Source organism: Paraburkholderia bannensis NBRC 103871, assembly GCF_000685015.1.
Lineage (GTDB): Bacteria > Pseudomonadota > Gammaproteobacteria > Burkholderiales > Burkholderiaceae > Paraburkholderia > Paraburkholderia bannensis.
Genome location: NZ_BAYA01000037.1, coordinates 1 through 57,075, shown reverse-complemented (window position 1 = coordinate 57,075; position 57,075 = coordinate 1). Strand labels below are relative to the sequence as shown.

Genomic DNA, 57,075 nt, shown 5'->3' with positions numbered 1-57,075 from the left:
GGGTCCAAAGCACCGGCCCTTGACAGGTATCAATGGTCGGCACCCCCCAGCTCCGTTAATCACTTCTGGACCAGCGCACTCAGCACGTTTCGCGCTCTCCCTGCCTTATGCGAAACGCTGACGATGCCTTCAACTGAACTTGCGGTTGCAACTGGGTGACAGTTCGGAAAAAGGGACTCCGTCGTCGAGGCCTGAAATAGGCTATGAAGCAAGACTTAAAGCAGCCTTAAACGACGAGTAAACCGTGCAGGGGTAGGAGCGGTGCATTGGACGGTAGCCAGCCTGAAGTCCCGAAGCGCGCCCTCGAGATGAACTCAACGGGCGTACGTTGTGGCATTGCGTGGCAATCACGATGACGTACAGCAGCTACTCTGCCGCGCAGATAAATCGCTCGTGTACCGGATCACTGACCCGCGCAGATCGGGACAGGGCGCCGCCACAGCTTGTTCAAACTCCGCGCCAGCCACGGCAGCCTGGTCGCGTCATACGACCTGCCGTTCTTCGCCGGATGGAGATTGGGTTCACAACTTACAGGAAACGCCGTTCATCGCGATGTAAAATCCGAACCGTCAAGGCTCCAGCACTCCTTTTCGATGCTGAGACGACGAATTCAACAAGGCAGCGGCGAAGAACGAAGCGGTCCGCGGGCCGCCTTAATTCAGGCGCCTTAACCATCGCGATCGCCCGAAGTCCGTATGATTCAATACTACCAGGTATCGATTCGTCTAAAGCAATGCAATCAGGCAATCGAACGCTCGACGACCCAACGCGTTTTATCCAGACCGCTACCGTGCGGTGCACGCAGCCTGGCAAGTAAAGGAGTGATGCCACGCTCACGCAAGCGGCGGCGGTGCGCGTCAGAACTCTAGCCACGGTCGCCTTGCACGATTTTTGGCTTGTGCAACGGGCGCCCGCGCTTGCCGCGCACGCAGGGAATCGCGTCTATCAGGGCATCGAGTTGGGTAACATCGTGAACATTCGCACCAGTCAGGATGACCGCGAGCGGGATGTCTTGCCCGTCGACGATGATGTGGTGCTTGCTGCCGAGCTTGCGCCGGCCCGTGGGGTTGGGGCCTGATTTTTTCCCGCTGCCATCGCGCGAATCGAAGAACTGTCGACGATGGCACGCGCCATATCGAGTTGTCAGCGACGACGCAGCTCCGCCAACAGCATCTCGTGGTTATATTGCCGGACCCCCACTTTCTGCCAGGCAACCAGCCGTCGGCAGCAAACGGTGCCCAAAAGACTGCGCGGCGCTCGCGCAGGCAGCAACGGTTCGATGAGTGACCACAATCAGCGGCGGTTCGCCATCTACTGCATGCAGCAGAGTGGGCTTGCCACGATTGCTTCTTTTGAGCCGCGGCCGCTCGGCAGCGCCACGCCGTCGCTCGCTATGCGCTTCGGGCACTGGCTTGGCAACTGAACGGCTGCTTCCAAGGCAGCGTCGGGCGTCAATCGCCGGCAAGAAGCTCTTCAAGCGCAGTGATTCCCACCGGTGGATCGGCTCGCCATGGAATCACGTAGACCCCGTGTTTCGACAGCGTTGACACCCGCTCCAGCTGCTGTCGTTCGCTACCCAAACGCGCCCGCAACACAGGATCCTCGGTGTCCGTGGCCAGCAATGACCGGTTGACCACCCATGCAAATGGTTCGATACCGGCCCTGCGGAGATCTTCCTGTAATGCCGCTGCCTGTGACACCGGCGTTGTTTCTGGCAATGTGACCAGGATGATCCTGGTGTAACTGGCATCCTGCAATCGCATCAATGGGGTCACGATGCGACCGGCCGCCTTGTCCTCAAACGAGCGCATCATCTGACGATGGTAGGCGCCCGCGGCGTCCATCAGCAACAAGGAGTGGCCGGTCGGAGCGGTATCGAGTACCACGAATGAACTGCCAGCCTGAGATACGACATGCGAGAAGGCATGGAACACGGCGACCTCTTCAGTACAGGGAGACCGTAGGTCCTCGATGAGTAGCGCCTTCTCGTCCTCTGTCATTTGGGGCGCGCGCGCAGCCACGATCTTGTCCACATACTTCCGGGTTTCCACTTTCGGATCGATGCGCCCCAGCGTGAGCCCCGGCACATCTCCCCGGAAGGTCATCGCCAGATGCGCTGCTGGATCAGTAGTGCTCAGATGCACCGACTTTCCGCTGCGAACGAGCCCCAGCGCAATAGCCGACGCGATAGTTGTCTTGCCGACGCCGCCTTTGCCCATGACCATGATCAGCCCACGCTTGGCGTGGGCCAGTTCCTTGACCAATTCCGACATGGTGTGATGCGCAAAGTGCGTGGGCACCCCTCGAGGCGTATCGCTTACGTAGGTCGATTCCGGGTCCAGGAGGGCGCGGAGCGCAGGCAAGCCCACCGAGTCCACCGCGCGCAGAGGCACATAATCCGCAGGAAGCTGCCGCAGCGGTTCGGGCATGGCTGCGAGAGCCTTCTTTCCCAAGGCATCGAATGCGTCGCCAATGCGGTCATTGGAGTGGCTCGCCTGAAAGACGGCGTTCACGACCAGACGCTGATTTACCAGCCCCAGCTCTCGCAGCTCGAGCGACGTACGCGCGGCTTCTTCCAATGCGCCGGTTTCAGGGCGAGCGACCAGCACGACGGTTGTCATACTCGCGTCGTTAAGCGCTGCCAGCGCCTGATTGAAGAGTTTCTCCTGCATTTTCAAGCCGGAATGCGGTCCCAGACAGGATGCACCCCGGTCATTGCCTTCGAGGAACCCGCTCCACGCTTTGGGCAGGCTCAACAACCGCAGCGTGTGACCAGTGGGGGCTGTGTCGAATACCACATGATCAAAGTGGGAACCACCATGAGAAAGTAAGCTGGAAAACTCGTCAAAAGTGGCGATCTCGGTGGTGCAGGCACCGGACAGCTGTTCTCGCACCGTCGCAATTTCCTCGGCACTTGCCTCGGGGCTCATCTGTTCGACGACGCGCGCGCGATAGTTCTCAGCTGCGACGTCCGGGTCGATATTCAGGACGAACATGCCGACCACACCCGGAACGGAGACCGGGCTATTGGTCAATTCAATACCGAGCATTTCATCCAGGTTGGACGCTGCATCGGTGCTGACCAATAAGACCCTTTTGCCGGCGTCGGCCAGCGCGATGGACGCGGCGGTGGAAACCGAAGTCTTTCCAACGCCACCCTTTCCGGTGAAGAACAAGTACCTGGTCGGTGCATCCAGCAATGCGAGCCGTGATGGCATGTGCTTCCCCATTCCGATTGACCTCGAATCATCTTGCATAACCACTACGCGTATCACAAGGTCTCGAGCGCCAGCGCTATGCCCTGTCCCCCGCCGATGCACAGCGTCACGATGCCGCGTCGGCCTCCGCCACGCTGCATCTGGTGCAGCAACCGGGTGGTCAGTACCGCACCGCTCGCGCCGATCGGATGACCGTGCGCAATCGCCCCGCCTTCCACATTCACAACGTCCTCCGCGAATCCCAACTCTCTTAGACACGCCAGTGCGATCGACGCGAACGCCTCGTTGATCTCCACGCGGTCTACCTCTGCCACGGACCAACCCGCGCGCGTGAGGGCCTGGCGCACGGCGGGAATCGGTCCGAGGCCGAACAAGCCCGGTTCCACGGCCCCTACGCCATAACTGACCAGCCGCGCCATCGGCGTCAGGCCATTGCGCTCGGCCCAGCCACGTTCGGCGACAAGCGTCGCAGCGGCCCCGCTGTTCAGGCCGGGCGCATTGCCGGCGGTGATGGTGCCGTCCTTGCGAAACGCCGGTTTAAGCCTGGCAAGCGATTCAGCGCTGGTGTCCGGCCGATTGTGTTCGTCGCGGCCAAAGATCGTCGGACCCTTGCGACCGGGCACCTCCAGCGGCGCGATCTCGGCATCGAACAGCCCGGCGGCCTGGGCTTGCGCGAAGCGTTGCTGCGAGCGCAGCGCCCAGCGATCCTGGTCTTCCCGGGAGACGCCGCACTGACTCACAAGATCTTCGGTATGCCAGCCCGAATGCTGACCGCTGAAGGCGTCGTTGAGCCCGTCCAGCAGCATGCTGTCAAACAGCGTCACATCGCCCATCCGGGCGCCCCAGCGCCCCTGCGGCAGCAGGTAGGGGCTACGGTCCATGTTTTCCATGCCGCCTGCGATCGCGCAATCGATCATGCCGGCCCAGATTTCGGTTGCCGCGCTGGCGATCGCCTGCGCGCCCGACCCGCAGACGCGGTTAACCGTGAGCGCGGGAACAGCGACCGGCAAGCCGCCGCTGATACCGGCCTGTCGCGCCGGATTCATCTTCACGCCTGCCTGAATGACGTTTCCCATGACGAGCGACTGCACCTTGTCGGCCGGCAATCCGGCGCGCCTGAGGCTTTCGCGGATAACGGCAGCGCCCAGTGTCGGCGCCGGCATGTCCTTGAGCGTGCCTCCATAGGTGCCTATCGCGGTGCGGACCGGGTTGCACAAGACGACTTCGACATTGCTCATGACTTTGCTCCTGACAGGAATGACGCGTGAATCACGTGGCACGGCGGATCGTGCCGGAGAATGCGGTTCGGGGGTGCGAGGGTATTAAACACCGCCCCGTATTTCTTCACGTTCAATGTAGCGATTTTGTTGCCAATGGTTCTCGTCAGCGTCGACAACCATCTTGTCGTCGACTGATTCGAGACATAGGGGGCTATCGTGACGGACTTCATGAGATGCGCCTCGACACTGCGTACGTGCCCATTGTCTGCCGGCGCCTCATTGCATCGAAACGGTGCGTGGCTGGGCCTCGTCGCGATGACGCGTCTGGCTCTTGCACCAGACGGCCTTTCATGATGCCCGGGCGAGTTCGATTCATCTTGACCTGTGTCAATGCGCGTTCCCTCGCCGGCGGGCAGGCTGACGTGATGATGGGAACGAGCCGCAGCATGGGCGACAGGGTAGGGAGGCTGACTTGAAAGATATCGATCGGGAAATCGACGGACTTTGGAAACGGATCAATCTCATGCAGGCTCAGGCGGACGCGATGATGACCGTACTCCAGGCAACCATGCCGACTGTAGAAAATTCGCCGACGTTCGCGGCATCAGTCCGTGAGATTTTCGATGCGCGGATGGCCAATCGGCTCTGTCGTGGCGTCGATGAAGCATTCGTCAACGAATATGTTTCCAGCCTCAAGGCGATCGTGCCCAGGCACCTTTCCGGCACGCTGACGCTGTGACCTCATCAGTAGAGCCTCTTTGCCTCAGGCCGGACGTGAGCATGGCGCCTTTCTCGCCGGGTTGCGGTTGTCCTGGCGCCACGGGCCGCGCTGATTCCGCGGCTTGCCGAGGCGCCTGCCGGGGACGCCGGCCTGAACCCAGGTGATCACGTCGCGGACAGACATGTAGTGTTTCGAAAGCGTAACGCCATGAAAGTGCTTCCGGTTCTGTGGCAACGACTCGTCTCCAGCGGCAAGACCAGCCCGCGTTGCGCGGGCACTGGCGACGAAGTGAACCGGGCAATCCGGCAACTCCGCGAGATCCTGATGCCGCTCGGCATCGAGCCGGTCCTGGAAACGCGTGAAATCGACGAGGCGACCTTCCAGACGACCCCAGCGGATCCAATCGCATCTGGATTGCCGGCAAGCCGATGGAAGCATGGCTGAACGGCACGGTCTGCAGTAGCCGTTGCTGCTCCGTCTGCGGTGACTCCGAATGCCGTACCGTCGAGGTCGAGGGCGCGAGCTACGAGGTGATTCCGGAGGCGCTGCTGGTGAAGGCCGAACTGATTGCGGCGTTAACCGTGAATGCCCAGGGCGGCCTGTCGCAGTCGAGCTAGAAGAACGGATGGAAACCCATGCCTGCGCACGTCGATGTCGTGGTGATTGGAGGCGGTCAGGCCGGACAGGCCAAAGGACAGTCAGATCGTAAGGAATGCAAATATACCCGTTCCGCCCATCAACGCATTGATGACTTCCTTGAAATGCTTTTCGTAGGTATTGAAGTTGTACACGCAGTACAGGCGCGCCGTGCCCAAAGCGCGATGGCGACGTGGATCTCCCGTTCGTCGATGATGATTTCGAGCGTGCCGAATGGCAGGCTCCTGGCGGGAGTGCTTGCTGGCATAACGCTCACCATGGGAATTCTTCCTGAAGAAATTCCGGTGATACTGACCGTGTTTATGGCGCTGGGCGCTCGTCGCATCGCTAACGAAGGCGTGCTGACGCGCCGCATGAGCGCGATCGAGACCCTTGGCCAGACTTCCGTACTGTGCGTCGACAAGACGGGCACATTGACCCAGAACCGTATGTCGGTGCGCGCCCTTTGCGCGCGAGGAAAACTGCAGATCATCGATCAGGCCACCCAGCACATTGACGAGACATATCACGAGCTCGTCGAATATCTCGTACTCGCAAGCAGGGATTCATGTCCCGCGTAAATCGCTTATGCCCATGCGAATTGACTACGACGTAGGTTCGCGCGTTTTTGAGCGACGTTACACGGGGCGATTCTCCCACGTCCGGCAGGCGAGTTTTCGCCGTCGCGAGCAACACACGAAGCCGCACAAAGCAAAGGCCAAGCTTAAAGCCAGCTGGAATTGCATTGTTGTTCCGATTCCTGTGCCGGGCGTTTTCAACCCGCACGCCGAGGCCAGGGAAGAGCCAATTTTCCGCCGGGATTTTTTGAGAAGTTGCATGTTTCCTGCCTTGACACAGCTTGATGGCACCGCCGCAGAGCGGGTTGATTTGAGTCAACTGCTGCAGACAGATTGACGGCAGCATACAAATCGACATCCCGTATCGATCGTGAGGCCCGACATGACTCCGCAATCCACCATGGACGCACCGTCCCCCTTCACGAGGATCATGGTCGCTGTGGACTCCACGCCGGCCTCTGCCGCAGCGCTGCGGTACATGCGGCAGTTCGTGCATGAGGGTGCTACCGTGCGCGTGGTATCCGTAGCGGAGAATCCACGCACGCTTGTGCCCCTCGGCGGGTGAGCTGGAGCGCAGCTGCAGGCGGCGCGCGATGAATTGAGACTTGATGCAGAGGCGGCCATCAAAGCCGCTCAAGCCAAACTGGACGGATGCGGCGCGCAAGTTGAGGGGCAGCTCGTCGACCTTTGTAAGGTCGGTGGCGACCTTGTCCACGCGCTCGCCGAAGCGGTATCGCAATGGTCACCCGATCTCGTTGTGATTGGAGCGCGTCATCAACGGGCCCTGCTGCGCTGGGTGGAAGGCGAGGTATCTGCGCCGCTCAGCCGGCTGCTTCACGCACCGATCCTGATCATCCCGGTCGAATATGAAGGTGTCCAGGATGGGCTGCCTTCGAGGATCCTGTTCGCGACCGACGGGAGCGACGCATCGCTGAACGCCTTGCGTGCAGGTTCCAGACTCGTGGCGCCACGCTCGGATTGGCGCGTCATTTACGTCGTTGATCGACTGCTTGCACCGGGGACCGGGCCGTTCGAAGAGCAGCTTGAAGACTCGCTGATGAAGAGCGGCCAGGTTGCCCTCAAGGTGGCGGGCGACGAACTTGCCGCGTGCAATCAGCAAAATGAACGGATAGTGGAGACGGCGCTTATCAAGACCAGGAGCACGTACGACGACGTGGCGCATGCAATTGACCGGGACGCGCGGCACTGGAAGGCGCAACTCGTTCTCCTTGGGACCCACGGGCGACGCGGCCTGACACGGTGGCTGCTTGGAAGTGTCGCTGAAAGGACGCTGAGATTGACATCGGTTCCGCTCTTGCTGGTACCGCCGATCGACAGTTAACGGCTCGGGAACACGCATGCCAATGCATCGCCATAGCTGGGTGGTTATCCCGCTTTGCTCGCGAAATATCAGGATTCCATATTGACGAGAAGCAGCGGTGTTCGAGTGATGTGTAAAACCCGGTGGGCAACACTGCCGAATGCGAACCGTTTAAGGCCGTGCATACTGTGCGTGCCCATGACCAGCAGATCCGCACCCCATTTAACCGCTTCGCTAACAATGGCATTCGCAACGTCGTCGCTCGTTTCCGACGGACCAATCGTGCCTGTTGTCGTACGTCTGGAGAAACCTTCCAGAATCTGTCTCGCGGCCTCCAATACCATCGCGCTCTCTTCGCCAATTGACTCCCGCCGTTCGCCAGGCCATGCAACGCTTCGACCAACTGCGTGCACGGCTCGCAAACAGGAAGCGGTTGTTGCGAAGCGCATGCCGTATCGAAGGCACTTCTGCGCGTCAGCAACGGATCCCACGGCGAAAAGAATCCGGTCCGGACGACGCGGCGCCTCAGCGCTGCATTGCGGCACAATGAGCATCGGACGCGCGCAAAATCTGACCAACGCCTCCGACACATTTCCCTCCAGCCAGCGGACGAGCAAGTGATGCTGGTGCGCCCCAACGACGATGAGGTCCGCATGCCACGATGCGGCGGCGTCGAGAATCGCGTAGACGACATCGGTACCCTGTACGGAAAGGTCAATAATCGCGGTTTCAGGTCGAATGCCTGCCCGCATGCAAATCTCACTGGCCGAGGAAAGCGCCTGCGTGGCGTCCCGCGCCAAGTCATCATGTATCGAATCCAGTACGGTCGTCGTGGCGTCTCCCGGGGGCAAGATCGATTGCGCGAGCAGCACGACACTTACGATGCGGATAGCACTGTCGGTCGGCGCCAGTTCGCACGCGAACCTCACCGCGCATAGCGACGCTTCAGAATGGTCTACAGCGATGAGCATCTTGAGCGGACTGTTCGCGCTGCGGCCCGATTTCGAGTTGTCCATGACGATACCTTCCCGTTCAGCGCTTCATCTCAGTAGCAATGTCACTTTCCGATCATCCGTGCCGAGCGCAAACTTTGATGACTCCACACTCGTCGGGATCTTCCAGATGAAAGATCACCTCGGTGCTGCCACTCGCTGGGACCTGAACCGTACGCATCTCGCTCTGCGAGGTAAGCGGCTCGTTCCGGCCGTTATAGACTGCGGCTGAGGGCGACATCAAAGTGATGTCCATCATTTCCGATCTGATGGGCATCACTTTGACACAGTCTGCAGAGAAGAAGCCGGGTACACGAACGGGGCGCCCGAATTACCCCCGCGAGCTTCGTGAGCGACTGGCAGCGGCCGCTTGTGAGCCGGGCGTATCAGTCGCAAAGCTGGCGCGGGAGAATGGCATTAACGCGAACATGCTGTTCACCTGGCGGCGGCGATATCTGGCCGATCAGCAAGCTCGATCTGCCGGGCTTATTCCGGTCGTACTGCTAAGCGACATGCCGACGGAGGTTATCGCATCAGCCCCCGCAGAAGTGCAAGTGCAGAGCGCGAAGCCTGAACCACCTGTCGGCACGATCGAGATCCGGATAGGTCGTGCGGTGGTTAAAGTAGACGGTCAGGTCGATGCCGATATGCTGCGGATCGTGCTGGGCAGTCTGCGCTTATGATCTCCCTACCGGCAGGCACGCGCATCTGGCTCGCTGCGGGCGTCACTGATATGCGATGCGGGTTCCAGGGGTTGGCAGCGAAGGTGCAAACCGCGCTTGAGGAGAATCCGCTGGGCGGCAACGTCTACATCTTCCGGGGGCGTCGGGGCGATCTGGTGAAGATTCTCTGGGCTACGGAGGACGGAATCTGGCTGCTCGCGAAGCGGCTTGAACGAGGCCGTTTTATATGGCCCAAGGCTGACGGTGGCAAGGTCCATCTGAGCTCCGCACAACTGTCGATGCTGCTTGAGGGCATCGACTGGCGGCAGCCCCGCCGTACTGCTGCATTATCGATGTTGTAAACCGCGCGGCAGACTCGTAAACTACGGCGCATGTCGAACGGCGCCGATCTCCCTGACGATATCGAACTGCTGAAGGCCTTGCTGGTCGAGGCCCGTAGTCTGCTTGCCGAACGCGATGTCGAGATTGAGCAGCTCAAGGCGCAGATCGACAAGCTCAGGCGCATGCAGTTCGGTCGCAAGTCCGAGCAGCTGCAGCGGCAAATCGAGACGCTCGAGACTCAACTTGAGGATCTGGCCGCCGGGCGCGGCGTTGTGGATGTGCAGCGTGCGCAGGCCCTCGGTGCAAATGCGTCCACCTCAAACACAACGACGGACGAAGCGGCTTCCAGGCAAGCGCTTCCCGCGCATCTGCCGCGCCAGGATCATGTGCTCGAGCCTGAATCAAGCTGCCCGGATTGCGGTCAACCATTGCGGGCGCTCGGCGAGGACTCCTCCGAACAACTCGCCCGGGTTGCAGCGGCGTTCAAGGTCATTCGCACGATCCGGCGCAAACTGGTTTGCCCGTGCTGCAGCACGATCACGCAGCCGCCGATGCCTGGGCTGCCGATCGAGCGGAGCATCGCCCATCCGAGCTTGCTGGCAGATATCCTCGTCTCGAAGTATGCAGACCACCAGCCGTTGTACCGGCAATCGGCGATCGCGGCGCGCGACGGCGTGACGCTTGACCGGGCCAGTATGGGGCGCTGGGTTGGCCAGTGTGAGGCGCTGTGCGCCCCGCTAACAGAGGCGCTGCGCCGCTATACCGTGGCCGCTACCAAGCTGCACGCGGATGACACGCCGATCCCGGTGCTCTCACCGGGCAACAGGAAGACCCGCACCGGCCGGCTGTGGGTCTACGTGCGAGACGATCATCGCTCGGGCTCGACGCAACCGGCTTCGGTCTGGTTCGCGTACTCGCCGAACCGGCAAGGCATCCACCCTCAAACCCATCTCGGCAGCTTCAAAGGAATTCTGCAAGCGGACGCCTACGCGGGCTTCGATGAATTGTTCCGCGACGGCTCGATACGCGAGGCGGCATGCCATGCCCACGCGAGGAGAAAGTTCTACGACATCCACGTGCGCACGCCATCTGACACGACACAAAAGGCACTCGAATATATTGGCGGGCTCTACGACATCGAGGCCTCCATTCGCGGTAGGCCCGCAGCCGTTCGGCTGCGAATACGGCAGGAGAAAGCCAGACCTCTGCTTCAAATCTACGAAGCGTGGCTCAGGGCAAAGCTCGAAACGCTGTCGTCGAAGTCCGATACGGCCAAGGCGATCAACTACACGCTGAACCAGTGGAGCGCACTGACGTTGTACTGCGAAGACGGGACGCTAGAGATTGACAACAACATCGCGGAGAACGCGCTGCGTTGTGTAAGCCTGGGCCGGAAAAATTTTTTATTCACCGGCTCAGACAGCGGCGGCGAACGGGCAGCCGCGATGTACGCATTGATTGGCACTTGCAGACTGAATGACATCGATCCGCGTGCCTACCTCGACTACGTGCTAACCCATATCGCCGATCACAAAATCAATCGCATCGACGAGCTCCTGCCGTGGTGTGTGGCCGACAAGCTGCACACGCCAGGCAGTCCGCCAGAACCCTCTATCTGACTGGCAGCTCCAGTTCACCATCATGCTTTACGCGCACGTGAATGGACGAACGGCCCAGCTGAGCCGCTTACTCTGCGAGCGCAAATGAACCTCGATCCTGTATGACCCGGGGGGCACGCGTACGAAGAGAAACGGACCGTCTGTCGACACGCGCATGAGGCGCTGACCCGTCACGGGCCAGATACTGACGTCGACCTCGGCAAGGTAAGAACCGGTTTTCGAGGCGAACGTCATTCGCAGGTTGTACCTGCTCGCTGCAGACCTGAACGCCTCGACCTCCGTTTTTCCAACCCCACCCGTGATGTACGAAATGCCATTACGTACGACGGGCGAGAGCGGCGTCTGCGCATGACCGACGTGGACCATACAGGCTAACAAGGCGAGAAGTGCGCCTTTGTGAAATCTGGACATCGGGACACCTGCTTGATGGCGTTACGGATACGACGCGCCGTGACAAGGCCCGCCATGACACCACTGTAGGCAAGGTGGGTCGCGAAAGCTTGATGTGTGTCAACCGGTACCTCATCGACGTGCATGCATGCAGATTTGCCATTGATGGCGCCCGGCACGAGTCGTTTCGCACTTCTTGAATTGACACAAGTCAATCACGTCTTCTCGCCGTCCTATACGCTGAATTTTCAGTCATCCGGAATGCGGATCGGTCTGGTGTGGAGGTACATGATGAATTCCAGGATTTTCTCTCTGCGTGCGTTGCGACATTGCGTCGTCGCAGTGCTGTTTGCTTCGCCAATTGCAGTTTCTCTCGCACAGCAAGGCGGTAATCTGCCTGCCAGAGGCAACGGACCATACGGTGGCGGCCACGGTATGATGGGAGGTTGCGACGGCGATTGCATGGGCGCAGGAATGATGGGCTCAGGCATGGGGGCCCCAGGTATGATGGGCGGTTATGGCTACGGTTGTGGCGTCGACCATGTCGGCTGGGATCCTGGCCTGAAACTGTCGCACGACCAGCAATCGCGCATGAATGCGATCGTCGATCAATCGCACAAGGCCCGCTGGCTGCTGATGGGCAAGATGCTCGATGAACAGTCGACGCTCCGCGATCTTTATGCGGCGCCCAAGCGCGACCAGGCAGCCATCGACGCCAGTTACGCCACCATGCGCGACCTGCGCAAGCAGATGTATGGGATCTCTGCCGACGAACACAAGCGTATCGATGCACTGTTGACCCGCGAGCAGCGCGAACGGTTGCGCGACTACTGACGCGAATTGGAGCCCGCAGAGTGTGGCCTTGCCCGAAACCGGGGCGACGGTTTCGTTAAGTTCGCCACCAGGCAAATGCGCACGCTCATGGAGTACCGAAGTGAAAACACTGGCGTTCCTGTTCGTCATCGTGTTGCTGATCAATCTCATGCCTGCGTTTGCACCGCCGACCTGGATGGCGATGTCGTGGGTTGGTTTCAACATCCAGGAGAGCAACGTGCTGCTCATCGCTGCCGTTGCGGCCAGCGCTGCCACGGCAGGCCGACTCATACTTGCCGCATTTTCCCGGTCGGTGGTGAGAGGGCGCTGGTTGCGCGACGCCGATCGAGAGAACATTGATGTGGTCAGCGCGTGGCTCGGCAAGCACAGGAAGAAGACAGCCGGCGCCTTTCTCGTGTATGCGCTCAGTCCGTTTCTGTCCAGCTATCTGTTCATTGCCTACGGGCTGTCGGGGCTGCCGCTCGGCTTCGTCGGTGCAGCGTTCTTTGCGGGGCGCATGGTCAGCTACACGATCTGGGCTCGCCTGGGACAGCTCGCGTCATCTTTCGTCGATCCCGAAGCCGTCCTGGAAGGGCAGTATCTCGGCGTCGGCTTCGTGCTTTCGCAATTGGCGTTGCTCGGGCTCGTGTACGTGCTCATGAAGCTCGACTGGAAACTGCTTCTTGAACAGCGAAAACTGAAATGGCGGCGGCCCCTTGGACAATCCGACCGCAATGATGCTGGCCCAGTCGGTTCCTGACCTGATGACATTGAGCGGATAGCAAGAAGGCAGGCGCCGCGGACAGGTCGTCCCGCACCCGGCAAGGACGCAGGCATCCAAGCTCCGCTTCTGCCGTTCGAGGAGTCATTCTATTTACATATAGTATATTTAAAAATATATTATGCACGTGTGAATTGAGTGATTTCCCAATGGACCCGAGCTACCCCATCATCGACCTGACCACCATGCAGGGTGCCGCGGCAAACGCGTGTGCGCTGCTCAAGGTGCTCGCCAATCCGGACCGCCTGCTGCTGATGTGCCGCCTCTCCCAGGGGGAACTGTCCGTGGGCGAACTCGAGGAGGAACTCGGCATCCGGCAGCCGACCCTGTCCCAGCAGTTGGGCCTGCTCCGCGAAAACGGCCTCGTGGCAACCCGCCGCGAGGGCAAGAACATTTTTTATTCGGTGGCGAGTCCGCAAGCGCTCGCCGTTATGGCCGTGCTTTATCAGCAGTTCTGCGCGAATCCTCCGGGGGACGAATCATGTTGATTGACTTCACACACTTCACACCCGGTCTCTCCTTGACCGGTGGACTCATCATCGGTCTGGCGGCGGCTGTGCTCGTGCTGTTCAATGGCCGCATCGCTGGCATCAGCGGCATTTTCGGTGGCCTGTTGAGCCTGCCACGCAACGACAGCGGTTGGCGCCTGGCCTTTGTCGCAGGCCTCATCATCGCCCCAGTCGTCGCAGGCCTCCTCGGCAAGCCGGCAATTGCGGATATCGAGGCGAACTGGGGCGTCATCCTGGTCGCAGGCTTCCTGGTGGGGCTCGGCACCCGCTATGCCAGCGGCTGCACCAGTGGCCACGGCGTGTGTGGCCTTTCGCGCGGGTCGCTGCGTTCGCTCGTCGCCACGCTGACCTTCATGGCGGCTGGGTTTTTGACCGTTTTCGTTCAACGGCACCTGATGGGAGGTTGACATGGCAATTCTCACCGCACTGCTTTCCGGACTGATTTTCGGCGTTGGACTGATGGTCTCCGGCATGAGCAACCCGGCCAAGGTGCTGGGCTTTCTCGATATCGCCGGTAGTTGGGACCCGTCCCTCGCATTTGTGATGGTGGGCGCCATCGTCGTGGCGTCGCTCGCGTTCTTCGTCGTGAGACGCCGCTCGCGCTCGTTACTAGGCTTGCCTGTGCAGCTTCCGGCAAGCACGACAATTACGCCAAGACTCGTCCTCGGCAGCGCGGCATTCGGAGTCGGCTGGGGCCTGGCGGGCTTTTGCCCGGGGCCCGCGCTGGTCGCATTGGGTGCGGGCTATCCGAAAGCCATCGGATTCGTGGCAGCCATGGTGGCGGGTATGCTCGTCTTCGAACTCGTCGAGCGGACGAAATCGAGCATGCAACGGGCGTAAGCAAGGTGCACAACAACGGCTCGCGGCTGTTCACGGCGGGACCGTGTGCACGCGGGGACGGTCTGGTTGCCGTGAACCACTGCTTGAGCGCATACGGCGCTTGATCAGATGAATGGGTCGGACCCGGTGCCCGAATCGCGTGGTCCAATGGCCAGATCGATTGCCGCACACCTGATTTGATTTATTTTGGACCCCAAATTTTCTGTTAGATCTCTGATAGCCGGAGGAACAGCGATGAGTGGATTACCTGTATTTAAAGACGTCGTACGCGCGGTCTCCAACCAGATGCGAGCCCTGCGTCAAACGCAGCCAGACCTGATGACGGCATTCAGCCAACTGGCGGCTGCGGGCACAAAGGACAGCGCTCTGGACAAAAAGACACGGGAGCTGGTTGCGCTGGGTATCGCCGTGTATTCCCGGTGTGACGACTGTATTGGCTTCCATGTCCAGACGCTGGTGAAGCTTGGCATGACGAGACAGGAACTCGAAGACGTCTTGGCTACCGCAGTCTACATGGGTGGTGGCCCGTCGATGATGTACGCCACCCATGCGCTAGCAGCGTTCGAGGAGTTTTCCGCCTGACAGGCGCAATCGCGTGTTCAACCATGCCGGGCAATTGTTTCCAGACGCGCCGGCATGTCGTGTCGGGAGCCATCGTGCCACCCTCGTCCCCGCATGAAGCGCATGGTGCTCGCTGCGCCCGCCGGTTCATGCGAGGACGGCCTTGGCGAGCATGCCGAGGGCCACGCATACGAGGATGACCGCGAACCCGGACTGGACGTGATGAGCGGCCAGGCGATGCGAAACGAGGCGCCCACCTAGCATCCCTGCGGCGGTAGCGGTGCTGAACCACAAGACGACGTCGAACGGAAATGCGGTACCGTGCATCGCCGTCGCCAGCACACCGCCGCCGCCAACCAGTGCAATCACCATTAGCGACGTTGCTACGATGCCGTGCATGGATACGTCAGTCAGCTTGCGCATTAGCGGCACGATAATGAATCCGCCGCCCACGCCGAGCAGCCCCGTCATCAGGCCGGTAAGCGACCCGATTGCCGCCAGTGCCAGTGCTGTAGGCCAGGACCAGTCAAACCGGCCCGTCGACGGGTTGATATGGGCGACGCAAAGCGGCGATGCTTGTTGTGCCGGTGCCTTGCGACTGAGCGTCTGCCGAAGTAGCCGGAAGGCAACGAAAAGCATGACACAGGCGAACAAGCCAAGCAGCAGCCTCTGGGGCAGGGCACGTGCGAGGCGCGCCCCCACTGCCGTGGCAGGGACTCCAAGTGCGGCCATCAGGAACGCGGCGCGATAACGGACCAGGCGTTTGCGGAACGCCTCGAGTGCGCCCACTGCCGCGCTGCCCGCGACGGCGACAAGCGCGACGGGCGTCGCCTGCTGCATGGGCCATCCCATGCCGAATACGAGCGCGGGTACGGCGAGAATGCCGCCACCGGCACCTGTGAGTCCGAGAATGGCGCCGACCAGGGCGCCGAGAAAAAGCGAGACCAGCATCGATCACCTCGAGGGACGGCAAGCGGACGATTATCAGTCGGCCACCTGGGGTTGCACGAACCACTCCCGTCCCTTGAGCATGCCTCGCCAGTAAAGCGGCGGCAGGATGCGCTCCTTGAGCAGCCAGGCGAGACCGGATGGCTTCTTCCCGTCGATGATCCATGCGGGGAAGGTCGGCGCGACCTTGCCGCCATAGAGAAACTCGGCGAGCACGATCTTCCCGCGCTCGACCGTGAGCGGGCAGGAACCGTAACCGTCATAGGTCGCCGCTCCGCGCGTGACGCCCAGCGCGGCAAGCACGTTGTGCGCGACGACCGGCGCCTGCTTGCGAGCGGCTGCCGCGGTCTTGGCGTTGGGCGTATTGGTCACGTCGCCTAGCCCGAAGATGTTCTCGTAGACCTTGTGCCGCAAGGTGCCCTGATCGACGTCGACCCAGCCGCCGGCATCGGCAAGCGGGCTGACACGGATGAAATCGGGCGCCTTCTGGGGCGGCACGACGTGGAGCAGGTCGAAACCGGTCTCGAATGTTTCGCTGCCGCCGCCAGGGAGTGCCCGCGTGAAGGTCGCTTGTTGTGCCTCACCGTCCACGGCCGTCAGGTTGAAGCCGAAGTTCAGATCGATGCCGTACGACTCGACGTACTTCATGAGTGCTGGCACATAGTCGGCTACACCGAAGAGCGCTGCGCCGGCGTTGTAAAACTCGACGTTGATCTGGTTGAGCGTGCCGGTGCGGCGCCAGTGATCGCACGAAAGATACATGGCCTTTTGCGGCGCACCCGCGCATTTGATCGGCATGGGCGGTTGAGTGAATAGCGCGCGACCGCCCTTGAGCTGCTGCACCCGTTGCCACGTGTAGGGCGCAAGGTCGTAACGATAGTTGGAGGTCACGCCGTTGCGCCCAAGCGTCTGCGGCAGTCCTTCAATGGCATTCCAGTCCAGCTTCAGGCCTGGGCAGACCACGAGTTGCCGGTATGTCACGACGCGGCAGCCTTCGAGGATCACGGCATTCGCTGTGGGCTCGAACGCGGCCACGGCCGCCTTGATCCAGCATACGTTGTGCGGGAGCACGCCACCCATGGGACGAGCGGTCGTTTCCGGACGGAATACGCCCGCACCCACCATCGTCCAGCCGGGCTGGTAGTAGTGCACGTCGGCGGGGTCGATGATGGCGATGTCAAGGTCGGGCGCCCGGGCAAGCAGGCTCGACGCGGTGGCGACGCCCGCCGCTCCCGCGCCGATGATCACGACATCGTGCTGGTCCTCGGTGGCGATGCGCGGCGAGCCGATGCGGCGCGCGAGCCCGCTCAAGTCGACCCCGGCGCGCTTGCCTGCGGCAAGAATCTCGACGAGCGACATGGTTGATGCGCTGGCCAGCGCCCACAGGGTCGCCGAGCGCATGCCGGTGCGGCAGTACGCGAGCAGCGGCCGCGCAAGGGTGGCCAGATAATCGCGAAATCGTTCGGCATCCTGATCGCTTACTTTGCCAGATTCCACAGGAAGGTAGTGTGCTTCCATGCCAAGCTGCCGTGCTGCCTGCTCGATTTCGGTGAATGTGGGCTGGTCCGCGCCTTCGCCGTCGGAACGGTTGCAGATGATCGCACGAAAGCCCATCTCGCGCAGCGCAGCCAGATCGGCAACGCGGATCTGGGGGGAAACGGCAAAGGTGTCCGTGAGCTTCTTAAGTTCCATGCTTGCCTCTTGTGTTTTCGTCGATGTTCGCCGCGTCGCTCAAAGCGCGTTGATCGGGATCTTGATGTATGAAACGCCGTTGCTCTCCGGCTCTGGCATGTGGCCGGCGCGCATGTTGACCTGCACCGACGGCAGGATGAGAACGGGCATGTCGAGCGTGGCGTCGCGGGCCTTGCGCATGGCGATGAACGACGCCTCGTCGATGCCGTCGTGCACGTGGACGTTGGCTTCGCGCTCTTCGGCCACGGTGCTTTCGAATTTCACGGCGCGGCCGCCTGGCTGATAGTCGTGGCACATGTACAGGCGCGTCTCGGCTGGCAGGCTGAGGACACGGCGGATCGACCGGTAGAGCGCCGACGCGTCGCCACCGGGAAAGTCGCAGCGGGCGGTTCCGTAGTCGGGCATGAATAGCGTGTCGCCGACGAAAGCGGCCTGCCGGGTGCCGTCGCCGACCACGTAGGTCACGCACGCAGGCGTATGGCCCGGCGTGTGCATCACGCGGACCTCGAGGTCGCCCACGGGAAACGCGTCGCCATCGGCAAACAGGCGATCGAACTGCGAGCCGTCGGTACGGAAGTCCGGCCCCGTGTTGAACAGCTTGCCGAATACGCCCTGTACGCGCGTGACCTGGTCGCCGATGGCGACCTTGCCTCCAAGCCTCGCCTTCAGATAAGGCGCCGCGGAAAGGTGATCGGCGTGGACATGGGTTTCAAGCAGCCAGTCCACACGGGCGCCCAGCGATTCGACGCGGCTGGCGAGCCGGTCTGCCGTGACAGTGCCCGTGCGCCCCGATTTCGGGTCGTAGTCAAGCACGGTGTCGATCAGCGCGCAGCGGCGCGTACCGACGTCGAGCAACATGTAGCTCACGGTCCACGTGGCGGGATCGAAGAACCCTTCGACGGTAAATCTGCAGGCAGGCATTGGGGTTATTCCTCGCAAATGACGGACTTACGGTCCTGGCAAGGAATGGCAGAACAATAATCGTGCCAACTCGTTTGCGCGCGGCGCAGTTGAATCTAAATCCATGATTCAGATTGGGTTTTCTGTGCCGTGCGATAAGCGGAGCCTGCGCGTCGGGGCGCGTGCATGCCATCCGCATGACACCTAAGACTGCCAGATGGCAGTCGGTGGCATAATTGGCAGTCTGAAATTCTCGGCTGCAAGCGCAAGGACCGACGATCATGACTTCGCATGACCTGACATCAACTAGTTTGCCGTATATGGCGCCGGATGTCGGCGCGCTAGTGTCGTACCTGGAGTACGATCCGCTGCCCGCGATCGTGCTCGATCCGCAATATCAGATTCTGGCGGCGAATCGGGCGTATCAGCGGCAATTTGGCGTAGAGGGGCAGGCGCACGTCGGCCGCAAGTGCTATCAGGTTTCCCACCATTACGACGTGCCCTGCGATCAGGCAGGAGAGCACTGCCCAATGAAGCGCGCAGCCGAGAGCCGCGGCGCGGACCGCGTGCTGCATATTCATCACACCCCGCGGGGCCCCGAACACGTCGACGTCGAGTTGCGGCCGATTTTTGACGCCCACTCGGAAATCATCGCGTACGTCGAGCGCCTCGCAACGGTTCGGGGCGCATCAGCGAGACCCAGCGCGGAAGGCCTTGTCGGACGAGCGCCGACTTTCAATGCAGCGATCTCCGCCCTGCAGCGCGTTGCACCATCGATATTGCCCGTGCTGCTGCTGGGCGAATCCGGAACGGGCAAGGAACTGTTCGCCCATGCGCTTCACGAAGCGAGCGATCGGGCGCAACGGCCATTCGTTGTCGTCGACTGCTCCGGCATTACCGAAACGCTTTTCGAAAGCGAGTTGTTCGGGTTCGAGAAGGGGGCGTTCACGGGTGCGACCAGCCGAAAGCCGGGGCTGGTTGAAACCGCGCAAGGCGGCACGCTGTTTCTCGACGAGATTGGCGATGTTCCTCTGTCGATCCAGGTCAAGCTGTTGCGGCTCATCGAAACCGGCACCTTCAGGCGTGTCGGCAGCACCGAGACCCAGCGCGCCGATTTCCGGCTCGTTGCCGCCACGCACAAGCCGCTCGAGCAGATGATTTCGGCGGGGCTGTTTCGCTCCGACCTTTACTTCCGGATCAGTGCGTTTCCGATTCGACTGCCCGCAGTGCGCGAGCGTGTGGAGGATATCCCGCTCCTGGCGGACTCCATTCTTGCGCGCATTGCCACTGCGGGACACGGCTTGCCACGCAAACCCCTGATTTCGCCTGACGCGCTTGCACTGCTGCGTGCGTATTCCTGGCCGGGCAACATCCGCGAACTACGCAACGTGCTCGAGCGTGCAAGCCTCCTGGCCGACGACGGTGTAATACGGCCCGACCAATTGCCGGAGTCACTCGCGCGAGAAGTCATGTCACCGGTCGAAACATTGCCCGCGACGGGTTTCGCTCTGCCTCGCAAGGTGTCGGACGCAGAACTCGCGCGCGCCGCTGCGGAATCGGGCGGCAAGCGCAGTGAACTCGCTACGCGGCTCGGGATGAGCGAGCGCACGCTGTACCGTCGGCTCAAGGCGCTCGCGAACGCTGGTAAAACCTGACGCCTGGGTTGTCCATCGGGTAGCAACGGTGTTTGCCACGTTACGCACGGCGCCTGTTGCGTGATGCACGACATCATATGCTGCCGTGTGCTTGACATCGCTTCGCTCAGAATGGAGCGGGAGCGCGTAGCACGTCCCGCCGCGCTGAAGGAAATCGCCAGCAGGTCTTGGCTGGATAGCGGGGCCGCCGCGTCGGCAGGATATGTCGAGAAGGTGGCGCGTCGGGTGCGCGCCAACGTCTTCGCGCCGTTCGATATTAAGGGCAATCCGTCTGCGGTAATCGTAGTCACGTGCCCCCAGCGGGGCGCTGCTCAGTGTCACGCTCAAGCGTCCGAGCGGAACCCGCAATGCGATCGTGCTGTGGTGGTCGCCGTTGGGAATTCGGATCCGATGCCGGTGGATGTCAACGGCAGCGCCCCGACGAGCTTCGTCATGACGTTTCGACCGAATGGATGAGGGCATGCATGCAGATGGTCTGGCACGCGGCGCCAGCGGCATCCGATGAATTCAGACGTTCGAGGAGAGTGCCTGCGGCACTCTCAAAGATCGATGCGTCTCACATTTGACATAATACTAATTATCGTATTTTAAAAGGGGTCGGACACTACAAAAATGCGCAAAAAGCATAGTTGCTCCAAACACGGTTCAATTCACTCATGTCACAAAAGGCAACTTGCTATGCCGCGCCTGCGCGAGCATCGACACGGTGATCTTGCGAACCTCCAACTTGCTCTGCGTAACATGCGCACGCAGCAAAATCCCGGCCTCGGCGACCTTGCCGCGCTCGATCAGCATCAGCATCGTCGCGTGTTCGTCGTAAGTCGCGTCGGTGCGATGTGGCTTCAGAAAATCGAGCCTCCGAACGATCCGGATGCGCTCGGTCACTTCGTTATGGACGCGCAGCATCTCCGCATTGCCGGTCGCTTCGATCAAGCCACGATGAAAGCTCTCGTCGAGCCGAAACATGCGTGCCGGATCGCTCTCGCGCGCTTCGGGCGCGACACACCAAACCGCCTTGAGCGCGTCGATGGCGGGATGCGGCGGCCGTGCGCTGGCTGCGCGTTCAATCGCGGCGAGTTCCAGCACAATGCGCAGATCGTAAAGTTGATCCAGCCGGTCGAAGTCGATATCGCACACTTTCCAGCCGCGCCGGAATCCCACTTCCAGATAGCCTTCGCGCAGCAGCCGGAACAGCGCATCGCGCATCGGCGTGCGTGACACGCCGTAATGCTGCGCGATATCCGTTTCCGAAAACCGGTCGCCCGGAAACAGCCGGAAATCGAAAATGTCGTGCTTGAGCCGCAGATAGACCTGTTCCGCCAGTTGATTCGTGCCATAGACCACTTTCGCGGCGCCTGCGCTTAAGTCGTCTTCGGCCGCGTCCGCGGGTTCTTGCTGCTTCGCTCCGGTTTGTCGTTTTGATTCGATGACCACGCTCTTGCCTGTTCCTTGTCGATCACGCGCGTCGTTCGTAAGCCGCCAGTGTATCCGGCGCGTCGATCAGACTCACGTGCGCAGCGACGATGATCCACCGGCCGAACGCCGCATCGGCCGCACCAAGCCGCGCCCAGGTCTGCATCTGCCGCCCAATGAGCGGCGTGGCGTCGCTGGTGAATTCGGTGCTCACCGTCGCGTAATCGTGGCCGAAGGCGGTCACCACCGTGCGATGTCGCGTGCGCGACTTGGGCACCGGCGCGCACGCTTCGCGCCACGCGCGAATGGCCTCGCCGCCGTGCTGGATTTCGGCGATGCCGTAGCGCACCGTCTCAGGCGCGTCCCAGAACAGCACGTTCATGGCGGCGATGTCGTTGTCGATCAGCGCGCGCTCATAGGCTTCGAACGCGGCCGTCACTTCGGCGACGATAGCCGGATCGTTGATCACAATGTTCTCATTCGTTGGCGTCATGATGTTTCGCTCTCCAGCAATTGCGAGAGGCTCGCGGTCCACCCGACGATGCCGCCCTGCGAGCGGATCATCGCCAGCGTGGCCTCCTTGAACGCGGGAAAGTAGCTAGCGGTGGCGTCTTCGATCAACAGACAGTCGTAGCCGCGGTCATTCGCTTCGCGCATCGACGTCTGCACGCACACCTCCGTCGTCACGCCCGCGAACACCAGGTGCGTGATGCCGCGCTGCGCGAGTGCTTCGCCAAGCCGAGTCGCGTAGAACGCGCCCTTGCCCGGCTTGTCGATGACGAGTTCGCCGCCAACGGGCACGAGCGCGTCGATAATCGCATTGCCCGGTTCGCCGCGCACGAGGATGCGCCCCATCGGGCCTTCATCGCCGATACGCGCGCTCGGCCGCCCGCGCAGCCGCTTGGCGGGCGGACAGTCGGAGAGATCCGCCGCATGCGATTCGCGCGTATGCACGACAAACCAGCCGTGCTCGCGCGCGTGACGCAACAGTCGCGCGACGTCCGGCACGATGGCGTTCAGCAGAGAGACATCGTTTCCGAGCGCCGCGCCAAAGCCGCCCGGCTCGATGAAGTCGCGCTGCATGTCGATCACCACGAGCGCGGTTGTCCGCGCCTCGAAGGCAAACGGTGAAGGCAATGCGCAAGCAAGTATCGGCATGGTCGATCAGCCCTTGTAAGTGCGTGCGGGTGGCGCGAAGCCGCAAGACGTTCCGTCGGTCACGCGCACCGTGCTTTCCCACGGCAGACGATATTCGCCACGCACCATGTCCTGCATGAAGGTGTACGGGCAATCCTGCGCGCCGCCTTTGACGGCCACATAGCCGCGATGGCCGAGCTGATAGATATTGTTCTCGACGCCCCAATGCGCGCGCGCCTCGCGCACCAGATCGGGTCGCATTTCGCAGGTGATGATTTCGTCGGGACGATGGCTGCCGTCCACCATCACGGTGCCGTCGAAATCGCAGAACATACCCTCGCCCATCGAATCGAACGTGCCGTCGCTGCCGCACAGGCAAACGCTCGCGGTCTGCGCGAGATTCTGAAACGCATTCGACTGATTCGTGATGCGCCACGCGTGACGAATCGGCGCCGTGTAGCCGGCGGTGCGCACGATCACTTCCGCGCCCTTGTATGCGGCTTCGCGCGCCATCTCCGGGAACATGCCGTCGTGACAGATGATGAGCCCGAGCTTCACGCCGCGCGGTCCCACGCACACGGGCACGCCGAGATTGCCCGGCTCCCACGGTTCGACCGGCACCCACGGATGGAGCTTGCGGTAATAAAGCTGAATCTCGCCGCGATCGTCGATGATCAGCCCGCTGTTATAGGGGTTCCCGTGCGGATTGCGCTCCATGATCGAGAAGCAGCCCCAGATGCGATGCGCCACGCACGCCGCCTGGAAGGCCGCCACTTCGGGACCGTCGAGCGTGCACATGATCGCGTCGTCGGTGCGCATCGACAGACCGTGCAGCGCGTATTCGGGAAACACCACGAGATCCATCGAGGCGTTGTTGCGCCGCGCCTTGCCGACCAGCTCAACGATGCGCTGCGTTTGCGCCGCGAGTTGCGCGGGCGTTTCGACGTCGGGATTGCGCAGTTGGACGAGGCCGATCACCACACCCGCGGGCGATCGGTTCAATCCGCCGAGTCCACTCGAACTCATTGATCAGGCTCCATGAAAGGCGGCGGCCGGAACCGTCGTTTCGGTTTGACGATCGTCGCGGTGGCCCGCCATGTGGCGGCCGAGCACCACGCGGTCTGCGTTCTCCACGGCAGTTTCGAACACCAGCCGACCTTGCGAGATGACCGCGATGCGGTCGGCCAGCTCCAACAGTTCGTCGAGATCCTCGCTCACCAGCAGCACGGCCGCGCCCGCGTCGCGTGCGGCCAGAATGCGCGCGTGAATATCGGCCACCGACGCGAAGTCGAGCCCAAACACCGGATTCGCAACGATCAGAACGTCGACCGGCTGGCCCAGTTCGCGCGCGAGCACCGCGCGCTGCACATTACCACCCGACAACGTGCCGATCGCGCGTTCCGGCACCGGCGGCCGCACGTTGAATTCGGCAATGCGCTGCTTCGCGCGCTCGCGCATGGCGCGCCGGTTCAAACGCCAGCCACCCGAGCGCAGCGGCGCGCGGTCGAAATCGCGCAGCGCGAGGTTTTCGGCAACACTCAGGTTCGCTACGCAGGCGTTGCGCAACGGCTCTTCCGGCAACGCGTAGACCGAAAGGCGCGTCATCGCTTTGCGCGTCGCGCGGTACGGCTCGCCTTTCACGCTCATCGCGCCAGACTGCGCGCGGCGCTGGCCAACCAGCGCCTCGACCAGTTCCTTCTGGCCGTTGCCCGAGACGCCCGCGAGCCCGAGAATTTCCCCGCCGCGCACGGCCAGCGACGCCTCGCGCACCGCCGCGTGGCCACGGTCGTCGAGCACCGTCAGGCTCGACAGTTCGAGCGCCACCGCCGCATTGGCGGCGAGCGGCTTGCGGGCGGGCCGCGCGGTGTCGATGCCCGCAGTGGCGCGCGCGTCGGCATCGGACGCGGCTTCGGCGCCGCCCATCATCCACGACGCGAGCCGGTCGCGGTCGGTATCGCGCACCGCGCAACTGCCGACCAGGCGCCCTTTGCGCAGCACTGTGACGTCGTCCGCATACGCCATCACTTCGCGGAACTTGTGCGTGATCATCAGCACCGTCAGTTCGTTGCGCGTCGCGAGATCGCGCATCAGGCCAAGCACTTCGTCGGCTTCCTGCGGCGTGAGCACGGATGTCGGTTCGTCGAGAATCAACAGGCGCTGACGCAGATACAGCTGTTTGAGAATTTCGAGCTTCTGCTTCTCCCCCGCCGCGAGACCCGACACCGGCGCGTCGAGCGCGAGCCGGAACGGCATCTCGCGCATAAATGCATCGAGTGATTTTCGTTCGCTATGCCAATCGATTTTCCACGACATTCGGCCACGCGCGAGCACCAGGTTCTCTTCGACCGACAAACCCGCCGCAAGTGTGAAATGCTGATAGACCATGCCGATGCCAAGCGCCTGCGCATCGCGGGGCGAAGCGATCCGCACCTCGCGCCCATCGGCGACAATCTGGCCGCTGTCGAGCACGCCATAACCGACGAGCCCTTTCACGAGCGTGCTCTTACCCGCGCCGTTTTCGCCGAGCAAGGCGTGCACCGTGCCCGCGCGCACCTTGAGCGTGACGCCGTCGAGCGCGCGGAACGTGCCGAAGCGCTTGCTCGCGCCCAGCACTTCGATGCCGAGCGCGCCACTTCTGGGCGGTAGGGGTTTTATGCTGGCGAGCGTCGACATGATCAGCGTCCCAGCGTGGCGAGCAATACGTGCGAATCGGACACGGTGCCGAACACGCCGCCCTGCATCAGCACCATGTTCAGGGCCGCGTCGTGATTGGATTTATCCGTCGCGCCGCAGCAGTCGGCGAGGATCGTGCATTCGAAGCCGCGATCGTTCGCCTCGCGCATTGTCGTGTGCACGCAGACGTCCGTGGTGATGCCGGTCAGCACCAGATTGGCGATCCCGCGCGTGCGCAGCACGAGTTCGAGATCCGTCGCGCAGAACGAGCCCTTGCCCGGCTTGTCGATCACGATCTCGCCCGGCAGCGGCGCGAGTTCGTCGATGATTTCCCAGCCCCGCTGGCCGCGCACGAGAATCTTGCCGCACGGTCCATCGTCGCCGATACCGATGCCGTCCGTCCCCGCCTGGCGGCTGCGCCAGCGCTTGTTCGCTGGCAGATCCGAGAGATCGGGCCGGTGTCCCTCGCGCGTGTGAATGATGGTGAAGCCCTGTGCGCGCATCGCCGCGAGCACGCGTTGGATCGGCTCGATCGGCGCGCGCGTGAGCGAGAGGTCGTAGCCCATCTTGTCGACATAGCCGCCGATGCCGCAGAAGTCGGTCTGCATGTCGATGATGACAAGCGCGGTGTTGTCGGCGCGCAATGCGCCGTCGTAGGGCCACGGATAAGGACGGGCTTCGATGAAACGGGTCATGTCGGTCTCCGGTGAGACGGGATCAATCGATAGCGAAACATGGCGTCAGCGCGTGAGGCTCAGCTCGCCCGGTGCGCCAGCGAGCGTGCGATCCGGGCGGCAATTGACGATCATGATCGCGAGCGTCAGCACGTAGGGCGCGGCATTGAACAGGTAATAGCCGCTCGTCACGCCGATCGCCTGCAACGCGGGACCGAGCGCGCCCGCCGCGCCGAACAGCAGCGCCGCCCACAGACAGCGCAGCGGCTGCCAGCGCGCGAAGATCACGAGCGCAACCGCCATCAGCCCCTGCCCGCTGGAGAGGCCTTCGTTCCAGCTGCCCGGATAGACGAGCGACAGATACGCGCCGCCCACGCCCGCGAAGAAGCCGCCAACCGCCGTGGCCACGATGCGAACGCGCGTGACCGGATAGCCCATTGCCCGCGCGCTCTCGGCGTTTTCGCCGACGAGCCGCAGCGTCATGCCCGAGCGTGTCGAGCGCAAACCCCATTGCAGGGCGAACGCCAGTGCAACGCCGATCAGAAACAGCGGGTTCACGTGCAGCGCGTTGTGCACTTGAGGCGACGCACTCCACGCACCGAAATCGAACGAACGCAGCATCGGCGCCTGCGGCTCGATAAAGGGCTTGCCGAGATAGAACGCGAGACCGGTGCCGAACAGCATCAGCGCGATGCCGAACGCGATGTCCGAGACGCGCGGCAGCGAACACACGAGGCCATGCAGGCCGCCGAGCAGCAGCCCGGCGCAACCGGCGATCAGCACGCCCGCCCACGGCGAGCCGCTCAGATACGCGCCCGCATAGCCGCTCATCGCGCCCGACACCAGGATGCCCTCGAGCCCGAGGTTCACGCGTCCGCCCTTCTCGGTCAGGCATTCGCCGAGACTCACGAACAGATACGGCGTGCTCACTCGCACGGCGCCCGCGATCAGCGAGAACAGCAGCACGGCAACGGGCGAATGCAGATCAGACATGACTTTGCTCCAGCGAAGAGGCGACGTCGGATGGCGCGGCGGCCTGCCACTTCGCGCGCCACACGGCGAGCCACCCGCCGAGAGCCTCCCACGCAAGCAGGTTGGCGAACAGCAGGCCCTGAAGCACGAGCGTGGTGGCGTCGGGCAGATCGAGACGGCGCTGGAGCAGACTGCCGCTTGCCTCGATGCCGCCGATCATCAGCGCACACGCGACGATCGCGAGCGGATTCTGGCGCGCGGCGAACGCCACGAGAATGCCCGCGTAACCGTAGCCCGCGAGCAGCGACGCGTTCGCGCTACCCTGCACTGCCGCGACTTCGAACATCCCCGCAAGTCCCGCCGCCGCGCCGCCGAGCACGCACGCCGTCAGCGCGAGCGAATTCACCGGCAGGCCGACGAGGCGCGCGGCGCGCGCGTTGCCGCCGGTCACGCGCATCGCGAAGCCCTTCGTGCTGTGGCGCACGAACACCCACGCGGCCACGCACGCGAGCGCGCCCCAGAACAGGCCCCAATGCACTTCGAGCCCGGGCAGCGAGCCAATGGAAAACGCATCGGGCAATGCGGGCGTCGACGGTTTGTTCAGGCTCGACGGATCGCGCAGCGGACCTTCGACGAGAAACTTGAACACGGCAATCGCGATATACGACATCAGCAGCGAACTGATCGTCTCGTTGACGCCGCGCCACTGCCGCAAGGCTCCGACCGCGCCAATCCACGCGCCGCCGACGATCATACCGGCCAGCGCCATGACCGGCGTGGCGGCGAACCACGGCGTGCCGGTCGGCAACAGGGGCGGCACGACCGCCGCTGCGAGTCCGCCGAGCGCGAGCGCGCCCTCCCCGCCGATCACGATCAGGCCCACCTGCGCGGGCAGCGCCACGCACAGCGCCGTGAGCATGAGCGGCGCGGCGCGCAGCAAGGTGCTCTGCCACGCGAACGACGAGCCGAACGCACCTTGCGCGATCAGCGTGATCGCGTCGCCCGCCGGTTGCCCCTCGATCAGCAGGAAGACCGAGAACAGCAGCAACGTGCTGACGATGGCCGCGAGCGTCGGCAGCGCGGGCAGCACGCCGATCAGCACGCGGGCGACGCCGGGCGGCGTCACCGGGGAAGCGGGAGCTCGCATGATCTCTCCTTGCGAGGTTGAGGGGCTTTGGACTTCACGGCGTGGTCGTTCAGATCTGACCGACCACGCCCGCGACGAGGTAATTCATGCTCTCGAGCGTGATGTCGGTCTGCGCGTAGTTCGTGCCTCCCGCGATGGCCGTGCCGCCCTTGTTGTCCTTCAGCGGTCCCTTGAAGATCGCAAATTGACCTGCCAACATCTGCGCCTTGACCGCGTCGGCGTTCTTCTTCGCATCGGGCGCGACCTTCGCGCCATACGGCGACATCTTCACGAAGCCTTCCTTGAGACCACCGCGCAGGATGTTGGGCTGCGGCTTGCCCGCCTGCGCATTGGCGACGAGCGTCTGGTATGGCGTCGCCCAATCCCACTCGGCGCCCGTGAGATAGCCCTTGGGCGCCAGCGCGGCCTGGCTCGCGTGATAGCCGCAGCTCATCGCGCCGCGCTTCTCCGCGGTTTCGATCACGACCTTGGGACCGTCGACGTGGCACGTCAGCACGTCACAACCCTGATCGACGAGACTGTTGGTCGCCTCGGCTTCCTTCACGGGCATCGACCAGTCACCCGTAAAAATCACATGCGTCGTGATCGACGGATCGACCGACTGCGCGCCGAGCGTGAACGCGTTGATGTTGCGCAGCACCTGCGGAATCGGCTTGGCGGCGACAAAGCCGAGCTTCTTCGTCTTACTCATGTGGCCCGCGACGACGCCGTTCAGGTATTGGCATTCGTCGATGTAGCCGAAGTAGCTCGCGATATTGGGCGGATTGCCCTGCTTCCACAGGCCGCCGCAATGCGCGAAGCGGACCTTCGGATATTTGGCCGCCATTTTCAGCACGTGCGGATCGAAGTAACCGAATGAGGTCGCGAAGATCAACGTCGCGCCGTCCTGCTCGATCATGGCCTCCATCGACTTCTGCACCGCGACCGTCTCCGGCACGTTCTCTTCCTCGACCACCTTCACGTTCGGCAGTTTCTTGATGACCGCCGTCGCTTGCGCCTGTGCCTGGTTGTAGCCGTAATCGCCCTTCGAGCCGACGTAGATCACGCCGACCGTCAATTTCTCGGCAGCGAATACGCTTTCGAAAGGCAGCAGGCTGCCGAGCGTAAGTGCGCCAGCCTGTTTGATGAAGTCGCGGCGTTGCGTCATGATCTGGATTCCTGAAGGTTGTCGGTCACTGCGTTCTGTGGTCGTTTTGGCTAAATCAAGCGGCGGGAGCGGACGAAGCGTGCGGTTGCGGCGCGCGGTGCGCCAGATACGAGCGCCAGCCGCCGTAAGCGGTAATGTCGGATGCGCCCGCTCCGGCAGCCAGTGCGGAGGGTTCGCAAACGAAACCCTTGACGGTGCGGCCATCGGCGATATCGAGCGAGCCGATCGCGAGCGGCGCAGGCACGGCCGCGACGAACGCGCCGAAGTTGCGCAACGGCACGTCCCACAGTTCGATGGCGATCGCCTCGCCTTGCGCGACGTCGCCCTGACGCACGAGGCCCGGCTTCGGCGGCGTGGTGCCTGCAAGCGCGTAGAGGCGGTAATGCGGCGCCGTCGTGGTCGCTTCGATCCATCGCGCGCCCGCCTCCAGCAATTGCCAGTTCAGCGGTTCGCCGCGCAGATGCGCGCCGACTACGGCGAGCGTGACGGTCAGCTCCTGAATCGGCAGCGGACGCGCAGCGATCACATCGGCATCGCGCGCTGCGGTGGTTGCAGCCGCTTCGCAAAACAGCGCCTGAATGCGCGCACCGAGCACCGCGATTTGCTGGTCCGCGCCAGATGGTCCGATCAGTGTGACGCCAGCCGGCAAGCCGTCTGCACGCGGCACACCCGGCACGGCGAGCGCGCACCAGTCGAGCAGATTGACGAAATTCGTATAGACGCCCAGACGGCTGTTCACCTCTACAGGATTAGCCTGCACCTCGGCGATGGTGGGATGTGTCGGCGTGGTCGGAACGATCAGAATATCGAATCGATCGAATAGCGCATCGGCTTCGCGCTTCAGACTCGCGAGCGCATATTGGCCGTTGAAGGCCGTGGCGGCGTCGAAGCGCTGCGCCTGGCCGATCACCTCCGCCACGGTCGGGTCGATCTCCGCACAATGAGTGTCGAAGAAGTCACCGAGCGCGGCGCGCCGCTCCGCCACCCACGGCCCGTCGTAGAGCAACGCCGCGACCTCCTGCAACGGCGCGAAAGCGAAACTCGCAGGCGTGAGCGCCAGATGGGTGGCGATGCCGTCGAGCGTCGCGGAAAACGCGTGTTCCGCGCTCGCGTCGCCGAAGAACGTGAGCGTGTCGGGCACACCGATGCGCGTCGGCGTATGCGTCAGGCCGCGAGAGACCAGCGGCTTCGAATAGCTGTCGCGCGCATCGAATGCCGCGAGGCGAGCGAGCACCGCCCATGCGTCGCCAACGTCGTGCGCGAACACCGATAGCGTATCGAGCGTGCGACACGCGGGCACGACACCACGCTTGCTCACGAGCCCGAGCGAGGGCTTGAGGCCCACGATGCCGTTGCAGCCCGCGGGCACGCGCCCCGAGCCCGCCGTATCGGTGCCCAGCGAAAACGCGACGATGCCCGCCGCCACGGCGACCGCCGAGCCGGAACTGGAGCCGCCTGAAATGTAGTCGTCGTGATCGACCTGACGCACCGCGCCATACGGCGAACGCGTGCCGACGAGGCCGGTCGCGAACTGATCGAGATTCGTCTTGCCGATCAGAATCGCGCCCGCGTCGAGCAAACGCGCGACCGCAAACGCCGTTTCGTCGGGCCTATACGCGAACGCCGCGCAACCGGCCGTCGTCGGCAAGCCCGCGACATCGACGTTGTCCTTGACCGTGAACGGCACGCCGAACAGCGGCATGCGCTCGAACAGCGCGGAGCCTTCGTCGGCGAGCTGTTGTTCGAGTTGCGCCGCCCGCGTGACGAGATCGGCTGCGTCGACAGTGAGAATCCACGCTTCGGGACGATGCGTGCTCGCGAGGCGGTGCAGCACGGTGTCGATGGTCTCGCGCGGCGAAGTCTCGCCACGGCGATAGGCGTCGAGCAGTGCACGAACTTTGATTGGCTGGAAGCGTGGCATGCGTTCAATCTTGAATACAAGATGGATCACATGATGCATCATCCATGCCAGACGACCATGCGCGCGCTGCAAAAGCCTGCCTGGCGTGCTTGTCGGATGATCGAACACGCGCTGCGCACGCAGAGCGCAGGGGACAATCGCGCGCCATCGTGGATCACACTGAATCATTCGGCGTCGCGTCCCGTGCAGCGATTCACGTTAGCTGTGCACGCATGTCATCGCCGCACCTTCGTGCAGCGCGCCCCACTTCGGGGCATGCCCGCGCAACTTCCTCGCGCCCGCCTCGCACTGACCTCATTCCTTCGGGCGTTTGCACTGCACTTCCGCCTGGCATCGATCTTGCGTATTTCGGTAAGTATCTTATTCATGAATGAACGCTGCCTGCGGAGAGTCCCAGCCAATGTCCGAAGCCCACCTTCTTAACGACGCGCCCGCCACCGCCAACCGTCTCGGCCGCGCCGACGCCTATCACTGGCTCGCGAGCCCGGCGCTCGTCGACATGTCGGCGCGCGGTCCCGAACCGCGTCTCGCGACGCTCGCCTGCGAACCGCAACACGTGCGCCTCGACCTGAGCCGCACGGCCATCGTCGTGATCGACATGCAGAACGACTTCTGCACCGAAGGCGGCTGGGTTTCGCAGATTGGCGGCGACTTCACAGCCGACCGTGCGCCCATCGCGCCGCTGCAAACGCTGCTGCCCGCGCTGCGCTCGCAAGGCGTGCCGGTGATCTGGGTGAACTGGGGCAATCGCCCGGACCTCGCCAACATGCCGCCGAACCAGTTGCATCTCTACAAGCCGACCGGCCAGGGCACCGGCCTTGGCGAACCGCTCACGAGCAACGGTGCGCACGTGCTCGAAAAAGACTCGTGGGCCGCCGCCGTGGTGGACGAACTAAAGCCGCTGCCGCAAGACATCTGCGTGGATAAATTTCGGATCAGCGGCTTCTGGGACACGCCGCTCGACAGCATCCTGCGCAATCTCGGCGTGCGTACGCTGCTTTTCGCGGGCGTGAACACCGATCAATGCGTGCTGCACTCGCTCACCGACGCCAACTTTCTCGGCTACGGCTGCGTGCTCGTCGAGGATTGCTGCGCGACCTCCTCGCCCGCGTTCTGCACCGAAGCGACGATCTGGAACGTGAAGAAATGCTTCGGCTTCGTCACCGATTCGACGCGCCTTGTTCAAGCGGCTAAGGCGCTCGAAGCCCAGGAGCAGCCCGCGTGAGCGCGTTCGTTCCCGGCGACGCTACACGCGTCGCGCCGCTCACGCGCGGCCCGCTCGAGCGCCTGCGCTTCGCGGTGAAGGATCTGATCGACGTGGCAGGCGTGCGCACGGGCGGCGGCAATCCCGACTGGCTCGCCGCGCAAACGCCCGCGCGCGAGCACGCGTCCTGCGTCTGGGCGCTGTTGCGCGCGGGCGCGGCGCTCGAAGGCAAAACGATCACAGACGAACTTGCCTATAGCCTCGAAGGCGCGAATCATCACTACGGCACGCCGCTCAATCCGCGCTGGCCGCATGCGCTGCCGGGCGGTTCGTCGAGCGGATCGGCTTCGGCGGTCGCGGCTGGCACGGTGGACTTCGCGCTCGGCACCGATACGGGCGGCTCGGTGCGCGTGCCCGCTTCGTTCTGCGGTCTTTACGGCATGCGTCCGACCCACGGCGCGATTGCGCTCGATGGCCTGGTGCCGTTCGCGCCGAGCCTCGACACCGTCGGCTGGTTTGCGCGTTCCGCCGATCTTTTGGCAAACGTTGGCGACGTGCTGTTACCCGCCGATAGCGCGTCGTCATCGCTCACTTTGCGACGCGTGGACGAAGCCTTCGCGTGCCGCGCCCGGCACGAAGTCGACGATGCCGCGCGTCTCGAGGCGCTCGCGCGTTCGTTCGGCGCACACGATTCGGTACCCATCTTCGATCGTATTCCGGCCATCGACTGGCTCGCGTGCTATCAAGCCGTGCAGGCAGCCGATATCGACGCGGCGCTCGGGGCATGGATACGCGCCGCGAAGCCGCGCTTCGGTCCGTCTATCGCACCGCGCTTTGCGCACATCGACGAGTACGACCGCGAACGCACGCCACATTGGCGCGCCCTGCGCGGGACGCTCGCCGCGCAACTCGACGCACGGCTGCAAGACAGCATGCTCGTCATGCCGACCACGCCCTGCGCGCTGCTCGCGAAGGACGCGGACGCAGACACGCTCGCGCGCTTCTATGACGACGCGCTCACGCTCAACGCCATCGCCTCGCTGGGCGGCCTGCCGCAAATCACGCTGCCGTTTGCCGACGAACGCGACCGTCCGCTCGCCCTCTCGCTGATCGGCGCGCGCGGCACCGATCGCGCGCTGCTGCGACTCGCGCAAACGCTGTCTCTCAGCCACGGCGAGATCGCGTCAATATAATGGAGTCCAAAATTTCTAATGCTTTAAACGCCCGTTCGCGCGACGGCATGGTGACGAGCCCGCACGCGCTCGCGAGTGCCGCCGGGCGCGAGGTGCTGCGCGCGGGCGGCAATGCCATCGAAGCCGCTATCGCCATCGGCGCGGTGCTGTGCGTCACATATCCACACTTCACGGGATTGGGCGGCGACGCTTTCTGGGTCGTCGCGGATCGAAGCGGCGACGTGCGCACGATTTCGGGCGCGGGCCAGGCCGCGATGCACCTGCCGCATCACGGCGAAGCGATTCCTGTGCGTGGCGGCGCGGCTGCGCTCACGAGCGCGGGCATGCTCGACACGTGGGCGCGCGCGTTCGCACATTCACGCGAAGCGTGGAGCGGCACACTCGCGTGGTCGACGCTGTTCGAGCGCGCAATCGAATACGCACAAGACGGCTTTGCCGTGACGCAATCGCAGCACTTCTGGCAAACGCTGCGTGCCGACCAACTGAACGCGCAGCCCGGTTTCGCCGCGACCTTCGCGCCCAACGACGCATCGGGCGCCCCGCCCGCGCCCGGTTCGCGCTTTGCGCAACCGGCGCTCGCGCGTAGTCTCGAACGCATCGCACGATTTGGCGCGCGCGAATTCTACGAGGGCGATCTCGCCGAGCGCATCGCGGGCGGCCTGCGCGATGCGGGCTCGCCACTCGACGCGCACGATCTCGCCAGCACACGCGCACGCGAGGAAGCGCCCTTGCGCGTGCCGTATCGCGGCGGCGAGCTCGTCGGTTTGCAGCCGCCCACGCAAGGCGTGACGATGCTGGAAATCATGGGCACGCTCGCGCACTTCGATTTTTCCGCTATCGAGGAAGGCAGCGCCGATTACTATCATCTGCTCGTGGAAGCGGTGAAATGCGCGTTCGTCGATCGCGACCGCTACGTGGGCGATCCCGATTTCGCCGAGGTGCCCGTCGACATGCTGCTTGCACCCGAGACGCTGGCGGCACATGCGCGGTCCATCGACATGCGCCGCGCACGTGCATGGCCGCATCGCTTTCGTCATGGCGACACGGTGTTCATCGGCGCGACCGATCGTGAGGGACGCTCGGTGAGCTTGCTGCAAACGGTGTATTTCGATTGGGGCAGCGGCGTGGTCGCAGGCGACACCGGCATTCTCTGGCATAACCGCGGCGCGGCATTCGGAACCGACGCGCGGCATCCCAACACGCTCGCGCCCGGCAAGCGGCCGTTCCACACGCTCACGCCGGGCATGTATCTGCGCGATGGGCGCCCGCATCTATTGTTCGGCACCCAGGGCGCGGACGGTCAGCCGCAAACGCTAGCGGCGATTCTCACGCGCTTGATCGATTACGGCATGGACCCGCTCGCAGCGCTCGCGCAGCCGCGCTTTCTGCTCGGGCGGACATTCTCCGACATGCGCGACGCGCTCAAGCTTGAGGCCGATGCGGGCGCGCAAGTGCTCGCGGAACTCTCGGCACGCGGCCACGAAGTCTCGACAATTGCCGCGCAAAGTCCGCTTGCGGGGCATCCCGGCGTGATCCGCATCGACGCCGATGGCTGGGCGCTCGGCGCGCACGACCCGCGCAGCGACGGTCTGGCGATGGCCGTCGATGCAAGCCCGCATACCCCGCCGCTCGCGGTCGGCTGAAAACCCGTCAGGCGCGTACGAACGCGCGCACCATCTCCTGCGCCTGCCGCTTCTGCTCGTCCTGCCAGCTCGGCGCGAGCAGATCGGCGTTGAAGATGCAGGACAGCGTGTACGCGTTCGACTTGTGGAACGAACACAAGCTCACGAGCGCGACATAGAGATGCAGCGGTTCGAGTCCGGCGCGCAGCGTCTTGTCCTTTTCGCCGCGCTCGATCAGCGTGCGCAACAGCACCAGCACCGGCGAGGCCATTTCGGGAATCGCTTTCGAGCGCTTCATCACGCGCGCGCGATTCAGGTTCTCGAACGAGAGCAGTTTGCCGAGTTCCTGATGGGCCGCGAAATGCCCTTCGATGAACTCGTAAAGCAGCACGATGCCTTCGACGGGCTTGACGCGATCGACGTCCAGTTCGAGCTTGAGTTCTTCGGCGCGCAAACGACCGAGCACGAATTCGAGCACTTCCAGATAGAGCGCTTCCTTGCCGCCGAAGTAGTGATAAATCATCCGGATGTTGACCTTCGCGCGGCTCGCGATGGTTTCCACGCGCGCGCCACTCAAGCCCTTCTCCGCGAATTCCGCGAGCGCGACGCGAAAGATGCGCCCGCGTGTCGCCGCCGCGAGACGCTGCCGCATGGTTTCTCGCACGGGTTCCTGCATGGATTCCTGCGCCGTCGCCGTGGTGGCTTGTGCCGGCTTCTGGGCAGCGGCTTTTTTCGATCTCGAAGGACTGGCGGAGCGAGCGGCGACACGCGTCATGGCAAAAGTAGGTTCGTTCGTGCGGAAGAAAAGTCCATCGGCGCATGCGCCGCTTGCCGCGAATATAGCAGCACGGCGCGCACTGCGCGAACTCGCGGGCCGCTGCATCGAATGGCGCGAATCCGTAGCGCGCGCCGGCGTGGTGCGTGCGCGTGCAATCGCTTTCTCTCACGCCCCGCGCACAGGCATCGAAACCGGCTTTGGTGCATGCATGACACGCGCGCCTACGCTCGCACACTTCACGCGCGCAGCGTCACACCCGGCACAAACCCGCATGAAAACAGGCACTGCGAGGCTTCGACCATCAAGCCGGCATGCGTTCGACATACATGGCACCCAACTTGCTTTTATCCGTTTCGTTCATGAATAGTTCACTTACCGAAACTGAAAAACGAAACTCAAACGCTACGGCAAAGGAGTGCTACACAATGTCTTCCGCGAAGCTGTTCTCGAATCGATTCCCGCAACGCCCTGCACCGGCGCGCCTGCGCGTGCTCGCCACGGTCAGCATCGCGCTGGGACTGGGCGCCGTCACGCCACCCGCGGTCTACGCAGCCGACGACGCGATGCATGTCGGCGTCCTGATTCCCGGCTCGAAGACCGACAAGGGCTGGATGGAATCCGGGTATGACGGCGTAATGGCCGCGCAAAAGGAATTCGGCCCGAAGCTCAAGACGCAGATCATCGAGAACATCAATTACGCGGACATGGAGCAGGCGCTCACGAACCTCGCCGCAAAGAACGAACTCGTCATCGGCGTAGGCGGCCAGACGCAGGCAGCCGTCATCAAGATCGCGAAGCGCTTTCCGAAAGTGAAATTTTCGATCGTCGGCGGCAGCAAGGGGCAAGCGATGCCGCCCAACGTCGCGGGCTACGACGTGAAGCAGGCCGAAATTGCGTTCGTCGCGGGCGCGGCCGCCGCGATGCTCACGAAGACCAACGCCGTGAGCTACGTCGGCGGCATGGAAATTCCGTCGATCGTGAACGCGGGCAAGGAATTCGGCGACGGCGCGCGCTATATCAATCCGAAGATCAAGTACTTCGAGAGCTACACCGGCGATTTCGACGACGTAGCGAAAGCGCGCGAAGCCACCGCCGCCGCCATCGCACAGGGCGCCGACATTCACTATCACATTCTTAATCTCGGCTTGCGCGGCATCGAGCAGGCGGCGAAGGAAAAGAACACGCACATCATCGGCAGCTACACCGACCGTTGCGGCAGCGATCCGCTCTATGTCGCGTACAGCATCACGGGCGTCGGCTACCAGGCGCAATACGCGATCGAGCAACTGGAGAAAGGCACGTGGCAGCCGGGCTACAAGGCCTTCGGTCTGGCGATGGGGCCGAAGTCGTCGGGCATGGCCGTGTGTCATTCCACGCCCGCGATCGACACGAAGCTCAAGCAGATCGAAGACGACATCCAGAGCGGCAAGATCAAGGTCATGGAAGGCTGATCATGAACGCCGTCGTATCTCCCGCGCCCGCGCCGGTGCTGTCGCTCGAAGGGATCGGCAAGCGCTTCGGTGCGTTTCAGGCGCTCGACGAGGTATCGCTCGACCTCATGGCCGGCGATGTGCATTGCCTGCTCGGCGAAAACGGCGCGGGCAAGTCCACGCTCTGCAACGTGATCTTCGGCGTGCATCAGCCCGACGCGGGCGCGATGCGCATGAACGGCGTCACGTATCGGCCGCGCAATCCGCGCGAGGCGATCGAGCACGGCATCGCGATGGTGCATCAGCACTTCAGTCTCGTCGACAATGCGAGCGTGCTCGACAATCTGCTGCTCGGCCAGGCGCGCGGGCGTATCGATCGCGCGCGCGAAGCCCAGCGCGTCGAAGCGACGCTCGCGCGCGTGGGCCTGACGCTGCCGCTCGACGCGCGGATCGCCGATCTCTCGGTGGGCGAGCGCCAGCGCGTGGAAATCGTCAAGTGTCTGATGCGCGAGCCGCGTCTGCTGCTGCTCGACGAACCGACCGCCGTGCTGCTGCCCGCCGAGATCGACGCGCTGCTCGACACCTGCGCGCGCGTAGCCGCGAACGGCTGCGCAGTCGTGCTCGTCACGCACAAGCTCAAGGAGATCTGCCGCATCGCCACGCACGCGACGGTGCTGCAATCGGGCCGCGTGGTCGCGCGCTCAGATGCGCCTGCGAACGACATCGACCGTCTCGTCGACGCGATGATCCGCCGCGCGTCGAACGCGCAAGCCGTCGATCTGCACGCGCAACTGTCGCTCGCGCAGCCGCACGAAGGTTCGCCGTGGTCGCGCGCGCTGAGCGACGAAGTGTTGCAGATCGACGGCCTCGCCGCGCGCGACGCCGATGGCGTGCTGCGTCTCGCCGATTGCACGCTCGTCGTAAATCGCGGCGAGATCGTCGGCATCGCGGGCGTGGAAGGCAACGGCCAGAACGAACTGGGCGCCGTGCTCGCGGGCATGATGCCCGCGGCGGCGGGACGCTTCTTCGTCGCGGGCCAGGACATGACGCGCGCGACGCCGCGCGAACTCACACGCGCGGGCGTGGGCATCGTGCCCGAGGACCGGCACGCGGTCGGCTGCGTGACCGGCATGAGCCTCGTCGACAACCTCATGCTCAATCATCTCGATCGCTACTCGCGCGCGGGCTGGCTGCAACTCCGCGCGATGCGCGAGCGCGCGGTCGAACTGATGGAACGCTTCGACGTGCGCGCGAGCGGGCCCGACGCGATCTTCGGCGGACTCTCGGGCGGCAATCAGCAAAAGGCCGTGCTCGCGCGCGAACTCACGCTCGACCCGCTGCATTTTCTGCTGGCCGCGCAACCGACGCGCGGGCTCGACGTCGGCGCGGTGGCCGCCGTCTACCGTCACATCCGCGCGGCGCGTGAACGCGGCGTGGGCGTGCTGCTGATCTCGTCCGAACTCGACGAACTGATGAGCGTCGCCGACCGCATCGTCGTGCTGTATCGCGGCCGCATCATGGGCAGTTGCACGCCCGAGGCGGCCAATCGCTCACGTATCGGCGCATGGATGGCCGGCGCAGGAGACTCGCAATGAATTCGCTTCGTAAATCGCTGGCCGCGCGCGCGTGGCCGCTGGCGTCGCCCGCCGCGCGCGCCGGCGCATCGCCGTTGCGCGGCGCGGGCGTGATCGGAGGCGCGATCGTGTTCGCGTTCTGCGTCGCGCTCGGCCTGATCGCGCTGATGGGCGTGAACGTGCGCGACGCGCTCGCCGCATTCGCCGACGGCGCATGGGGCTCGCCGTACGCCGTGGGCGCGTCGGTCAATCGCGCGCTCGTGTTCGCGCTCGTCGGCATCGGCTTCGTGATTGCGCATCGCGCGCAACTGACCAACGTCGGCGCGGAAGGACAGATCGCCATCGGCGGCATCGTCTCGACGGCGATGAGCCTGTACGGCCACTGCGCGGGCCTGCCCTTCGGCCTCGCCTTCATCGTGCCAATGCTCTGCGCGGCCGCCGCGGGCGCGCTCTGGGGCGGCGTCTCGGGCGTGCTGAAAGCGAAGGCGGGCACGAGCGAAGTCATCAGCACGCTGCTGCTCTCGTTCGTCGCCGTGTGGCTGCTTTACTGGTGCGTGCAAAGCGAAGCGCTCCTGCGTCAGCCGATGACCAGCGGCGCCACGCTGCCCGAATCGCTGGAGATTCCCGATGCCACGCACCTGCCCGCGCTGTTCGCGGACAGCGGCCTCGGCCTGCATATCGGCCTGCCTGTGACGCTCGTGCTCGACGTCGCCGCGACGCTGATGCTGCGCTACACGCGCTTCGGCTTCGCCTTGCGCGCGACCGGGCTGAACGCGGTGGCCGCACGGCGCGCGGGCTTGCCGATCACCTCGACGATCGTCGCCGCGCTCGCGATCGCGGGCGCATTCGGCGGACTCGCGGGCGCACTGATGCTGCAAGGCGATCAGGGCTCGCTCAAGGCGGGCTTCTCGTCGGGCTACGGTTTCGACGGCCTCGTGGTCGGGCTGCTGTCGCGCGGCTCGATCACGGGCGTGTTCGCGTGCGCACTGCTGTTCGGCTTTCTGCGCTCGGGCGGCATCAACATGGAGATGGTCGCCGCGGTGCCGTCGGCGCTGGTGCTGATCGTGCAGGGCATCGTGACAATTGCGCTCGCGGGCGGCGCAATCTGGCTCGAACGCAAGGGAGAACGTCAATGAACGCGGAACTGTTCGCCGTATTTGCGGGCTCGTCTATCCGCCTCGCCGCGCCCATGCTGCTGGCTTCCACGGGCGAGCTCGTGAGCGAGCGGGCGGGCGTGCTCAACATGAGCGTGGAAGGCATGATGCTGACCGGTGCATTCATCGGCGCGATGGCCTCGTGGTGGACCGGCAACCCGGCCATCGGCCTGCTATGCGGCATGCTGGGCGTACTGCCAGTCGCGCTGCTGCAGGCGTTCCTGAGCGTGACGCTGCGCGCGAATCAGGTCGTGACGGGCATCGGCATCAACATCCTCGCGCTGGGCGGCACGACGCTCGTCTATCGCGAGATATTCGGCTCGCGCTCGGAGGCGGCGATTCCAGGCCTAGCCCGCTGGTCACCGCCGGGCCTCGGTCAATTACCGTTGATCGGCGACGCCGTATTCCACCAGGTATGGCTGCTGTACGCGGGCCTGCTGGTACTCGCGGCGACGGCATGGACGATGCGTCATACGGCGCTCGGCATCGCATTGCATGCGGTGGGCGTATCACCGCGCGCCGTCGATCAGTCGGGCGTGTCCGTCGTGAAGCTGCGCTATGGTGCGGTGTTGTTCTCCGGCGTGATGTCGGCGGCGGCGGGCTGCTTTATCTCGATCGGGGATATCCATACCTTTACGGAAGGCCTGACCAACGGCACGGGCTACCTGGTGATCGCAGCGATCATCTTCGGCAACTGGAAGATTGGCCGAACTGCGCTGGCGTGCCTGCTGTTCGGTGCGGCCACCGCCATGCAATTCCAGTTGCAGATGTTCGGGCTGCATGTGCCCACCGCCTTGCTCGTGATGCTCCCGTATCTGCTCGCACTGATCGCGGTAGCCGGTCTGATCGGACGGCAAACCGCGCCGCCTTCGCTCACGCGTCCATTCAGCCGTTGAAGTTTTCCCCCTGACGCAGCGGTCTGCGCACCGCTGCTCCGTTTCCTTATTTTTTACATTCTTGAATTAGCATAACTAAATTAATATGAAAAATTCGGCTATCGCACGCACGGTATGGGGTCTTTTCGTAACGGGTACGCTCGCTCTCTCCGCTTCTTCGGCGTTCGCGCAGTCGAGCGTGCAACTCTACGGTCAGGTCGATACATGGATCGGCGCGCAGAAGGTCCCGGGGGGCCAGCGCGCCTGGGAAGTCTCGGGTGGCGGCATGTCCACCTCTTACTGGGGCTTGAAAGGCTCGGAAGACCTCGGCAACGGTTACAAGGCCGTCTTCGCACTCGAAGACTTCTTCCTGCCGCAGAACGGTCAGGCCGGCCGCTTTACGGGCGACACCTTCTTCTCGCGCAACGCGTATGTGGGCCTCGAATCTGTCTACGGCACGCTAACGCTCGGCCGCCAAACCACACCCCTGTTTATCTCGACAATTCTCTTCAACCCGTTCGTGGATTCGTACGAATTCTCGCCGATGATCTGGCACACGTATCTCGGCCTCGGCAGCGGCCCGAGCTATACGACTGATATGGGCGTGATCGGCGATTCAGGTTGGAGCAATACCGTGCAATATTCCACGCCGAACTATAACGGCCTGTCTGGCTCGCTGATGTACGGCCTCGGCAATCAGGCAGGCGAGAACGGTTCGAAGAAGTGGAGCGCGCAATTCCTGTACTTCCACGGCCCGTTCGCGGCTACCGCAGTCTATCAGTACGCGAATTACAACAGCACGCCAGGCGATCTGACCGCGCTCGTCGAAGGCATGCGTAGCCAGAGCGTCGCGCAGGTCGGGCTGTCCTACGATCTGAAAGCGGTGAAATTCTTTGGCCAATACATGTACACAAAGAACGACGAGCTCGCGAGCAGTTGGCATGTGAACACTTACCAGAGCGGCGTATCGGTTGCGCTGGGCGGCGGCACTGTAATGGCGTCGTATGCTTATTCGCGCGACAGCGGCGGCCTCAACCAGACACGGCAAACCGCAGCACTGGGCTACGACTACGCACTGTCCAAACGCACCGATGTCTACGCGGCGTATATGTACGACCACTTTGACAAGCTGGCGAGCGGTGATACCTTCGGAGCGGGCATTCGCACGAAGTTTTAAGGCACTATTGACCGCTTGCCACTGGCCCACGCACTAAAGGTAGTATCTCGATCGCCAATAGTACGCATCGCGTCACTCTCCCGAGCAGTGTTCTCTGCCCTTCGTCAGGCGGATGGATACGTTCGGGAATTTCGGCGCCCTCGGTGACGATATCGTAGACCGGGATCAACAACTCACTTCGGACTGCGGCGGCTCCCGCTCGAGATATTGGGCTGCTTCGCTGCACTCTTTCCGTTGTCTCAGCTTAGACAGAACCGCTCCTTAAGTGCCACGATTCATTGCCGATTTCAACGACGGGGCAGTGATGCGTAAGCGCAGACAAATAGGGGGTGCTCATTCAGAAGGGAGAACTGGTGGCGTTCACCGAATCCTGCCCCCGGTGAACGTCAACACACGCGGGCCTCACCGCGCTGGAGCGCCGAAACTCACTATCTTGACCACGTGCGCGACGCACTGATCCAGCTCTTCGCCGTGCGTGGCTGGCCGGCAACCTGACACGCCTGCGTGTCCTAGGTTGCTGGGGAAAACAACGGTATCAGTCCTTCCCATGGCTGTCACCGTAACCTTCTGCGGGTTATCGAACTCCTGTCGCCGACGGCAGTGCATTGGAAGAGTTAGAAAGATTCAAAGAAATATTTCGCACTATGTATATTTAACGTATTAAGTATAATCGCATTTTTATTTTATTTTGAGGTTGAACGATATAATCTGCAACTCGGATCACTAGCACCGGCCGTCGTCTGCCAGCACGCTGTACACGTGTTCCGCTGATTTTGCCAACCGCAGTCCGACCAAACCGCGCATGACCAACGAACCCGCCAATCCCGCCTAGGCCGAAGACTATCCCCATTGGCTCGCTGAGGTCAAACAACGCGGCGAACATGCGCGTCGTCGTCAGCGTAAATCGTGAATTGGTGACGGTATACTGACAGATCGGTCGGGACATTATCGAATGACAACTGGCTCAGGGCTGGGGCACCGGAGTTATCGACAGGCTGGCGCGGGATCTCAAGGCGGCGTTTCCCGAAATGCGTGGGTTCTCGCCGCGGAACCTGAAGTACATGCGCGCGCTGGCCCAGGCATTTCCGCAGCCGGAATTTGTGCAACAGCCCGTTGCACAATTGCCGTGGTCCCACGTCGACACCTTGCTCGACAAGCTCGACGACGCACTGCAGCGACACTGGTACGCAGAAAAATCCCTCGAACATGGCTGGTCGCGAAGCATACTGGTCATGCAGATCGAGACTGGGGCGCACTCGCGCGCGGCCAACGCCGTGACAAATTTCGCCGATCGGCTCCAGTCCCCCCAATCCGATCTCGCGCGTGACGCCCTGAAAGATCCGTATATCTTCGATTTCCGTGGCATGAATGAAAGCGCTCAGGAACGCGACATCGAGCGCATCCTGCTGGAACTGGGTGCTGGCTTCGCTTTCGTTGGGCGCCAATACCGGATGGGACGAGTTCTTCATCGATCTGCTGTTCTAGCACCTGAAGCTGAGATGCTACGTGGTTGTCGAAGTGAAAACGACGCCCTTCAAACCAGAATACGCCGGGCAGCTCAACTTCTATCTGTCCGCAACTGACGCGCAGGTGAAGGCACCGGACGACCAGCCGACCATGAGCTGCTCCTGTGCAAAGAGAAAAACCGGCTTGTGGCCAAATACCAGTTGATACTCAAAGTTCCCGCGGCGATGGAAACGGAGTTACCGACGATCGATCAGATCGAAGCCGAACTCCGCCCAGATCTTCCGGCAACCGGGCACAGGCGTGAAAGTGCCGGGGCCTTGAAGGTCGTGCCCAGCTGCGCGTGGTCGCCTTTCGTGCGCGGCAGGTACAACGTCATGCCGCGGCCCGCCTCAACGGCTACGTGCTCGATTCTCAGTCGGCTGAGTTCATCCGAGCGAAAGCCGCGCCAGAAACCCAGCAGCATCAGGGCACGGTTGCGAAGGCACGCGAGGCGCTCGCGCCCGTCGGCTTCCCTCGTGATCTGCTCATCGAGCCAGACCGTGAGCTTTTCGAGCTGCTCGAGCTGCATGGGCTTCGCCCGCTTCTCGGTTGCGGGATGCAGCGCGACGATACATCTGAGAACCTTGCGCACATATGGGGCCTTCGTCGGATCCGGAAAAACCTGCGTCTGATGCCATTGCGCGAGCGCTGCAAGCTGCGAGCACGGGGTATTGACCGACAAGGTTTCTGCGTGATCGGCAAGGTACCGCGCGATCATGTCGGCGCTCGCGGGCAGAAAGCCGCCCCATTCAAACTCGAAATGCCGAAGCGCCGACTGGTCACTGCGCCGAGTGTTTTCGCGCGTCGCGGCTTCGACGTAGCGATCGATGGCAGACATGGCTCGTGGGTAAAATCAGGTGATCTGTATCGGAGACGAAGATATGCAACAACGAACGTGTGCGCTAGCCGGCGTGCCCGATGGGAGCCAGGGTTTCGGTCGGTGAAGCGATGAACGAAGGCAAGCTGCTACAGGCAGACTGGGAAAATTTCACCCGCGAGGAGCTGCTCGCGGAGCTCGCCCGCCTGCAGGGCGAAATCGCGCGGCTCACCGCCTTGCTGCCGGCAACGCTGCAGGCGCAGGCAAAGCCCGTGCGGGTGGCCCGGAACGAACCATCGCCAGCAGTGCGAAACACGGGCGCCCCCGTACTTTCGCCCGAGCAGAAGGTGCAGCTCTTCCGGCGGCTGTTTCGCGGCCGCACGGATGTCTATCCGCTACGCTGGGAAAGCCGCAATTCCGGAAAATCCGGCTATGCGCCGGCGTGCGCCAACGAATGGCGCGCTGGGATCTGCGAAAAGCCCCGCATCCGGTGCGCCGACTGCGGTCATCGTGTACTGCTGACGCTGGACGACCAGGTCGTCTATACGCACCTGGCCGGCGATCGCACGGTGGGCCTCTATCCACTGATGCCGGACGGCACCTGCTACCTGCTCGCTGTCGACTTCGACGAGGAAGGCTGGCGTGCAGATGCGCAGGCGTTCCGGCAATCCTGCCTAGAGATGGACGTGCCCGTATCGCTCGAAATCTCGCGATCAGGCAATGGCGCGCACGCCTGGATCTTCTTCTCGTCGGCCGTTGCTGCACGGGACGCGCGACGGATGGGCTCAGCCCTCATCAGCCACACCTGTGCCCAGACCCGTCAGCTCGAACTGACGTCCTACGACCGGCTCTTCCCTAACCAGGATGTGCTGCCCAAAGGCGGCTTCGGTAACCTCATTGCCCTGCCGCTGCAAAAGCAGCCACGCGAGCATGGCTGGAGCGTGTTTGTCGATGACGGCTTTCAGCCGTATGCTGACCAGTGGTCGTATCTCGCGTCCGTGCAAACCATGGACAGCCGCGACATCGAGGGGGTGATCTTTCGCACCACGGGCGGTGCGCACCCGCTCGACGTTGCGTTCATCGCCGAAGAGGACCAGTCCGAACCGTGGAAGCCAGCGCCCGCGCAGCCGAAGCGGCTGGCCGGAACGATGCCGGTGTCGCTCACACTGACGCTCGCGAACCAGCTTTATCTTGAAAAGGCGCAGCTTCCGCAGGCACTGCTCAACCGGCTCATCCGGCTGGCCGCCTTCCAGAACCCGGAATTCTACCGGGCCCAGGCGCGCGGCTTCAGCGTATGGGACAAGCCACGCATCATAGGGCGCGCCGAGAACTGCCCGCGCCACATTGCATTGCCGCGCGGATGCCTCGACGACGTCATGACGCTACTGCGCGATAACGGCATCGCCTGCGACATCCGCGACGAGCGCTGCACCGGCGAGCCGCTTGCCGTTCCGTTTGCCGGCACGTTGCGCGATGACCAGCAGGCGGCCGTTACCGACCTGCTGCGACACGACACCGGCATCCTGCATGCGCCAACGGCGTTCGGCAAAACCGTGACGGCGGCCGCGATGATCGCGCAGCGAGGCGTCAACACGCTCGTGCTTGTGCACCGCCGGGAGCTGCTTGACCAGTGGCGCGAGCGCCTGCAGTCGTTTCTCGCACTCGACGCGCGCGAGATCGGCACGATCGGCGGCGGCAAGTCGAAGGCGACGGGCCGGATCGATGTCGCGATGCTGCAATCCGTGGCACCCGACGGTGCCCGCGGCGAGCTGTTGCGGCGTTACGGCCAGGTCGTCGTCGATGAATGTCACCACGTCTCCGCGGATTCCTTCGAGGCGGTGCTCAAGGCCGTTCATGCGCGTTATGTGCTGGGTCTGACCGCGACTCCGGTGCGGCGCGACAGCCAGCAGCCCGTCATGTTCATGCTGTGCGGACCGATCCGGCATGCGGCGAAATCCCCGGCCAGCGCGCCGCAGGTGCTCGAGGTTTTCCCGCAAAGGCTCACCGCCGCAGTGGACGTCGCGGCCGACGCGCCAATCCAGGCGGTGTTCGCTCAGCTCGCGCAGGACACCCCGCGCACGCAGATGATCGCGGCGGCTGTGCGTGAACAGTACAGGCAGGGGCGGAACGTGCTGGTACTCACCGAGCGGACGGACCATCTCGAAAGCCTGCAGCAGATGCTGCAAGACACGGCACAACCGCTGTTCGTGTTGCACGGTCGCCTCGGCCGGAGAGCGCGGGGGGCACAGCTGGCTGCCCTTGACGCGCTGGCCGGTAACACGCCCCGCGTGGTGCTGGCAACTGGCAGGCTCGTAGGTGAAGGCTTCGACCATCCGCCGCTGGACACGCTGGTGCTGGCCATGCCGGTTGCGTGGAGGGGCACGCTGCAGCAGTACGCCGGCCGGCTGCACCGCGAGCATGCGGGCAAGACCGGCGTACGGGTGATCGATTATGTGGATGGCGGCCATCCGGTGCTGCAGCGCATGTGGGAGAAACGCCAGCGCGGCTACCGGGCAATGGGCTATCAGGTCCGCACGCCCGGAGAAGATATCCAGCTCCAGTTGGCCTGAAACCGGTGGAGAATTCGTATTCCGTATCGTTTCGTGCTGTTTGCTGTCACCGGCACGTTAGTCGTCGCGCATTGCAGACTGAAGACCGAGATGCTCGACGAACGGATCGAAATCCCGGTCGCTGAAGAGAAGCGGCGCACCGTTTTCAATGCACCACGTCGCGATCAGCGTATCGATGGTTTTGCGGATCGTTACGCCCTGCGCTCGCAAGATGCGGTAATTCCGGGCCGCCTGAATGGCGTTATCCGGCCCCACCAGCGAGACGACATCGAATCGCGTCGTCATCAGCTGCCGGGCAGTATTGAATGCCGACTCGGCGGCAAATCCCTGCAGCACCTCGGCGACGATCAGGTCGCCAGTGACCAGCACCTCCCGGCCCAGCAGGGCATCCAGTCGGCTGGCTTGGGGTGAAGCCAGCCCCCGGAAGTAGTCGATCCACACGCTTGAATCGACGAGTATCACTGGTCGCGCCTCATGGCATCCAGGTCGTCTTCCCACGGTAATTTGCCGCGGAACTGGCGAATCTGCTCCTGCTGCTTGAGCCGGATGATCGTTTTCAGGCCAAGCTCGACCGCTTCACGTTTGGTCCGGATGCCCGTTGCGGCAAGCGCTTCGGCCATCAACCGGTCGTCGATCTCGATATTGGTACGCATGGCGCGCCTCGTAAATGTGTATAAAACAATTGAATTATACACATCAAACGCTTGTGGTCCACGCTCCGGGTTGCGACATCCCAATTTGAGCAGCAATCCCCGGAGATCGTTTTCCATATTTCGTACCGGTTGTGCGGCGGAACAAGCCTGATCCCGCGAGGCTCGCGACTCGCTCCGCGCGGGCCTCACGAAGCTGGCCGCGCAGCTCGAAGCACAGCAGCAGCTCCTGGCGGACTACCGGATGCGGCTGGGCGGCGCGGACGCGGCTGGCTGAAAGCGCCGCATCGCGTGCTGAAAGGACGTCACAATGGCAACGCGCGCGCCTTTCGGCGCTTGCCATGAAGCATTCCGGCTTTCGTGTCGGCCCGGAGTTTCATGGCTCCGCCGGGTTACGCACCCGCACATTCACCTTCTTCTCTTCCATGCGCTTCGCTACGGGAAACTGGCATGAGCGAATACCAATACTACGAGTTTGCATGCGTCGACCAGCTGCTTACGGCGACCCAGGAGGCAGAGTTGCGCAGTTTCTCCACGCGGGCCACGATCACCGCCTCAAGCTTCGTCAACGAATATCACTGGGGAAACCTCAAGGGCGACCCGCTCGCATGGGTACAGCAATATTTCGATGCCCACGTCTACTCCTCCAACTGGGGGAGCTGCCGCCTGCTTCTTCGACTGCCGCGCGGGACGTTTGACGCGGCGACGATCCGCGATTACGTCAATGCTGGACGAAAGAGTCGCTCCCGTTTCGAGAAAGCATTCGAGGCCACGGACGTCGATGACTGGTGCCTACTCGACTGGTCATTCAGTGATGACTCGAGCGAACACGCCCGCTTCTCGGAGGAGATGGATGGTGCGGGGTGGATGACGCGCCTGCTGCCTGTACGTGACGAGCTGCTCGGCGGCGATGCTCGCCCGCTTTATCTTGGGTGGCTTGCCCGACTCGGGAATGATGAGCTACACGATGATGAAATCGAACCGCCGGTGCCTGCGGGATTACAGGCGTTGACGCCCGCACAGGTAGCACTGGCCGAGTTTCTGATGCTGGATACGGATTGGCTCGCCGCCGCCGCCGAGGCCAGCCCGTCATTATTGGCCCTAGAATCCAGTGGGAGCGAAGACAGTCGCTTTGATCTCTGGTTACGTGAGTTGCCGGATGAGGAAATGCGGGCGAAACTGCGCATGCTGCTACACGGACGTAGCCGCGAAGCGGAGCGAACGCTTCGAAACGCTTTTCTCAAATGGGAGAATGGTAGGAATGCAAAGCAATTGAATTTGCCCGGGCGCCGTCGAATATCCGAAATCGAATCAAGGGTCACCTCTCATCGTGCCATCCGTGAAAAAAGGGAGCAGGAAGCACGCCAGGCGTCCGAGGCCCGTCGTCGTGAGGAACACACACGGTACCTCACATCACTTCTCGAGCAGGAAGACACGGCATGGTCAGGCATCGATGCACAACTGCGACGCACAACGGGCAGCGCCTACGATCAGGCATTCCAGATGTTGCAGGATCTCGCCGAAGCGTATGAAATCGCCTGGCGGGATGCCGTATTCCGGCGTCGTCTGGCGCAATTGATGTCGAGTCATGGCAAGCGGGGAGCCTGGCTTGCCCGGCTGCAAAAAGCGGGGTATTTGTGGCAACCCAAGTCTTAGCCTCTCTGGCCTGACCTGCTGCATCATTTCCGCAAATCTGGGATGGACCCTGAGCTCGGATGGCACGCCCGGCATATATGCCAATTTTCGGCGATTTGGCCAAGTCATAATAACTTGAGCGCCTATGATAGGAAATTGTACTTACCTTGTTCGCCCCCACTTCCGGATTCGACGAACTCGTTTTCACGGACTTTGCTGCGTTAGCAATTCCGCCTGTCCCGATTTCGCTCAAGCGGCGCAACCGAAGCCCCTTGAATCCCATGCCGAGTCCGCGCATCTAGGACAAACCTCGAGCGTTTCATCACCTCGACGACCGCCGACACTTCCCCTACACCCTGCTCAACACGGCTTTTCGTTCCACGGATCGCCTGATTCCTGCCAGCGCAGGTCGTTGCTGACCGTTAGTCGCAATTTCCGACAATCTGTAGTATTCGTAACGCTGAACGGCCGTGTGGGCACTGCGTCGTGAACAACCCAAGCACCCATCAAAAGCAGGAAATTCTCTGTCTGGTCACAGCAGCGCTACACGCCGCTCATTGGGCGACCTATGCTTATCGCGGCCGACGCAGGCACCTCCCCAGATGCACGAAGTCACAGTTTGCGATAACTGGCCTATCGCGAATGCACTCTGTGCAAGCTAAGCTGCATTTGTCCAGACCGCGCCTATCTGGGAACGCCCACAGCCCTGATGCCCCCTCGATTTAACAGGCCGGCCGCCGTACTCCCGACTTTGCGTCGCTCGTCGCACTGCGCGCACGGCACGGGATACTTGCGGCGTACAAGGCCGTAACAATCCCATCACGCGCAGCGCGCGTCCTCGCCATCGCCGCGATAACCTCACTCGTACGCGCGTGCACCGTACCGTCTCGATGGTCTGTAACAATGCATCCCGTGGGCAGCCCGACTGGTATGACGTGCGCCGCGTGACCGAAGGGCTGCTTTGGGTCGACACCGGAAGTTGGCGGGCAGCAGCGAAGGCCGGGCCGCGGCTTCTCGACGGCCCGGCTGCCCGGCCGGGTATCGGATGAGCAGGCTGCGCAGTTGCTGACGCGACCAACCCCGAACGACGCCGCCGTCCCGCCGTTCGACGGCCGCAGCTGCAGCATCCGCACCCTCCTCTGCTCCGGTTTCCCCACTTCTGGGCGGGCAGTCAGCAGGTCTCTGATTGAAAGGAAAATTATAAGGGGCCTAAAGGCAAAGCCCCTTCAAACCTGGGCCGGGCCAACCGGAAAACTGCACGAAAATCAAGGGGACACCTACGAACAGGTCATTTACCAGCCGACGCAGTGTCCGCCGATCTATCGTTGATACGCGGCGCTACCCGCCACACGGCATTACCAACGTCGTCAGCCACGAGCAATGCCCCATGGGCGTCCAGTGCAACACCAACGGGCCGACCGACGGTGTGACCATCTTCCGCAAGAAAGCCACTCAGAAAGTCCTCAGGTACACCGGCAGGTTTTCCATCGACAAATGGTATGAACACCACCTTGTAGCCAGTACGCGGTTTTCGGTTCCATGATCCATGCTGGCCGACAAATGCGCCTCCACGATAGTGAGGCGGGAAAAGCGCCCGGTCGTAAAAGACAAGACCTAGGGACGCCGTATGATTACCAAGCGCATAGTCCGGCACGATAGCCTTTGCAACCAGTTCGGGGCGTTGCGGTTTGACACGGGTGTCGATGTGCTGGCCGTAGTAGCTGTAGGGAAAGCCATAAAAAGCACCAGCTTTCACGGCGGTCATGTAGTCGGGAACCAGATTGTTGCCGAGATCGTCCCGCTCATTGACCGCCGTCCACAACGCACCGCTGTCCGGTTGCCAGGCAAGCCCGTTAGGGTTGCGCAAACCAGTAGCAAAGGGCCGCATTTGGCCCGTCACGATGTTGTACACGAGAATACGCGCTCGACCTTCTTCGGCGTCAATTCCATTTTCCGCAGCGTTGCTGTTCGATCCCACTGTGATGTACAGATGTTTGCCGGAGTGATCGGCCAGGATATTTTTGGTCCAGTGGTGGTTTATCGGGCCGGCCGGTAAGTCGGCAATCTTGACGCCGGGGCTGGTAATCTGGGTGGTGCCAGTTACGTAGTCGAAACGCAGCAGAGCGTCCGTATCAGCAACATAGAGTTGATTGCCAATGAGTGCCATGCCGAACGGCGAATGGAGGCCGCGCAGGAATACAGTCCGGGTGCTCGCGACGCCATCGCCGTGCGCGTCGCGCAGCAGCAAAATGCGATCGGGGCTCGGCACACCGGCGCCTGCACGCTTCATGACTTGCTTTCTGACCCAGCCGAACAGGCCACTGCCCTCATCGTGCTCTTTCGGCGCGTCGCTTTCGGCTACCAGTACGTCGCCATTGGGCAGCGTATAGAGCCAGCGCGGGTGCGCGAGCCCACCGGCAAACTCGGTGACGAAAAAACCATCAGGAACGGTCGGCTTGAAACCCTGGGGACGCACCTGAACGGGCGCGATGTTGACCATTGGAAGCAGCGACGACTCAGGGGGCGGCATGGGAGGCGAAGCGCCGAAGCCCGGATCGCCTGGACTTGATGGTCCGAACGCGCAGGAGGCCAGCGGCAAAACCATTGCAACAGCCAGACGGCTTAGCTGGCGCATGTGGGCTCCCAGTGAAGACGTTGATCGATGATCCATGGGAATGCCGCAAGAAGCGGGCCCAAGCCTCCCCGCCGAGGCACAAACCGCGCCGTCATTTGTGCGTTCCGGTCTTGCGGAATCTTCGTTGGCGGCTGCGTGGAAGCGGCAGAAAAATTCCCGCGCCGCAGCGGAGATCGCCTCACGCAGGGCGATCGAGCGATCAAGTTCGAAGCAGTAAAGGTTCAACGACGCCTAGGCACACATAGGCCGCATCGCAGTAACGCGAGTGGCTGGCCAACGCGCCGGGGCTCCTGACATTCCTGGCGACGATGCGGTATCAACCGCATGAGACTCGACCGAATGCGCCCGAGGCTGTGCCGCAACTCGAGACGATCCGGATTTCGCGTGCGGCTTTACGATTCCTGATGCCGCGATGCCAGTTTGTACTGCGGCATCGCCCTGTCACCAGCAATTCGAATCGTTCCACTTTGACCGGAAAGCATATTCACGGAAACAGACAGGAAATCACGCTTTCAACCATTATCACCAAAACACGTTGTCGAACGAACGAGATGCGCAATTCGAAGGAAAACGTTTGCCCGGCAATCAAAAAAAACCTGCGACGGCGCGCAGGTCTAAACTCGCCGGGCAGCTTATGCCGCACTCTTGCGAATGTTCACGTTCCATGACAGGCGCAAAAGTTTTTATGATCCTGTTGCGGACCGCGCCATGGTGCCCTCGGAACACACCAGATAATAAAAAGAAAATGCGGGAGATGTAAAGCGTTCGATCTCACGGCACTCAACAAACTTATCACGGACGGCATTGCTCGCCGATGGCCCGGTCACACACGACCATATGCGTTGTCGAAAGACTCTCCTCTCTGCCCACATCCCTGCAAGCGCGCGTTGAAGAATCCATACCTTCACTAACCATGGATGCGAGTACGCTTCTGGGCGACAAGACGGCCTTGAATACGGGAGTGGTCGTTATCTACCTTGCAGTGCGGGCAGCGGCCAAAGAGCAACACATTGCAGCCCAGATAATCGAAGTTGCGATCCCGTACGGCCTTCTCTTGCTGATCGGATAGCGAAGAGTCCGTGAAATTCTCAATCGCCCCACACATGCTGCAAATGATGTGCGAGTGTGGAAAACCGGGATTAGACTCATAAACAACCCTGTTCTCACCAACCCACGAACTGATCACCATACCTGAGGTAACCAGTTGGGCGAGAGAACGGTACACGCTCGCGAGGCTGCACTGCTCCGTTCCTTCGGGAACATGACGGAATATCTCATCGGCCGTCATATGTTGATCTGGATAATCGAGGAAAACCTTTAGCACTGCGATTCGACTCGATGTGGGCCGCATGCGAGCCCGCTTTAACGCAGCGCAGATGGAGCGGGTCACGTCCCGTTCATTTTCAGTGGTCAAGTCCTCACCCTCATCTCAAAATTTTGTCTATTTCGTGGAGTTGGATACGATTCGATATCGCACCCGATCGCGACGTGTGACCACGCTGAGATCATTGTCGCGAGAGCGGAACAGTCCAGATTGTTAACGTCGTTACGGGGCAAACGCCGCGGATTCGATGATGCGAAAGCCAGCTTCCCTGCAGCAACGCTGAATAAAGCCAACTTCAATGAATCAGCCGCCGCGCCGGAGCGGAGGCGACCGTATCGACGCGAGTGAAATCGGCACTGCATGTTTGCTAATCCAGTAACAGTGGTCGTTTGCGCCGACATAATTCCCAATCGCTTCAGGATACAGGGTATCCCTGAAGGTAACCTGAAGCAGGTAGCCACGCCTGACTGTGCAGAACTACCATTGCCTTTCGCCTACAATTGAAGAATTTTCGATTAAAGCAGTTGCATAGACGCGAATACGTTCTACTTGCATATGAGAATTCTTCTCGTTGAAGACGATGACCTGATCGGCAGCGGCCTTGAGATCAGCCTTGTTGAGGCCGGCTACAGTGTTGACTGGGTGCGCGATGGCCACGCAGCTACGATGGCACTTGCCACCACACATTACCTGATGGTCGTGCTGGATCTAGGCTTGCCCGGCAAATCCGGCAGCGACATCCTGCGCGGGCTGCGCGAGGGTGGTGACGATATCCCGGTGCTCGTCCTGACCGCCCGCGGCACGGTCGCAGACAGGGTTCGCGGCCTGGACGCCGGTGCGGACGATTATCTGGCAAAGCCCTTTGAACTGTCCGAAGTGCTCGCTCGCTGCCGCGCGCTCGTGCGGCGCTCACAGGGACGCGGCCAGGAAACAATCGTATGGCGTGAAATTGAAGTCGACGTTGCCTCGCGGACTGTGATGCGTAATAAAACACGTGTTGTGCTAACGGCAAAAGAGTGGACGATTGTTCACCAACTGCTTACCCATCAGGGTGTTCCGCAAGCGAAGCGCGTGCTGGAAGACCACCTCTACGGATGGCTGGACGGGGTTGAAAGCAACACGATTGAAGTGCACGTATCAAACCTGCGCAAGAAACTCGGGACCGACTTTATTCGCACGGTACGCGGCGTGGGCTATGTGGTTGAAAAGCCATGATTGCCCACTCCATACACCGCCGCCTGTCCCTTTTCGTGCTGCTTTGCGTGAGCGCCGTCTGGGGGCTCGCCGTCTTCGGCAGTTTCCGGTATGCATCGCGGGAGGTCCAGGAGTGGGAGGATGCACGTCTGGTGGAATACGCGACATTCATCGCCCGACTTGATGCCGCAGATGTCGAGCAGTTTGCCCGGCTGCCCATCAATGCACAGATCGAACTGTCGTGGCCAGGACGACAAAAGAGCCCGCAATCCGATAGTGATCGACTTCCGCGGGACATTCATTTTGCGTTGATCGATACGAGCCACCGTATCGTTTCGAATCTTCCGGTCGCGCCTTCTACGTTCACTGCAACTGGGGATAACGACGCGCCGAGAACCGTCGATGTTGGTGGAACCCCGTGGCGGCTGTATGAGTTCCGTGAACCGAAAAGCGGACGCAGCGTGCAGGTCATGGAATTGTCCAATACACGCAGTGATCTCGCGACGGAAGCCGCGATGCGAATTATCTGGCCTTTATTGCTAGCGCTTCCAGCTCTTGCAAAGTTGCTCTGGTACGTCATCGGGCGTAGCCTGATACCGCTGGACCTGCTCTCCGCGACAATCCGGGCGCGTGATGAACATTCGTTGACGCCGCTTACCATCGCGTCGATACCTGCAGAGGTCGAGACATTGGTCGGAGCCATCAACCGCCTTCTCTCGCAGCTCAGGCAGTCGATTGTCAGGGAACGCGCATTCACCTCTGATGCTGCTCACGAACTCAAGACTCCTCTTGCGGCGATCAAGGTTCAGGCCCAGGTTGCCTTGACGACTTCAGACCCGGCATTGCAGCGCCAGGCCATGCAACGCGTCGTACAGGGGGTTGACCGCAGTGCACGACTGGCAGAGCAGTTGCTGCTGCTTGCACGACTGGATGAGCAGGAGCACATTCCCGCCCGCATCCTCAATACTCACGATCTGATTGATGAAGCGGTCATGCGGCACGCCCAGCGCGCGAGCGACAAAGGTATTGCATTGGAGGGGAAGCCGCACTCCCGCCACGCGATCCGGGCCGACCCGGTACTGATCGGAATTCTGCTGGAGAATCTGGTCGATAACGCGATCAAGTATGGGCACCCAAATGGACGCGTTGAGGTGATCTCAATCGATCAGGGGCACACACAATGTCTGGCCGTGCTCGATGATGGCACGGGTGTCGCCCAGACCGATCTCGCGCGACTGACCGATCGTTTCTATCGTGGGACGGGCGTCCAGTCACCTGGCAGCGGTCTCGGGCTCTCGATCGTCGAACGCATTGTGCGGTATTTCAACGGCACTCTGCGATTCGGCACAGGTCTGGACGGGCGCGGCCTGGGTGTTTTTGTTGAATTTCCCGCCGTTCAAGGGACACAGGAAATGGCGTTGTCCGGACAGGCGAAGCGAACCGACGTACCGTCGTCTGCTACGGTTCCTTAAGCTTTTCTTAACGGAATATTTCTAGAATCACCGAATTACGGTCACAACGAGGCAGAGGAGATATCAGGATGCAGACTACCGAAAAGTACGATCATGTCGCACGCTTTCTCCATTGGCTGATTGTCCTGCTGGTCTGCGCGCAATTCATATTGGGATGGACAATGCCCGACGTACATCGTGACACACAGCCGGTCGGCTTGATCAGCGCGCACATTGTGGTTGGCACCGCGCTCCTGGCCGCGATGCTTTGCAGGCTGGCGTGGCGCCTGACGCATCGGCCGCCACCGGCCGACATTTCACGGTTACTGCGCATTGTCTCCTCGCTGACGCAGTTTGCGCTTTATGCGCTTTTGCTGATTGTGCCGCTACTTGGCTGGATTAACGCCTCTTCACGCGGCTGGGCAGTCACCCTGCTCTATGCAATCCCATTGCCAGGCCTCTCGCATACTGGCTCAACCTTCGGCCACGAGATGGGAGATGTGCATGGAGTCCTCGCCTGGGCGCTCTTCACCTTCATTTGCCTGCATATTATTGGGGCAATGATGCACCTACTTGTCTTCCGCGATCGCGTCGCACAACGCATGGCCCCGTGGTAAACGACAGCTCGGCGGCCCCAAATTTTTGAGGTGCATTCCCATTCACCGGTCGCGAAGCGACGCTCGCCTACGATCCAAGGCAGCGCTTTTGAAGCGTTACCTCAAACCACGCTCGCAATATTCGGCAATCCAGAATTTCCGATCACCGCGACGGTGGATGCAAAGCCACATGGTGCAGACCTCGCGT

52 protein-coding genes and 3 pseudogenes are annotated in these 57,075 nt (G+C 62.3%); 32 read left to right on the top strand and 23 right to left on the bottom strand.

Annotated elements, in window-relative coordinates; translation table 11 throughout:
* Positions 1-742: 742 nt before the first annotated feature.
* Positions 743-1,293: pseudogene (locus tag BBA01S_RS46280) on the bottom strand (transposase); the annotation flags it as partial.
* Between BBA01S_RS46280 and BBA01S_RS47700 the strand changes: the two are divergent.
* Positions 1,280-1,423, top strand: coding sequence for a hypothetical protein (locus BBA01S_RS47700; RefSeq protein ID WP_167336073.1), 144 nt, complete (start codon positions 1,280-1,282; stop codon positions 1,421-1,423). The pseudogene BBA01S_RS46280 and the gene BBA01S_RS47700 sit on opposite strands and share 14 nt — an antisense overlap.
* A gap of 28 nt (positions 1,424-1,451) precedes the next feature.
* On the opposite strand, the gene arsA is transcribed toward BBA01S_RS47700, so the two are convergent.
* The gene (arsA, locus tag BBA01S_RS34285; protein WP_027820371.1) at positions 1,452-3,218 is read right to left on the bottom strand and encodes an arsenical pump-driving ATPase; all 1,767 of its coding nucleotides are present in this window, start codon (positions 3,216-3,218) and stop codon (positions 1,452-1,454) included.
* 53 nt (positions 3,219-3,271) lie between these two features.
* Entirely contained in the window at positions 3,272-4,456 is a 1,185-nt protein-coding gene (locus BBA01S_RS34280; protein ID WP_027820370.1) for a thiolase family protein, read from the bottom strand.
* 454 nt (positions 4,457-4,910) lie between these two features.
* Between BBA01S_RS34280 and BBA01S_RS34270 the strand changes: the two genes are divergently transcribed.
* From BBA01S_RS34270 to BBA01S_RS44060, 5 genes and pseudogenes are all read left to right on the top strand, one after another.
* A complete protein-coding gene (locus BBA01S_RS34270) occupies positions 4,911-5,177 on the top strand; it encodes a hypothetical protein (protein WP_042298369.1) in 267 nt (88 codons plus the stop codon).
* 189 nt (positions 5,178-5,366) lie between these two features.
* Positions 5,367-5,776: pseudogene (locus BBA01S_RS48685) on the top strand (DUF2703 domain-containing protein).
* A 252-nt stretch (positions 5,777-6,028) separates the two neighbouring features.
* A pseudogene (locus BBA01S_RS34255) lies at positions 6,029-6,355 on the top strand (cation-translocating P-type ATPase); the annotation flags it as partial.
* A 34-nt stretch (positions 6,356-6,389) separates the two neighbouring features.
* Positions 6,390-6,710: a hypothetical protein gene (locus BBA01S_RS47215; RefSeq protein WP_156966180.1), complete on the top strand. Its 321-nt coding sequence runs from the start codon at positions 6,390-6,392 to the stop codon at positions 6,708-6,710.
* Positions 6,711-6,971: 261 nt separating this feature from the next.
* The gene (locus BBA01S_RS44060) at positions 6,972-7,715 is read left to right on the top strand and encodes a universal stress protein (protein WP_052392021.1); all 744 of its coding nucleotides are present in this window, start codon (positions 6,972-6,974) and stop codon (positions 7,713-7,715) included.
* 68 nt (positions 7,716-7,783) lie between these two features.
* On the opposite strand, the gene BBA01S_RS34240 is transcribed toward BBA01S_RS44060, so the two are convergent.
* Positions 7,784-8,710 (bottom strand): universal stress protein, encoded by a 927-nt coding sequence (locus BBA01S_RS34240; protein WP_027820366.1) that lies wholly within the window; start codon positions 8,708-8,710, stop codon positions 7,784-7,786.
* A gap of 224 nt (positions 8,711-8,934) precedes the next feature.
* On the opposite strand from BBA01S_RS34240, the gene tnpA reads away from it, so the two are divergent.
* The 9 genes from tnpA (at position 8,935) to BBA01S_RS34190 (ending at position 15,224) form a co-directional block, all read left to right on the top strand.
* Positions 8,935-9,369 carry an IS66-like element accessory protein TnpA gene (gene tnpA / locus BBA01S_RS34235; RefSeq protein ID WP_042298367.1) on the top strand — a complete coding sequence of 145 codons (435 nt, stop codon included), beginning with the start codon at positions 8,935-8,937 and terminating at the stop codon, positions 9,367-9,369.
* Entirely contained in the window at positions 9,366-9,710 is a 345-nt protein-coding gene (tnpB, locus tag BBA01S_RS34230; protein WP_027820364.1) for an IS66 family insertion sequence element accessory protein TnpB, read from the top strand. Before tnpA ends, tnpB begins: the two co-directional genes overlap by 4 nt.
* A gap of 30 nt (positions 9,711-9,740) precedes the next feature.
* Positions 9,741-11,309 (top strand): IS66 family transposase, encoded by a 1,569-nt coding sequence (tnpC, locus tag BBA01S_RS34225; RefSeq protein ID WP_027820363.1) that lies wholly within the window; start codon positions 9,741-9,743, stop codon positions 11,307-11,309.
* Between the two features lie 534 nt (positions 11,310-11,843).
* Positions 11,844-12,533, top strand: coding sequence for a Spy/CpxP family protein refolding chaperone (locus BBA01S_RS48275; protein WP_084162716.1), 690 nt, complete (start codon positions 11,844-11,846; stop codon positions 12,531-12,533).
* A gap of 100 nt (positions 12,534-12,633) precedes the next feature.
* A complete protein-coding gene (locus tag BBA01S_RS34210; RefSeq protein WP_027820361.1) occupies positions 12,634-13,272 on the top strand; it encodes a hypothetical protein in 639 nt (212 codons plus the stop codon).
* 170 nt (positions 13,273-13,442) lie between these two features.
* Positions 13,443-13,781: an ArsR/SmtB family transcription factor gene (locus BBA01S_RS34205; protein ID WP_027820360.1), complete on the top strand. Its 339-nt coding sequence runs from the start codon at positions 13,443-13,445 to the stop codon at positions 13,779-13,781.
* Positions 13,775-14,209 (top strand): YeeE/YedE family protein, encoded by a 435-nt coding sequence (locus BBA01S_RS34200; protein WP_027820359.1) that lies wholly within the window; start codon positions 13,775-13,777, stop codon positions 14,207-14,209. Before BBA01S_RS34205 ends, BBA01S_RS34200 begins: the two co-directional genes overlap by 7 nt.
* Before the next feature lies 1 nt (position 14,210).
* On the top strand, positions 14,211-14,642 hold the full coding sequence (locus tag BBA01S_RS34195) for a YeeE/YedE family protein (RefSeq protein ID WP_027820358.1): 432 nt from the start codon (positions 14,211-14,213) through the stop codon (positions 14,640-14,642).
* Positions 14,643-14,876: 234 nt separating this feature from the next.
* Complete coding sequence (locus BBA01S_RS34190) at positions 14,877-15,224, top strand: carboxymuconolactone decarboxylase family protein (RefSeq protein ID WP_027820357.1); 348 nt, start codon at positions 14,877-14,879, stop codon at positions 15,222-15,224.
* Between the two features lie 126 nt (positions 15,225-15,350).
* On the opposite strand, the gene BBA01S_RS34185 is transcribed toward BBA01S_RS34190, so the two are convergent.
* From BBA01S_RS34185 to BBA01S_RS34175, 3 genes are read right to left on the bottom strand one after another with little or no spacing between them, the layout of a single operon-like run.
* Complete coding sequence (locus BBA01S_RS34185; protein ID WP_027820356.1) at positions 15,351-16,154, bottom strand: sulfite exporter TauE/SafE family protein; 804 nt, start codon at positions 16,152-16,154, stop codon at positions 15,351-15,353.
* Positions 16,155-16,187: 33 nt separating this feature from the next.
* Positions 16,188-17,843: a bifunctional protein tyrosine phosphatase family protein/NAD(P)/FAD-dependent oxidoreductase gene (locus BBA01S_RS34180; protein WP_027820355.1), complete on the bottom strand. Its 1,656-nt coding sequence runs from the start codon at positions 17,841-17,843 to the stop codon at positions 16,188-16,190.
* 39 nt (positions 17,844-17,882) lie between these two features.
* A complete protein-coding gene (locus BBA01S_RS34175) occupies positions 17,883-18,764 on the bottom strand; it encodes an MBL fold metallo-hydrolase (protein WP_027820354.1) in 882 nt (293 codons plus the stop codon).
* 260 nt (positions 18,765-19,024) lie between these two features.
* Between BBA01S_RS34175 and BBA01S_RS34170 the strand changes: the two genes are divergently transcribed.
* Positions 19,025-20,398, top strand: coding sequence for a sigma-54 interaction domain-containing protein (locus BBA01S_RS34170; RefSeq protein WP_027820353.1), 1,374 nt, complete (start codon positions 19,025-19,027; stop codon positions 20,396-20,398).
* A gap of 63 nt (positions 20,399-20,461) precedes the next feature.
* Positions 20,462-20,854, top strand: coding sequence for a TonB C-terminal domain-containing protein (locus tag BBA01S_RS48680; protein WP_027820352.1), 393 nt, complete (start codon positions 20,462-20,464; stop codon positions 20,852-20,854).
* A 198-nt stretch (positions 20,855-21,052) separates the two neighbouring features.
* Here BBA01S_RS48680 and BBA01S_RS34160 read toward each other — a convergent pair whose 3' ends face one another.
* The 10 genes from BBA01S_RS34160 to atzF form a co-directional block, all read right to left on the bottom strand.
* Positions 21,053-21,742 carry a GntR family transcriptional regulator gene (locus BBA01S_RS34160; protein WP_027820351.1) on the bottom strand — a complete coding sequence of 230 codons (690 nt, stop codon included), beginning with the start codon at positions 21,740-21,742 and terminating at the stop codon, positions 21,053-21,055.
* Positions 21,743-21,854: 112 nt separating this feature from the next.
* Positions 21,855-22,304 (bottom strand): oxalurate catabolism protein HpxZ, encoded by a 450-nt coding sequence (gene hpxZ, locus BBA01S_RS34155; RefSeq protein WP_042298365.1) that lies wholly within the window; start codon positions 22,302-22,304, stop codon positions 21,855-21,857.
* Positions 22,301-22,969 carry a cysteine hydrolase family protein gene (locus tag BBA01S_RS34150; protein WP_027820349.1) on the bottom strand — a complete coding sequence of 223 codons (669 nt, stop codon included), beginning with the start codon at positions 22,967-22,969 and terminating at the stop codon, positions 22,301-22,303. The genes hpxZ and BBA01S_RS34150 overlap by 4 nt, the downstream gene beginning before the upstream one ends.
* A 6-nt stretch (positions 22,970-22,975) precedes the next feature.
* Entirely contained in the window at positions 22,976-23,974 is a 999-nt protein-coding gene (locus BBA01S_RS34145) for a formamidase (RefSeq protein WP_027820348.1), read from the bottom strand.
* A 3-nt stretch (positions 23,975-23,977) separates the two neighbouring features.
* Positions 23,978-25,621 carry an ABC transporter ATP-binding protein gene (locus BBA01S_RS34140; protein ID WP_042298364.1) on the bottom strand — a complete coding sequence of 548 codons (1,644 nt, stop codon included), beginning with the start codon at positions 25,619-25,621 and terminating at the stop codon, positions 23,978-23,980.
* 2 nt (positions 25,622-25,623) lie between these two features.
* A complete protein-coding gene (biuH, locus tag BBA01S_RS34135) occupies positions 25,624-26,316 on the bottom strand; it encodes a biuret amidohydrolase (protein ID WP_027820346.1) in 693 nt (230 codons plus the stop codon).
* 45 nt (positions 26,317-26,361) lie between these two features.
* Positions 26,362-27,288, bottom strand: a complete 927-nt coding sequence (locus BBA01S_RS34130) for an ABC transporter permease (RefSeq protein ID WP_027820345.1) — start codon at positions 27,286-27,288, stop codon at positions 26,362-26,364.
* Positions 27,281-28,414, bottom strand: coding sequence for an ABC transporter permease (locus tag BBA01S_RS34125; protein ID WP_027820344.1), 1,134 nt, complete (start codon positions 28,412-28,414; stop codon positions 27,281-27,283). The genes BBA01S_RS34130 and BBA01S_RS34125 overlap by 8 nt, the downstream gene beginning before the upstream one ends.
* Positions 28,415-28,463: 49 nt before the next feature.
* Positions 28,464-29,561 (bottom strand): BMP family ABC transporter substrate-binding protein, encoded by a 1,098-nt coding sequence (locus tag BBA01S_RS34120; RefSeq protein ID WP_027820343.1) that lies wholly within the window; start codon positions 29,559-29,561, stop codon positions 28,464-28,466.
* A gap of 55 nt (positions 29,562-29,616) precedes the next feature.
* On the bottom strand, positions 29,617-31,482 hold the full coding sequence (atzF, locus tag BBA01S_RS34115) for an allophanate hydrolase (RefSeq protein ID WP_027820342.1): 1,866 nt from the start codon (positions 31,480-31,482) through the stop codon (positions 29,617-29,619).
* 400 nt (positions 31,483-31,882) lie between these two features.
* Between atzF and BBA01S_RS34110 the strand changes: the two genes are divergently transcribed.
* From BBA01S_RS34110 to BBA01S_RS44050, 3 genes are read left to right on the top strand one after another with little or no spacing between them, the layout of a single operon-like run.
* A complete protein-coding gene (locus BBA01S_RS34110) occupies positions 31,883-32,707 on the top strand; it encodes a cysteine hydrolase (RefSeq protein ID WP_027820341.1) in 825 nt (274 codons plus the stop codon).
* The gene (locus BBA01S_RS34105; protein WP_027820340.1) at positions 32,704-33,879 is read left to right on the top strand and encodes an amidase; all 1,176 of its coding nucleotides are present in this window, start codon (positions 32,704-32,706) and stop codon (positions 33,877-33,879) included. The genes BBA01S_RS34110 and BBA01S_RS34105 overlap by 4 nt, the downstream gene beginning before the upstream one ends.
* A 47-nt stretch (positions 33,880-33,926) precedes the next feature.
* Positions 33,927-35,522, top strand: coding sequence for a gamma-glutamyltransferase family protein (locus tag BBA01S_RS44050; RefSeq protein ID WP_084162715.1), 1,596 nt, complete (start codon positions 33,927-33,929; stop codon positions 35,520-35,522).
* Between the two features lie 7 nt (positions 35,523-35,529).
* Here the strand turns inward: BBA01S_RS44050 and BBA01S_RS44045 are convergent, their stop codons facing one another.
* Complete coding sequence (locus BBA01S_RS44045; protein ID WP_245641673.1) at positions 35,530-36,153, bottom strand: TetR/AcrR family transcriptional regulator; 624 nt, start codon at positions 36,151-36,153, stop codon at positions 35,530-35,532.
* Positions 36,154-36,704: 551 nt separating this feature from the next.
* Here BBA01S_RS44045 and BBA01S_RS34090 point away from each other — a divergent pair.
* The 7 genes from BBA01S_RS34090 (at position 36,705) to BBA01S_RS48505 (ending at position 44,160) form a co-directional block, all read left to right on the top strand.
* Positions 36,705-37,730 carry a BMP family protein gene (locus tag BBA01S_RS34090; protein WP_042298360.1) on the top strand — a complete coding sequence of 342 codons (1,026 nt, stop codon included), beginning with the start codon at positions 36,705-36,707 and terminating at the stop codon, positions 37,728-37,730.
* A gap of 2 nt (positions 37,731-37,732) precedes the next feature.
* On the top strand, positions 37,733-39,304 hold the full coding sequence (locus BBA01S_RS34085; RefSeq protein WP_027820338.1) for an ABC transporter ATP-binding protein: 1,572 nt from the start codon (positions 37,733-37,735) through the stop codon (positions 39,302-39,304).
* Positions 39,301-40,419, top strand: coding sequence for an ABC transporter permease (locus BBA01S_RS34080; protein ID WP_084162714.1), 1,119 nt, complete (start codon positions 39,301-39,303; stop codon positions 40,417-40,419). Before BBA01S_RS34085 ends, BBA01S_RS34080 begins: the two co-directional genes overlap by 4 nt.
* Positions 40,416-41,333, top strand: coding sequence for an ABC transporter permease (locus BBA01S_RS34075; protein WP_027820336.1), 918 nt, complete (start codon positions 40,416-40,418; stop codon positions 41,331-41,333). Before BBA01S_RS34080 ends, BBA01S_RS34075 begins: the two co-directional genes overlap by 4 nt.
* Before the next feature lie 85 nt (positions 41,334-41,418).
* Positions 41,419-42,489 (top strand): porin, encoded by a 1,071-nt coding sequence (locus BBA01S_RS34070; RefSeq protein WP_084162713.1) that lies wholly within the window; start codon positions 41,419-41,421, stop codon positions 42,487-42,489.
* Between the two features lie 959 nt (positions 42,490-43,448).
* Positions 43,449-44,072: a PDDEXK nuclease domain-containing protein gene (locus tag BBA01S_RS46265; protein ID WP_322787851.1), complete on the top strand. Its 624-nt coding sequence runs from the start codon at positions 43,449-43,451 to the stop codon at positions 44,070-44,072.
* Positions 43,996-44,160 (top strand): PDDEXK nuclease domain-containing protein, encoded by a 165-nt coding sequence (locus tag BBA01S_RS48505; protein ID WP_281177021.1) that lies wholly within the window; start codon positions 43,996-43,998, stop codon positions 44,158-44,160. Before BBA01S_RS46265 ends, BBA01S_RS48505 begins: the two co-directional genes overlap by 77 nt.
* Before the next feature lie 46 nt (positions 44,161-44,206).
* Here the strand turns inward: BBA01S_RS48505 and BBA01S_RS44035 are convergent, their stop codons facing one another.
* Positions 44,207-44,833, bottom strand: coding sequence for a site-specific integrase (locus BBA01S_RS44035; RefSeq protein WP_174479195.1), 627 nt, complete (start codon positions 44,831-44,833; stop codon positions 44,207-44,209).
* A gap of 110 nt (positions 44,834-44,943) precedes the next feature.
* On the opposite strand from BBA01S_RS44035, the gene BBA01S_RS34055 reads away from it, so the two are divergent.
* Positions 44,944-47,382, top strand: a complete 2,439-nt coding sequence (locus BBA01S_RS34055) for a TOTE conflict system archaeo-eukaryotic primase domain-containing protein (RefSeq protein WP_052392018.1) — start codon at positions 44,944-44,946, stop codon at positions 47,380-47,382.
* A 57-nt stretch (positions 47,383-47,439) separates the two neighbouring features.
* Here BBA01S_RS34055 and vapC read toward each other — a convergent pair whose 3' ends face one another.
* Together vapC and BBA01S_RS34045 are read right to left on the bottom strand one after the other, a co-directional pair.
* Positions 47,440-47,844: a type II toxin-antitoxin system VapC family toxin gene (gene vapC / locus BBA01S_RS34050; protein WP_027820332.1), complete on the bottom strand. Its 405-nt coding sequence runs from the start codon at positions 47,842-47,844 to the stop codon at positions 47,440-47,442.
* Positions 47,841-48,035 (bottom strand): type II toxin-antitoxin system VapB family antitoxin, encoded by a 195-nt coding sequence (locus tag BBA01S_RS34045; RefSeq protein WP_027820331.1) that lies wholly within the window; start codon positions 48,033-48,035, stop codon positions 47,841-47,843. The genes vapC and BBA01S_RS34045 overlap by 4 nt, the downstream gene beginning before the upstream one ends.
* A gap of 447 nt (positions 48,036-48,482) precedes the next feature.
* Between BBA01S_RS34045 and BBA01S_RS34040 the strand changes: the two genes are divergently transcribed.
* Positions 48,483-49,688 carry a hypothetical protein gene (locus BBA01S_RS34040; protein ID WP_027820330.1) on the top strand — a complete coding sequence of 402 codons (1,206 nt, stop codon included), beginning with the start codon at positions 48,483-48,485 and terminating at the stop codon, positions 49,686-49,688.
* A gap of 1,267 nt (positions 49,689-50,955) precedes the next feature.
* Here BBA01S_RS34040 and BBA01S_RS34035 read toward each other — a convergent pair.
* Both BBA01S_RS34035 and BBA01S_RS46260 read right to left on the bottom strand, forming a co-directional pair.
* Positions 50,956-52,302, bottom strand: a complete 1,347-nt coding sequence (locus BBA01S_RS34035) for a PQQ-dependent sugar dehydrogenase (RefSeq protein ID WP_027820329.1) — start codon at positions 52,300-52,302, stop codon at positions 50,956-50,958.
* 907 nt (positions 52,303-53,209) lie between these two features.
* Positions 53,210-53,716: a Fur family transcriptional regulator gene (locus tag BBA01S_RS46260; protein ID WP_156966178.1), complete on the bottom strand. Its 507-nt coding sequence runs from the start codon at positions 53,714-53,716 to the stop codon at positions 53,210-53,212.
* A gap of 465 nt (positions 53,717-54,181) precedes the next feature.
* On the opposite strand from BBA01S_RS46260, the gene BBA01S_RS34025 reads away from it, so the two are divergent.
* From BBA01S_RS34025 to BBA01S_RS34015, 3 genes are all read left to right on the top strand, one after another.
* A complete protein-coding gene (locus tag BBA01S_RS34025; protein ID WP_027820328.1) occupies positions 54,182-54,841 on the top strand; it encodes a response regulator in 660 nt (219 codons plus the stop codon).
* On the top strand, positions 54,838-56,292 hold the full coding sequence (locus BBA01S_RS44030) for an ATP-binding protein (protein WP_052392017.1): 1,455 nt from the start codon (positions 54,838-54,840) through the stop codon (positions 56,290-56,292). Before BBA01S_RS34025 ends, BBA01S_RS44030 begins: the two co-directional genes overlap by 4 nt.
* A gap of 68 nt (positions 56,293-56,360) precedes the next feature.
* A complete protein-coding gene (locus tag BBA01S_RS34015; RefSeq protein WP_027820327.1) occupies positions 56,361-56,888 on the top strand; it encodes a cytochrome b in 528 nt (175 codons plus the stop codon).
* The last annotated feature ends 187 nt before the right edge of the window (positions 56,889-57,075 follow it).

What these genes read in the sequence shown, in the direction of transcription:
- BBA01S_RS47700 (WP_167336073.1), top strand. Translation starts at nt 1,280, where the DNA reads ATGAGTGACCACAATCAGCGGCGGTTCGCCATCTACTGCATGCAGCAG.
- arsA (WP_027820371.1), bottom strand. Translation starts at nt 3,218, where the DNA reads ATGCCATCACGGCTCGCATTGCTGGATGCACCGACCAGGTACTTGTTC.
- BBA01S_RS34280 (WP_027820370.1), bottom strand. Translation starts at nt 4,456, where the DNA reads ATGAGCAATGTCGAAGTCGTCTTGTGCAACCCGGTCCGCACCGCGATA.
- BBA01S_RS47215 (WP_156966180.1), top strand. Translation starts at nt 6,390, where the DNA reads ATGCGAATTGACTACGACGTAGGTTCGCGCGTTTTTGAGCGACGTTAC.
- BBA01S_RS34240 (WP_027820366.1), bottom strand. Translation starts at nt 8,710, where the DNA reads ATGGACAACTCGAAATCGGGCCGCAGCGCGAACAGTCCGCTCAAGATG.
- tnpA (WP_042298367.1), top strand. Translation starts at nt 8,935, where the DNA reads ATGTCCATCATTTCCGATCTGATGGGCATCACTTTGACACAGTCTGCA.
- tnpB (WP_027820364.1), top strand. Translation starts at nt 9,366, where the DNA reads ATGATCTCCCTACCGGCAGGCACGCGCATCTGGCTCGCTGCGGGCGTC.
- tnpC (WP_027820363.1), top strand. Translation starts at nt 9,741, where the DNA reads ATGTCGAACGGCGCCGATCTCCCTGACGATATCGAACTGCTGAAGGCC.
- BBA01S_RS48275 (WP_084162716.1), top strand. Translation starts at nt 11,844, where the DNA reads ATGCATGCAGATTTGCCATTGATGGCGCCCGGCACGAGTCGTTTCGCA.
- BBA01S_RS34205 (WP_027820360.1), top strand. Translation starts at nt 13,443, where the DNA reads ATGGACCCGAGCTACCCCATCATCGACCTGACCACCATGCAGGGTGCC.
- BBA01S_RS34200 (WP_027820359.1), top strand. Translation starts at nt 13,775, where the DNA reads ATGTTGATTGACTTCACACACTTCACACCCGGTCTCTCCTTGACCGGT.
- BBA01S_RS34195 (WP_027820358.1), top strand. Translation starts at nt 14,211, where the DNA reads ATGGCAATTCTCACCGCACTGCTTTCCGGACTGATTTTCGGCGTTGGA.
- BBA01S_RS34190 (WP_027820357.1), top strand. Translation starts at nt 14,877, where the DNA reads ATGAGTGGATTACCTGTATTTAAAGACGTCGTACGCGCGGTCTCCAAC.
- BBA01S_RS34185 (WP_027820356.1), bottom strand. Translation starts at nt 16,154, where the DNA reads ATGCTGGTCTCGCTTTTTCTCGGCGCCCTGGTCGGCGCCATTCTCGGA.
- BBA01S_RS34180 (WP_027820355.1), bottom strand. Translation starts at nt 17,843, where the DNA reads ATGGAACTTAAGAAGCTCACGGACACCTTTGCCGTTTCCCCCCAGATC.
- BBA01S_RS34175 (WP_027820354.1), bottom strand. Translation starts at nt 18,764, where the DNA reads ATGCCTGCCTGCAGATTTACCGTCGAAGGGTTCTTCGATCCCGCCACG.
- BBA01S_RS34170 (WP_027820353.1), top strand. Translation starts at nt 19,025, where the DNA reads ATGACTTCGCATGACCTGACATCAACTAGTTTGCCGTATATGGCGCCG.
- BBA01S_RS48680 (WP_027820352.1), top strand. Translation starts at nt 20,462, where the DNA reads ATGCACGACATCATATGCTGCCGTGTGCTTGACATCGCTTCGCTCAGA.
- hpxZ (WP_042298365.1), bottom strand. Translation starts at nt 22,304, where the DNA reads ATGACGCCAACGAATGAGAACATTGTGATCAACGATCCGGCTATCGTC.
- BBA01S_RS34150 (WP_027820349.1), bottom strand. Translation starts at nt 22,969, where the DNA reads ATGCCGATACTTGCTTGCGCATTGCCTTCACCGTTTGCCTTCGAGGCG.
- BBA01S_RS34145 (WP_027820348.1), bottom strand. Translation starts at nt 23,974, where the DNA reads ATGAGTTCGAGTGGACTCGGCGGATTGAACCGATCGCCCGCGGGTGTG.
- BBA01S_RS34140 (WP_042298364.1), bottom strand. Translation starts at nt 25,621, where the DNA reads ATGTCGACGCTCGCCAGCATAAAACCCCTACCGCCCAGAAGTGGCGCG.
- biuH (WP_027820346.1), bottom strand. Translation starts at nt 26,316, where the DNA reads ATGACCCGTTTCATCGAAGCCCGTCCTTATCCGTGGCCCTACGACGGC.
- BBA01S_RS34130 (WP_027820345.1), bottom strand. Translation starts at nt 27,288, where the DNA reads ATGTCTGATCTGCATTCGCCCGTTGCCGTGCTGCTGTTCTCGCTGATC.
- BBA01S_RS34125 (WP_027820344.1), bottom strand. Translation starts at nt 28,414, where the DNA reads ATGCGAGCTCCCGCTTCCCCGGTGACGCCGCCCGGCGTCGCCCGCGTG.
- BBA01S_RS34120 (WP_027820343.1), bottom strand. Translation starts at nt 29,561, where the DNA reads ATGACGCAACGCCGCGACTTCATCAAACAGGCTGGCGCACTTACGCTC.
- atzF (WP_027820342.1), bottom strand. Translation starts at nt 31,482, where the DNA reads ATGCCACGCTTCCAGCCAATCAAAGTTCGTGCACTGCTCGACGCCTAT.
- BBA01S_RS34110 (WP_027820341.1), top strand. Translation starts at nt 31,883, where the DNA reads ATGTCCGAAGCCCACCTTCTTAACGACGCGCCCGCCACCGCCAACCGT.
- BBA01S_RS44050 (WP_084162715.1), top strand. Translation starts at nt 33,927, where the DNA reads ATGGTGACGAGCCCGCACGCGCTCGCGAGTGCCGCCGGGCGCGAGGTG.
- BBA01S_RS44045 (WP_245641673.1), bottom strand. Translation starts at nt 36,153, where the DNA reads ATGCGGCAGCGTCTCGCGGCGGCGACACGCGGGCGCATCTTTCGCGTC.
- BBA01S_RS34090 (WP_042298360.1), top strand. Translation starts at nt 36,705, where the DNA reads ATGTCTTCCGCGAAGCTGTTCTCGAATCGATTCCCGCAACGCCCTGCA.
- BBA01S_RS34085 (WP_027820338.1), top strand. Translation starts at nt 37,733, where the DNA reads ATGAACGCCGTCGTATCTCCCGCGCCCGCGCCGGTGCTGTCGCTCGAA.
- BBA01S_RS34080 (WP_084162714.1), top strand. Translation starts at nt 39,301, where the DNA reads ATGAATTCGCTTCGTAAATCGCTGGCCGCGCGCGCGTGGCCGCTGGCG.
- BBA01S_RS34075 (WP_027820336.1), top strand. Translation starts at nt 40,416, where the DNA reads ATGAACGCGGAACTGTTCGCCGTATTTGCGGGCTCGTCTATCCGCCTC.
- BBA01S_RS34070 (WP_084162713.1), top strand. Translation starts at nt 41,419, where the DNA reads ATGAAAAATTCGGCTATCGCACGCACGGTATGGGGTCTTTTCGTAACG.
- BBA01S_RS44035 (WP_174479195.1), bottom strand. Translation starts at nt 44,833, where the DNA reads ATGTCTGCCATCGATCGCTACGTCGAAGCCGCGACGCGCGAAAACACT.
- BBA01S_RS34055 (WP_052392018.1), top strand. Translation starts at nt 44,944, where the DNA reads ATGAACGAAGGCAAGCTGCTACAGGCAGACTGGGAAAATTTCACCCGC.
- BBA01S_RS34045 (WP_027820331.1), bottom strand. Translation starts at nt 48,035, where the DNA reads ATGCGTACCAATATCGAGATCGACGACCGGTTGATGGCCGAAGCGCTT.
- BBA01S_RS34040 (WP_027820330.1), top strand. Translation starts at nt 48,483, where the DNA reads ATGAGCGAATACCAATACTACGAGTTTGCATGCGTCGACCAGCTGCTT.
- BBA01S_RS34035 (WP_027820329.1), bottom strand. Translation starts at nt 52,302, where the DNA reads ATGCGCCAGCTAAGCCGTCTGGCTGTTGCAATGGTTTTGCCGCTGGCC.
- BBA01S_RS34025 (WP_027820328.1), top strand. Translation starts at nt 54,182, where the DNA reads ATGAGAATTCTTCTCGTTGAAGACGATGACCTGATCGGCAGCGGCCTT.
- BBA01S_RS44030 (WP_052392017.1), top strand. Translation starts at nt 54,838, where the DNA reads ATGATTGCCCACTCCATACACCGCCGCCTGTCCCTTTTCGTGCTGCTT.
- BBA01S_RS34015 (WP_027820327.1), top strand. Translation starts at nt 56,361, where the DNA reads ATGCAGACTACCGAAAAGTACGATCATGTCGCACGCTTTCTCCATTGG.